At 37.1% G+C, this 57671-nt stretch carries 51 protein-coding genes; 22 read left to right on the top strand and 29 right to left on the bottom strand.

Translation table 11 applies throughout. The features are described 5' to 3' along the window. The 3 genes from ACFINY_RS01175 to thiD all read right to left on the bottom strand — a co-directional run. On the bottom strand, window positions 1-344 hold a 344-nt coding region (locus ACFINY_RS01175), incomplete at its 3' end, for a phage tail protein (RefSeq protein WP_375700764.1). Between the two features lie 13 nt (window positions 345-357). After that, window positions 358-552, bottom strand: a complete 195-nt coding sequence (locus ACFINY_RS01180) for a hypothetical protein (protein ID WP_375611306.1) — start codon at window positions 550-552, stop codon at window positions 358-360. A 351-nt stretch (window positions 553-903) separates the two neighbouring features. Next, complete coding sequence (gene thiD, locus ACFINY_RS01185; protein WP_375611307.1) at window positions 904-1758, bottom strand: bifunctional hydroxymethylpyrimidine kinase/phosphomethylpyrimidine kinase; 855 nt, start codon at window positions 1756-1758, stop codon at window positions 904-906. Window positions 1759-1886: 128 nt separating this feature from the next. On the opposite strand from thiD, the gene ACFINY_RS01190 reads away from it, so the two are divergent. From ACFINY_RS01190 to ACFINY_RS01200, 3 genes are all read left to right on the top strand, one after another. Next, complete coding sequence (locus ACFINY_RS01190) at window positions 1887-2693, top strand: lysophospholipid acyltransferase family protein (protein ID WP_375611308.1); 807 nt, start codon at window positions 1887-1889, stop codon at window positions 2691-2693. A 692-nt stretch (window positions 2694-3385) separates the two neighbouring features. After that, window positions 3386-4483, top strand: coding sequence for a D-alanyl-D-alanine carboxypeptidase family protein (locus ACFINY_RS01195; RefSeq protein ID WP_375611309.1), 1098 nt, complete (start codon window positions 3386-3388; stop codon window positions 4481-4483). A 392-nt stretch (window positions 4484-4875) separates the two neighbouring features. Further along, the gene (locus tag ACFINY_RS01200; protein WP_375611310.1) at window positions 4876-5937 is read left to right on the top strand and encodes a CobW family GTP-binding protein; all 1062 of its coding nucleotides are present in this window, start codon (window positions 4876-4878) and stop codon (window positions 5935-5937) included. An 890-nt stretch (window positions 5938-6827) separates the two neighbouring features. Here ACFINY_RS01200 and ACFINY_RS01205 read toward each other — a convergent pair. The 3 genes from ACFINY_RS01205 to ACFINY_RS01215 form a co-directional block, all read right to left on the bottom strand. After that, a complete protein-coding gene (locus tag ACFINY_RS01205) occupies window positions 6828-7577 on the bottom strand; it encodes a L,D-transpeptidase family protein (RefSeq protein WP_375628563.1) in 750 nt (249 codons plus the stop codon). Between the two features lie 40 nt (window positions 7578-7617). Further along, entirely contained in the window at window positions 7618-8574 is a 957-nt protein-coding gene (locus ACFINY_RS01210) for an acetyl-CoA carboxylase carboxyltransferase subunit alpha (RefSeq protein WP_375611312.1), read from the bottom strand. Window positions 8575-8652: 78 nt separating this feature from the next. Then, window positions 8653-9591 carry a site-specific tyrosine recombinase XerD gene (locus ACFINY_RS01215; protein WP_375611313.1) on the bottom strand — a complete coding sequence of 313 codons (939 nt, stop codon included), beginning with the start codon at window positions 9589-9591 and terminating at the stop codon, window positions 8653-8655. 260 nt (window positions 9592-9851) lie between these two features. Between ACFINY_RS01215 and ACFINY_RS01220 the strand changes: the two genes are divergently transcribed. The 4 genes from ACFINY_RS01220 to ACFINY_RS01235 all read left to right on the top strand — a co-directional run bounded on the left by ACFINY_RS01220 (window position 9852) and on the right by ACFINY_RS01235 (window position 12814). After that, complete coding sequence (locus ACFINY_RS01220) at window positions 9852-10484, top strand: shikimate kinase (protein WP_375606223.1); 633 nt, start codon at window positions 9852-9854, stop codon at window positions 10482-10484. Then, complete coding sequence (gene aroB / locus ACFINY_RS01225) at window positions 10459-11592, top strand: 3-dehydroquinate synthase (protein WP_375638134.1); 1134 nt, start codon at window positions 10459-10461, stop codon at window positions 11590-11592. Before ACFINY_RS01220 ends, aroB begins: the two co-directional genes overlap by 26 nt. Before the next feature lie 416 nt (window positions 11593-12008). Further along, the gene (locus ACFINY_RS01230) at window positions 12009-12404 is read left to right on the top strand and encodes an MliC family protein (RefSeq protein ID WP_375611315.1); all 396 of its coding nucleotides are present in this window, start codon (window positions 12009-12011) and stop codon (window positions 12402-12404) included. A 17-nt stretch (window positions 12405-12421) separates the two neighbouring features. After that, the gene (locus ACFINY_RS01235; RefSeq protein ID WP_375611316.1) at window positions 12422-12814 is read left to right on the top strand and encodes an MliC family protein; all 393 of its coding nucleotides are present in this window, start codon (window positions 12422-12424) and stop codon (window positions 12812-12814) included. A 16-nt stretch (window positions 12815-12830) separates the two neighbouring features. Here ACFINY_RS01235 and mnhG read toward each other — a convergent pair whose 3' ends face one another. The 7 genes from mnhG to ACFINY_RS01270 form a co-directional block, all read right to left on the bottom strand. After that, on the bottom strand, window positions 12831-13241 hold the full coding sequence (mnhG, locus tag ACFINY_RS01240) for a monovalent cation/H(+) antiporter subunit G (RefSeq protein WP_375612747.1): 411 nt from the start codon (window positions 13239-13241) through the stop codon (window positions 12831-12833). Then, entirely contained in the window at window positions 13238-13519 is a 282-nt protein-coding gene (locus ACFINY_RS01245; RefSeq protein WP_375606068.1) for a K+/H+ antiporter subunit F, read from the bottom strand. Before ACFINY_RS01245 ends, mnhG begins: the two co-directional genes overlap by 4 nt. Beyond that, window positions 13516-14001 carry a Na+/H+ antiporter subunit E gene (locus ACFINY_RS01250; RefSeq protein WP_375612748.1) on the bottom strand — a complete coding sequence of 162 codons (486 nt, stop codon included), beginning with the start codon at window positions 13999-14001 and terminating at the stop codon, window positions 13516-13518. The genes ACFINY_RS01245 and ACFINY_RS01250 overlap by 4 nt, the downstream gene beginning before the upstream one ends. After that, window positions 13998-15620 (bottom strand): monovalent cation/H+ antiporter subunit D, encoded by a 1623-nt coding sequence (locus ACFINY_RS01255; protein WP_375611319.1) that lies wholly within the window; start codon window positions 15618-15620, stop codon window positions 13998-14000. The genes ACFINY_RS01250 and ACFINY_RS01255 overlap by 4 nt, the downstream gene beginning before the upstream one ends. Next, window positions 15620-15961, bottom strand: a complete 342-nt coding sequence (locus ACFINY_RS01260; protein ID WP_273790150.1) for a Na+/H+ antiporter subunit C — start codon at window positions 15959-15961, stop codon at window positions 15620-15622. The genes ACFINY_RS01255 and ACFINY_RS01260 overlap by 1 nt, the downstream gene beginning before the upstream one ends. Beyond that, window positions 15961-18882 carry a monovalent cation/H+ antiporter subunit A gene (locus ACFINY_RS01265; protein ID WP_375611320.1) on the bottom strand — a complete coding sequence of 974 codons (2922 nt, stop codon included), beginning with the start codon at window positions 18880-18882 and terminating at the stop codon, window positions 15961-15963. Before ACFINY_RS01265 ends, ACFINY_RS01260 begins: the two co-directional genes overlap by 1 nt. Window positions 18883-19110: 228 nt before the next feature. Continuing rightward, the gene (locus ACFINY_RS01270) at window positions 19111-19608 is read right to left on the bottom strand and encodes a BA14K family protein (RefSeq protein WP_375611321.1); all 498 of its coding nucleotides are present in this window, start codon (window positions 19606-19608) and stop codon (window positions 19111-19113) included. Window positions 19609-19775: 167 nt separating this feature from the next. On the opposite strand from ACFINY_RS01270, the gene ACFINY_RS01275 reads away from it, so the two are divergent. Both ACFINY_RS01275 and ACFINY_RS01280 read left to right on the top strand, forming a co-directional pair. Beyond that, window positions 19776-20873, top strand: coding sequence for a carboxynorspermidine decarboxylase (locus tag ACFINY_RS01275; protein ID WP_375611464.1), 1098 nt, complete (start codon window positions 19776-19778; stop codon window positions 20871-20873). A 55-nt stretch (window positions 20874-20928) separates the two neighbouring features. Then, a complete protein-coding gene (locus ACFINY_RS01280) occupies window positions 20929-22167 on the top strand; it encodes a saccharopine dehydrogenase NADP-binding domain-containing protein (RefSeq protein ID WP_375611322.1) in 1239 nt (412 codons plus the stop codon). Between the two features lie 1140 nt (window positions 22168-23307). Here ACFINY_RS01280 and lpdA read toward each other — a convergent pair. From lpdA to ACFINY_RS01320, 8 genes are all read right to left on the bottom strand, one after another. Then, complete coding sequence (gene lpdA, locus ACFINY_RS01285) at window positions 23308-24714, bottom strand: dihydrolipoyl dehydrogenase (protein ID WP_375611323.1); 1407 nt, start codon at window positions 24712-24714, stop codon at window positions 23308-23310. A gap of 31 nt (window positions 24715-24745) precedes the next feature. Beyond that, window positions 24746-25957 (bottom strand): 2-oxoglutarate dehydrogenase complex dihydrolipoyllysine-residue succinyltransferase, encoded by a 1212-nt coding sequence (gene odhB / locus ACFINY_RS01290; RefSeq protein ID WP_375611324.1) that lies wholly within the window; start codon window positions 25955-25957, stop codon window positions 24746-24748. Between the two features lie 32 nt (window positions 25958-25989). Continuing rightward, window positions 25990-28989 carry a 2-oxoglutarate dehydrogenase E1 component gene (locus tag ACFINY_RS01295; protein WP_375611325.1) on the bottom strand — a complete coding sequence of 1000 codons (3000 nt, stop codon included), beginning with the start codon at window positions 28987-28989 and terminating at the stop codon, window positions 25990-25992. 163 nt (window positions 28990-29152) lie between these two features. Continuing rightward, window positions 29153-30055: a succinate--CoA ligase subunit alpha gene (sucD, locus tag ACFINY_RS01300; protein WP_375611326.1), complete on the bottom strand. Its 903-nt coding sequence runs from the start codon at window positions 30053-30055 to the stop codon at window positions 29153-29155. Between the two features lie 3 nt (window positions 30056-30058). Further along, window positions 30059-31255: an ADP-forming succinate--CoA ligase subunit beta gene (gene sucC / locus ACFINY_RS01305; RefSeq protein WP_375611327.1), complete on the bottom strand. Its 1197-nt coding sequence runs from the start codon at window positions 31253-31255 to the stop codon at window positions 30059-30061. Window positions 31256-31341: 86 nt separating this feature from the next. Next, on the bottom strand, window positions 31342-32304 hold the full coding sequence (gene mdh / locus ACFINY_RS01310; RefSeq protein ID WP_375611328.1) for a malate dehydrogenase: 963 nt from the start codon (window positions 32302-32304) through the stop codon (window positions 31342-31344). A gap of 288 nt (window positions 32305-32592) precedes the next feature. Continuing rightward, complete coding sequence (zapE, locus tag ACFINY_RS01315; RefSeq protein ID WP_375611329.1) at window positions 32593-33792, bottom strand: cell division protein ZapE; 1200 nt, start codon at window positions 33790-33792, stop codon at window positions 32593-32595. A gap of 98 nt (window positions 33793-33890) precedes the next feature. After that, on the bottom strand, window positions 33891-34436 hold the full coding sequence (locus ACFINY_RS01320) for an AprI/Inh family metalloprotease inhibitor (RefSeq protein WP_375620904.1): 546 nt from the start codon (window positions 34434-34436) through the stop codon (window positions 33891-33893). A gap of 225 nt (window positions 34437-34661) precedes the next feature. Between ACFINY_RS01320 and dapF the strand changes: the two genes are divergently transcribed. From dapF to ACFINY_RS01355, 7 genes are all read left to right on the top strand, one after another. After that, window positions 34662-35513 carry a diaminopimelate epimerase gene (gene dapF / locus ACFINY_RS01325; protein ID WP_375611331.1) on the top strand — a complete coding sequence of 284 codons (852 nt, stop codon included), beginning with the start codon at window positions 34662-34664 and terminating at the stop codon, window positions 35511-35513. Then, window positions 35513-36796 (top strand): tRNA (N(6)-L-threonylcarbamoyladenosine(37)-C(2))-methylthiotransferase MtaB, encoded by a 1284-nt coding sequence (mtaB, locus tag ACFINY_RS01330; RefSeq protein ID WP_375611332.1) that lies wholly within the window; start codon window positions 35513-35515, stop codon window positions 36794-36796. The genes dapF and mtaB overlap by 1 nt, the downstream gene beginning before the upstream one ends. A 14-nt stretch (window positions 36797-36810) precedes the next feature. Continuing rightward, entirely contained in the window at window positions 36811-38064 is a 1254-nt protein-coding gene (gene ftsY, locus ACFINY_RS01335; protein ID WP_375611333.1) for a signal recognition particle-docking protein FtsY, read from the top strand. After that, window positions 38061-38747 carry a septation protein A gene (locus ACFINY_RS01340; RefSeq protein ID WP_375639861.1) on the top strand — a complete coding sequence of 229 codons (687 nt, stop codon included), beginning with the start codon at window positions 38061-38063 and terminating at the stop codon, window positions 38745-38747. Before ftsY ends, ACFINY_RS01340 begins: the two co-directional genes overlap by 4 nt. A 62-nt stretch (window positions 38748-38809) precedes the next feature. After that, window positions 38810-39571: a hydroxyacylglutathione hydrolase gene (gloB, locus tag ACFINY_RS01345; RefSeq protein ID WP_375629105.1), complete on the top strand. Its 762-nt coding sequence runs from the start codon at window positions 38810-38812 to the stop codon at window positions 39569-39571. Window positions 39572-39573: 2 nt separating this feature from the next. Continuing rightward, entirely contained in the window at window positions 39574-40071 is a 498-nt protein-coding gene (locus ACFINY_RS01350) for a hypothetical protein (RefSeq protein WP_375620898.1), read from the top strand. Between the two features lie 195 nt (window positions 40072-40266). Then, on the top strand, window positions 40267-40734 hold the full coding sequence (locus ACFINY_RS01355) for a hypothetical protein (protein ID WP_375639857.1): 468 nt from the start codon (window positions 40267-40269) through the stop codon (window positions 40732-40734). Window positions 40735-40757: 23 nt separating this feature from the next. On the opposite strand, the gene ACFINY_RS01360 is transcribed toward ACFINY_RS01355, so the two are convergent. From ACFINY_RS01360 to rho, 6 genes are all read right to left on the bottom strand, one after another. Then, complete coding sequence (locus tag ACFINY_RS01360; RefSeq protein WP_375639853.1) at window positions 40758-41654, bottom strand: ParB/RepB/Spo0J family partition protein; 897 nt, start codon at window positions 41652-41654, stop codon at window positions 40758-40760. Between the two features lie 41 nt (window positions 41655-41695). Then, window positions 41696-42493, bottom strand: coding sequence for a ParA family protein (locus ACFINY_RS01365; RefSeq protein WP_273790170.1), 798 nt, complete (start codon window positions 42491-42493; stop codon window positions 41696-41698). A 6-nt stretch (window positions 42494-42499) separates the two neighbouring features. Beyond that, the gene (rsmG, locus tag ACFINY_RS01370) at window positions 42500-43147 is read right to left on the bottom strand and encodes a 16S rRNA (guanine(527)-N(7))-methyltransferase RsmG (RefSeq protein WP_375639849.1); all 648 of its coding nucleotides are present in this window, start codon (window positions 43145-43147) and stop codon (window positions 42500-42502) included. Then, window positions 43147-45015: a tRNA uridine-5-carboxymethylaminomethyl(34) synthesis enzyme MnmG gene (mnmG, locus tag ACFINY_RS01375; RefSeq protein WP_375639846.1), complete on the bottom strand. Its 1869-nt coding sequence runs from the start codon at window positions 45013-45015 to the stop codon at window positions 43147-43149. The genes rsmG and mnmG overlap by 1 nt, the downstream gene beginning before the upstream one ends. Before the next feature lie 106 nt (window positions 45016-45121). Continuing rightward, window positions 45122-46429, bottom strand: coding sequence for a tRNA uridine-5-carboxymethylaminomethyl(34) synthesis GTPase MnmE (gene mnmE, locus ACFINY_RS01380; RefSeq protein WP_375611341.1), 1308 nt, complete (start codon window positions 46427-46429; stop codon window positions 45122-45124). Between the two features lie 31 nt (window positions 46430-46460). Beyond that, window positions 46461-47726, bottom strand: a complete 1266-nt coding sequence (gene rho, locus ACFINY_RS01385; protein WP_015857121.1) for a transcription termination factor Rho — start codon at window positions 47724-47726, stop codon at window positions 46461-46463. A gap of 552 nt (window positions 47727-48278) precedes the next feature. Here rho and ACFINY_RS01390 point away from each other — a divergent pair. From ACFINY_RS01390 to polA, 6 genes are all read left to right on the top strand, one after another. Then, window positions 48279-49118 carry a pyruvate, water dikinase regulatory protein gene (locus ACFINY_RS01390; RefSeq protein WP_375612767.1) on the top strand — a complete coding sequence of 280 codons (840 nt, stop codon included), beginning with the start codon at window positions 48279-48281 and terminating at the stop codon, window positions 49116-49118. Continuing rightward, the gene (locus ACFINY_RS01395) at window positions 49115-49711 is read left to right on the top strand and encodes a Maf family nucleotide pyrophosphatase (RefSeq protein WP_375611343.1); all 597 of its coding nucleotides are present in this window, start codon (window positions 49115-49117) and stop codon (window positions 49709-49711) included. The genes ACFINY_RS01390 and ACFINY_RS01395 overlap by 4 nt, the downstream gene beginning before the upstream one ends. After that, entirely contained in the window at window positions 49704-50576 is an 873-nt protein-coding gene (locus ACFINY_RS01400; protein ID WP_375648947.1) for a shikimate dehydrogenase, read from the top strand. Before ACFINY_RS01395 ends, ACFINY_RS01400 begins: the two co-directional genes overlap by 8 nt. Then, window positions 50573-51160, top strand: coding sequence for a dephospho-CoA kinase (gene coaE / locus ACFINY_RS01405; RefSeq protein ID WP_375612770.1), 588 nt, complete (start codon window positions 50573-50575; stop codon window positions 51158-51160). Before ACFINY_RS01400 ends, coaE begins: the two co-directional genes overlap by 4 nt. A 4-nt stretch (window positions 51161-51164) precedes the next feature. Further along, a complete protein-coding gene (gene dnaQ, locus ACFINY_RS01410) occupies window positions 51165-51872 on the top strand; it encodes a DNA polymerase III subunit epsilon (protein ID WP_375629128.1) in 708 nt (235 codons plus the stop codon). A 299-nt stretch (window positions 51873-52171) separates the two neighbouring features. Further along, a complete protein-coding gene (gene polA / locus ACFINY_RS01415; protein ID WP_375700765.1) occupies window positions 52172-55099 on the top strand; it encodes a DNA polymerase I in 2928 nt (975 codons plus the stop codon). Between the two features lie 5 nt (window positions 55100-55104). Here polA and ACFINY_RS01420 read toward each other — a convergent pair whose 3' ends face one another. After that, window positions 55105-55968: an endonuclease/exonuclease/phosphatase family protein gene (locus ACFINY_RS01420; RefSeq protein WP_375612773.1), complete on the bottom strand. Its 864-nt coding sequence runs from the start codon at window positions 55966-55968 to the stop codon at window positions 55105-55107. 111 nt (window positions 55969-56079) lie between these two features. Continuing rightward, a complete protein-coding gene (locus ACFINY_RS01425) occupies window positions 56080-56853 on the bottom strand; it encodes a Bax inhibitor-1/YccA family protein (RefSeq protein ID WP_375700766.1) in 774 nt (257 codons plus the stop codon). Between the last annotated feature and the right edge of the window lie 818 nt (window positions 56854-57671).

The following is a 57671-nucleotide window of genomic DNA, read 5'->3' on the forward strand; positions in this document are numbered from 1 at the left end:
CTGATATAGTCGTGGTCTTTATTGATCGTGGTGATTACTACGGATCCATGGAGAAGGACACTATAGGTCGTATCATTGATCCAACGAAGCATCTGGACAGGCTTTGCTCTTCGAATAGTTGTAGTGATGGCATCTATCGCTACCCGATCACCAAATTCTTCTGGAAACCAAACTCCATGAATGGTCTTTGCATCATTGCCATAGCCGGTAAATTGCAAACTGGGTGCCTTTCCAAAACGCTCCATACAAACCCATGAGGCAGAAAACTCTTCTTCAAAGGATTGGAAATTTAGCCAATCCACATAAAATTGATGCGGTCCTAACATCATCAAAGGATCTCTCATAGGCTCCCTCCCCTCATTCTGTTCCCCCATGCAGCGCATTGGCACGTGCCCGTTGAATGGCATGGGCAACCGCACGACCAGTGGCCATGGGTTCACGCGCCCCATTAACATGCACTGTGACGTTTTGATTGTGTGTGATGGGGGAACGGTCTTTGTCTCTTTGCTCTCTCGCAGATGAATTTACAGGAGAAGCTCCCGCAAATTGCACGATGGGTTGAATGGCTGTTTTGCCACCAATATAAGAAACAGCGAATATAGTGGATCCGCTAGCTTTAATATCGCCTTGTAAAAGGTCTTTCCCTCTACTCTTTTTGCTATCAAATCCTGATTTTACAATTCCTTGCTCTCTTTTTTATACTCAAAATTGCCTCTAAAACAGGATAGATTAATCGTAAAAAATATATAAAAGAAGCAAATTATAACATTTTTTCTTATCCTTCTTAATACAAAATAACTGTTAAGCTACAATACGCTAACATTTATCAGTCATAAGTCCAAAACATCATATAATGACGAAACAAATTCATAGAGTGAAGATTTTTCACTATCAACCGTTGTATTAATCTTTCCATAATGCATAAAAATGATGAAGCGGCCCTCGCCCTTTCCCTACTTTTAAAGCATCTGAGGCAGTTAAAGCGCCATGCAAATAATCTTTTGCTTGTTTAACAGCGCAATCCAAAGGTTGGGTAGGTAACAGAGCTGCAATGGCAGCAGAAATGGTACACCCTGTCCCATGATCATGAGTGGTTGAAAGACGAGAGGCTTCAAGTATAACAAGGTTTTCACAATCACAATAAAGATCTGGACTAGAACAATCGTAATTTTCTGTACTATTTTTGGTCAGCGTATTCAAATGTCCCCCTTTTAACAAAACTGCATGACACCCTAGCGCCAAGAGTCGTGGAGCATATTGATACATAGTCTCTAAAGACCATTGCACTTCACATCCCAATAACAATGCAGCTTCAGGCAAATTTGGCGTGATCAAAGTTGACATCGGCACAAGAACATCACGCATAATTTCAATTGCATCAGACTTTAAAAGAACATCACCACTTTTTGCAACCATAACCGGATCAAAAACAATGAAACGCGCTTTATGATAAGCAAGACGTTCTGCAATAACCTGTGCAATCTGAGCATTTGCAACCATACCAATTTTAACGGCATCAACATGAATATCCTCAAAAACAGAATCAATTTGATCTGCAACAAAAGAAGCATCTAATGCCTGAAAAGAACGCACACCCTGAGTATTTTGTGCAACAACAGCTGTAACCACACTCATACCATAAGTTTTCATAGCTGAAAAAACCTTCAAATCCGCCTGCATTCCAGCGCCACCAGAAGGATCTGTTCCCGCAATAGATAAAATCCGTGGAATAAAAAGTTTATCTTTTTGTAATTCCATCAACCTCTTTCCTTCTGTTTTTAAATATCGGAAAATGAGTTACCGAAAAATAGATGCTTGAAAAAATATAAAGAAGATGTTTTCTCACGTGAATTATATTATATACGAAGTCTTCTTATAGATATAAAATGGAAAATGTAGTGCTTATCCTTCGTTCTATTCTTTTTACGTTCGCTTTTTATACATCAACTTTCATACAAATGATTCTTTACGCTCCCGTTTATTTTTTAATGCCCCGCAAAAAGGCATGGATTGTTCCTAAAACATGGGCGCGCGTTACACTCTTTTTGCAAAAATACATCGCAGGCACAAGTTATGAGATTGAAGGTTTAGAAAATCTTCCCAAAGGACCCTATATCATTGCTCCAAAGCATCAATCGGCTTGGGAAACTTTCAGTCTTGTTCCTTATTTTGATGATCCCACTCTCATTTTAAAACGTGAATTGATGTGGATTCCATTGTTTGGCTGGTATATGGCAAAAACGCAAATTATCCCCATTAACCGCACAACACCCATCAAAGCCTTAAAAATGATTATACAAAAAGCAAAAGAGAAAGTAAAACAAGGGCGCCAAATCTTGATTTTTCCCGAAGGAACACGCCGACAACCCGGTCAAGAACCAGATTATAAGTCAGGAATTGTCGCGCTCTATAATGAATTAGGACTTCAAGTTGTTCCTATTGCACATAATGCGGGTTTATATTGGCCACGCAATAATTTTCGCCGCTATCCCGGAACAATTCGTGTCCGTATTCTTCCCCCGATAGAGGCTGGTTTAAGCAAACGTGATTTTCTAGATCAACTTGTCCAAAAAACTGAAAAAGCGTGTGATGAACTGCTTCTCTTAGCAGCTCAAGACCCTACCCCTCCTCCTATGCCACCATACGCTGTTCAGAAACTTCAAAAACTAAATCAACATGAAACAATGCACTGATTGATAAGAATAATGCATAACTTTGTATATTGAGCGGAGTATAGGGAACAAAAATATAAGAAAGATACTTCAAACTTTCTAATTTAAAATTGTAAAACACTTGTACATGATAAGAAATGATCAATGTGTAAATTTTTTTGAAAAAGAATTCTTCCTCTCTTTAAAATCATTTAAATAACATACATCTCATTGATTTATAACGATGTTTTAGCGTTATTCAACTTGAATGAGAACCCTGAACACCGTAAGATTTTCTCATTTCAAATCTATTCTAGGTTGAATCAATTAGAATCATTTTCTTACACATTACAAGCGGGGATATCTGTGTGAATAAAACGATACAAGAAAAGATTAAAATGCTTTTTACGAACCGTCTCAAGTGCCAAGGGCTATCCTAACAGGAGAGCAAGAAAAATGCATGATTATGCAGATTCATTCCTTTCTGAGAAATTCAATCCCTCCAAGAACCTGAAATCTTGTACAATCTTCATTATTTAAAAAGTATTTCTTGAGATACTTAAGTCATCAAACCAAATTCAAGGGGAAAATAAAAATGAGAATTGGTTTTTATCCCACAGACACAACGGATACAGCAATTAACCATCTTTCCTTCCTATCCTAGACTTAAATGCTTTGTGTGCTACATTAAAACAATTCTAAATAACGAATAAGAGGGAACTAGATTTAAATTAATGCGACGTCTCTTCTATAATTTATTTTTTTCTGTGATTTTGAGTTTATCCAGCGCTGTTGCTCTAGCGCAGCCTTTTATTTCTGTTGATGTTACAACGAGGCGTATCTTAAAACATAATCAAGCTTTTGAGCGTTGGTATCCTGCTTCCTTGACAAAATTAATGACCGCTTATGTTATTTTTCGTGCCATGAGCCGAGGGGAAGTTTCACCAAACAAACATATCACCATCAGCGAATACGCCGCAAAAGCTCCCTCATATCGTTCAGGCTATAAAGCTGGTTCTGTACTCACACTTGATACAGCCTTAAGTATCACCATGGTTAAATCTACCAATGATTTAGCCATTGCCATGAGTGAAGCTGTTGCGGGTTCACAGAAAGATTTTGTACGTAAAATGAATAGCGAAGCTAAACGTTTAGGCATGTTTGGCACCCATTTTGCGAACGCAAGTGGTTTACCAGATCCTCAAAACTACTCCACGGCACGCGATATTGCTCTTTTAGCCGTTCAAATACGTCGAGAATTTCCACAATATGCTCATTATTTTTCTATTCCAGCCATTGATTTTGGTAATAATCGAAAAATCCAACATAACTCAAACAACCTCATTGGCCGTTTTTATGGGATAGACGGTATGAAAACAGGCTTTATTTGTGCCTCTGGTTTTAATCTTGTTGCCTCAGCCACCCGCAATAAACGTACAATTATTGCTGTCATTCTAGGTGCTAACAACATAAGTGAAAGAGAAGAAAAAGCTGCACAACTTCTTGAAATAGGATTTTTGCACCAAGGAAGCCCCCAATTAACACTAGCAACATTAAAACCTTATGGGAGCAACATAACACAAGCCAACAATATGAGACAACAAACATGCACACCTGAAGCCATAAAAATGCATGCAAATTCATATGATGATCAAGGAAATATTATTCTCACCTCACCTTTTATCACTGCTCCACCTTCTTTTTCTCATCCTTTATCAGTACACCTCATTCGTACGCCACAAACACCTAAAATGACAGTAAAACCACTAAGAAAACCCTATATTCCGTATAAAAGGCACGCAAACCATTCTATAAAAAGCCATAAATCATAATCTACAATTAATTATAATACTTTGATTTATAATGATAATTAATTATTTTGTACCTTATGTCAAAACCACAAGTATTGTAAGATTCTCTCATTTCAAATCTGTATTTGTTGAATCAATAAAACCAGTCTCTTGCGCGCCACAAGGTGGATGAACATGTAGATAAAATAATTAAAACAAGGAATAAAAGTCCTTTCAAGAACCAAGAATTATCATAACATTGACGCTAAAAGTGTATAATATACCCACGTGCACCTACCTTTATAAGCGTAAAGATAGTGGTACAATGGATTTCATGGGGGATTAACCATTATATCCCTCACGGACATCATTATAAATTGCTTAGACATACTGAGATATATTTTTTAAAAACAAAACTATGATTGATGATTAACATGAAAATAAAGCGCATCCCTCTCACGCTTATTACGGGTTTTTTAGGCTCTGGCAAAACAACTTTGCTCAACCGTATGCTACAAGACCCTCTTCTAACAGAATGTGCTGTTATCATCAATGAATTCGGCGAAATCAGTATTGACCACCTTCTGGTTGAAAAAACGACAGAAGGAATTATTGAGCTTGCCAATGGTTGCTTATGCTGTAATTTACGCAGTGATCTCATCGACACATTAATTGATTTAATAAATCGCGTTCAGACAGGACAGATCAAACAACTCCATCATATTATCATTGAAACCACAGGGATGGCTGATCCCGCCCCTATTTTACAAATACTTTTAAGCCACCCATTGTTTATTCAAACATTGTCCATAAATGCTGTTCTTGCAACATTTGATACATTAAGTCCACTTTCCATATGTAAGCGCTATCCTGAAATATATAAACAATTAATATTTGCTGATAAAATCATTCTCACCAAAACAGATCTTAGAGACCCACAAACGCTTTCAGATGCACTCCTTAGCACACTTAAAACAATGAATCCTACAGCACAAATCATTGACGCCCATTCTAAAGATTTCTGTTCAAATCTATTAATAAATAACACATTATGGGATGAAAAAGTAGAAAATACAAAACTTAAACAAAATCTTACGACTACCCCACATGATCATACCCCCCATAAAACCATTCGTACCTTTTCACTAAACTGTGAGGGTCCTGTTGATTACGCCACAATTGAAGCTTTTTTAGATCTCCTACAAGAGCGTTATGGTACAAAATTATTACGTATTAAAGCAATTATCGCATTGCGTGATGACCCTTATCGCCCACTTGTATTACATGGCGTACAAACATTTTTTCATCCTCCCATAAGATTGCCGGCATGGCCAAAAGGAATAAAACAAACACGTTTTGTCATCATTGCCGATGGTGTTGAAAAAGACGCAATACAAAAGCTCCTCAATGCTTTTTTTAATAAACCAGCAATAGATACTGCAGACAAAACAGCTCTCTTAGAAAATCCTCTGGTCATTCCAGGAATAAAATTTTAATTTTTTCTCCCCTTCAATGATATAATATTAAATTCATTGGCACCACCATCTTTATGCTTTTAAAGAAGCAAACCGGCACCATTACACACTTTGCTAATTCCCAATGTTGAAACAAGCCCTTGGTACTTGAGACGGTTTGTAAAAAGCATTTTAGTCTTTCTTGCACAGTTTCACCCACGCGGTTATCCCCGCTTGTAACGTGCAAGAAAATGGTTTTAATTTATTCAACATGGAACGGCTTTGAAATGAGAGAATCTTATGGTATTCAGGGTTCTAATTTAACTTGAATAACACTAAATTATCATTATAAATAAAATTGTTATGATAAAAAATTTAATATCCATCAATCTGCAAACAGATTGTTTTCTCTCTAAATGCGCTTCATCTGCAAACCACTTCATGTGATTCATTTCACAGACAGATTGACCAAATTCTTGGTTCTAAAATATTCTGCTCAACTCTATATTTATTCAAGCTAATTGAAATCAAAATCCCTGTTAAGAAAAAAACCAAAATCAGACAGAGGCAATATCGCATTTTAAAATATGTGAATGTGTCTTATATAACAGCACGACAAGACAATATTTTACAGCATAAAAGAATAAAACTCTTTGAAAGAAATAAAAAGAGAGGTACATTTCATGTTAACTTACTCTTCACTAAAAACGAAGATTGATACCAGTAACGATGTGCAAACAATCCAACTTCTTTGAGAAAATTCCTCTTGGCTTCCCACTTCATATGATTTACTTACATAAAGCTCTATGAAAAAACTCTGCGCTTTAAAATATTGACTACTCACTTAAACACCTTATGTGCAAAGTTTTTGCATATCCTGTATCACCATTATTAAGTGATAGTGTTTACGGTGCTGTAGGATACAATAACACTCACTGCATTAGAGAAACTGAATTTTTATCAATATCGCGATTAAAAACGTAACGTTTTCCATAAACCTCAACAGTTGGAGGTTGACGATTTTTTTCAAAAAAATCATAACCTTTCTTAAGCATAACCCAGAATTGATAATGAGGATTCTTGCTATGACGTGACATATTATCCTTGGTCATGCGGAAAGGAAAAGCCTGCAACTGAAACTCTCTTTGTCCTCCTTTAAAAGCATCCCGTGCAAACGCATAAATCTGAGCCATGTTCTTATCACTCATAGAATAACAACCTGCGGAAAAGCAAGAACCATGCACCATAAGATTGCTTCCTGTGCGACCATTTTCCTGATCATAAAGGTTAGGAAATCCTATATTAAAAGAGAGATAATATTTTGAATAAGGATTCATTTGGTTTGCGCTAATAGTATAAAAACCCTCTGGTGTCTGAAGATCCCCTTCTTTATATTTAGGTCCAAGCTTACCAGACCATTTGCAAATGCCATAGCGAGCAACCAAGATAAAAGGTCCTGAACGAGATTGCTTCCAAACTTCAGCAAGATTTTCTTCCTTAAAAAACCGCATCATAATCGGTGCATAGGGATCTATATCATACAGAACCATTCTATTTTTGATTTCTTGCGGCAACGGCTGCTCAACTTTAGCGCGAATAGAGGCTGGTAATCTTCCTTCACATGCTGTCAATAGTCCCATTACAAACAACACACACACAGCAAGGAATCTGCTAAATGTCATCGAATAAAACTCCAATCCAACACCCCTCACAAAAAATAACCTATGTTAGAGATCGACCAATTTGAAGGTATTTTTCCCTTCGCTCTTGTTTAAGCACTTGACCATCTTTTCCAGCCATAGCTTTTAAAGCTTCTGAAATAACATCACCCGTTGCATCAATGACAATCTCTTTGCCACGATGCGCTCCCCCTAAAGGTTCCGAAATAATGCCATCAATAATCTTTAAGCGATACAAATCTTGAGCGGTAATACGCATATTCATTGCAGCATCTTTTGCACGAGCTGGATCACGCCATAAGATAGAAGCTGCTCCTTCTGGTGAAATAACAGAGTAAATTGCGTGCTCCAACATATAAACTTTGTTGGCAGCCGCGATTGCTATCGCCCCTCCAGAACCGCCTTCTCCAATAACAACGGAAACCACAGGAACTTTCAAACGCAAAGTTGTAGCTGTTGATTGAGCAATTGCTTCCGCTTGCCCACGTTCTTCAGCGCTTACCCCAGGATAAGCACCTGCTGTATCAATAAAAGTGAGGAGTGGCAAACCAAAGCGGTCAGCCATTTCCATAATACGTACAGCTTTACGATAGCCTTCTGGACGCGCAGAACCAAAATTATAGCGCAAACGTGTTTGCGTATCGTGACCTTTCTCTTGACCGATATAAGCAACGGCCTCACCTTTAAAGCGTGCAAACCCCGCTTGAATAGCCTCATCTTCAGCAAACTTGCGATCTCCGGCCAAAGGCGTAACGTCACTCAATAGGCGTTTAGAATAGTCCATAAAATGGGGACGATCCGGATGACGAGCGACTTGTGTTTTTTGCCACGGCGATAATTTTTTATAAATATCGCGCAACGCTGTTTGGGAACGCGTTTCAAGACGAGCAATCTCGTCACTCATATCAAGACTGCCTTTTTCCTGAGAAATTTTTTTTAATTCAAGAATTTTCCCATCAAGATCAGCAACTGGTTTTTCAAAATCAAGATAATTATACATTTGTGTCAACTCATTCAGTGTCACTTATACACTTATAATTTGCTTTATAAAGTCTTTTTCAAAAACATCACCTTTTCTTTAACGAGCCTTTTGCTCATCGGCAAGTGGATGATGCTCATTGACTAAACGATAAAGTCCCTCTTCCAACACATGGGTATAAATCTGAGTGGTAGCAATATCAGAATGACCTAACAAATGTTGAACGGCACGCAAATCAGCACCATTTTGCAAAAGATGACTAGCAAAAGCATGACGCAACACATGGGGAGAAAAGCTATCACTTCCTATCCCTGCTCTTCTAGCGAGATTTTTCAACTCTCGTGCAACGACTTGACGAGCAATATATCCTGTCTCGGAATGCGCAGGAAAAAGATAAGAACTCGTAGCGTCCTTTCCCTGATCACGCAAATTTAACCACTGTGAAAGAACTTGGCATGCTTTTTTTGATAACAGCACCATTCGTTCTTTTTTGCCCTTACCACGAACCAAAACGCTGTATTCATTCCTTCGAACAGACTGAACCGGCAGACTCACCAACTCACTAATACGTAACCCTGTTGCATAAAGCATTTCAATCAATAGCTGAAGACGCAGTGCACGGAAATAACCTTTGGACCCATAGTCTGCTTGGTTGACTTCTAACTCCGCAAAATCAAGCAATTTTATCACTGCATCTTCACTCATGATTTTGGGCAAAGGACGCCTCTGACGAGGTGCATCAATATCATGAGAGGGATCATCTGCTCTCAACCCTTCAGCATAAAGGAATTGATAAAACTGACGCAAAGTTGATAAACGGCGCGCTTGCGACGATGCCGCAAAACCAAAAGTATGCATAAGTGACAAAAGAGTAATTAAATCTTCTTTTTGTGCTGAAAAAAGCGAAACAGAGTGTGAAGACAATTCGTCTTGTGCCCACTGCAAATCATGCTGATAAGCCGCAAGCGTATGAGACGAAGCCCCTCTCTCCGCACTCATCATCTCAAGAAAATGATCTATCACAGCACCACTTTTCATTTCATTGATTCGCTTCCGTAGAAAGATTCCATGAATTCAAGGGAACATCAATGTACATATCCACAGTTACTGGTTCAACCCAAACCACAAGAGCACCCATTATAATGAAAAGAACAGAAAGCAAAATGAAAAGAATCATCAAAAATCTAGTCAATGTTGGCATAAGACAATAACCTACCCAAAAATATTCTATCTCGTATTATGCCTCACAAAGATTAACAGGAATTGACTTTAAGATGGATAAATGCCGAAATAAAGTTATGAAAAGCAATCGACAAAAACGCGTCCCCATAACACAAATAAAGAATCAGCTCTTATCGTCCCTTGATAAAAGAGCACTTGTCCTTGTTGGTCTTATGGGGGCAGGCAAATCAGTGATCGGAAAACGCGTCGCCACCATGCTTCGTTTACCTTTTTATGATTCTGACCAAGAAATTGAAAAAGCTGCACAAATGACAATCACGGAACTCTTTGAAATTTATGGTGAATCCGAATTTCGTGCTCTTGAACAGCGTGTTATTCTAAACCTCATGAAAAAAAGTCCCCTTGTTTTAGCAACAGGTGGTGGTGCCTACATAAATGAAAATATCCGAAAAGCCATTCACCAAAATGGTATATCCATATGGCTAAAAGTCGATCTTGATATCCTCATGCAACGTGTCTCAAAGCACCCAACACGTCCCCTGCTTCAAACAGCCAATCCTAAAGAAACCATGCAAAAACTCATGGAACAGCGTTATCCTATCTATGCAAAGGCAAACTTAACAATTAACAGTCATAAAGAAAGCCGTCATACCGTAGCACAAAATGTTATACGATCCGTACAGCACTACCTATACACAGAAATTAACAATAGGGATAACCAGCATGCAAACCAAAACCGTCACTGTTAAACTGGACAAACACTGTTACGATATCATCATTGGTCCGGGTCTGATTACACAAGCTGCTTCACAAATTAAACATGCTCTTAATAAAAAAGATCCTCATCAAACGCGCTTGGCACTTGTTACAGATACAAATGTTGCTTCCCTTCATTTGGAGATATTGCAAGCAGAATTAACAAAAAATAAAATTCATACTGTCCCTATTATTGTAGAAGCGGGAGAACAATCAAAATCATTTTCAACCCTGCAAGTTGTTATCGATCAAATTCTTGCTGCACGCTTAGAAAGAGGCGACTGTGTTATTGCTTTTGGCGGTGGTGTCATTGGTGATCTAGCAGGATTTGCGGCAAGTATAATCCGCCGTGGCATGAACTTCATTCAAATGCCCACAACGCTTCTTGCACAAATTGATTCTTCTGTTGGTGGAAAAACGGGAATCAATAGCCAATATGGCAAAAATCTTATTGGTGCCTTTTATCAACCACAATGCGTTATTGCTGACACGTGTCTTCTTGATACCCTGCCACCGCGTGAATTTCGCGCTGGCTACGCAGAAATAGTAAAATACGGTCTCATTAACCAACCTGACTTTTTTGAGTGGCTTGAAAAAAATGGGCAGAAAATTTTCTCTAACGGCCCTATGCGAACAGAGGCCATTGTTCGCTCATGCCAATTTAAAGCTGCCATTGTAGCACGTGATGAGTACGAAACGGGAGAGCGCGCACTCTTAAATCTCGGCCATACATTTGGACACATGCTTGAAACAGCAACCGCTTATGACTCCAACCGTTTAATCCATGGCGAAAGTGTAGCAATTGGGATAATTCTAGCTCATCAATTCTCTGCTCAATTAAATTTAATAAGCCCCACGCTTACACAACGCATTGAAGCGCACTTCAAATCTATAGGATTGCCTACACAATTAAAGGATATCCCAGGGTCTCTACCAGATGCTGAAACTTTAATGACTCTCATTGCCCAAGATAAAAAAGTTTCGCAAAACAATTTGACTTTCATATTAACACGCGGACTTGGCCAATCATTTATTGCAAAAAATGTTTCACCAGATGCAGTTTTATCCTTTTTGGAACAAAAATTAACAGAAATTCGTTAATTCATATTGAATATAATTGATTCGTTTTTATACTTCTATTAAAGATTAAATATGATGATGTCTGCGTAGCTCAGTAGGATAGAGCACAGGATTCCTAAAGAAATTGGGCACTTTGAGGAGAAATCCTCAAAGTGAATCTGCTCAAATTCGGGGAAAGCTTCATGGGCGACTATATGCCAATCCCGAGCCAAGTCTCTTTTCAAATGAGAGAAAGGTGTAGAGACTGAACGGGCAGCACCTAAAGAGCAAAAGCTTCAAGGTGAAGAGACAGTCCAGACCACAAACAGCCGATAAGGCTGGCGGTGAAAATCGAAGTGGTATGAATCCTGGGGTCGCAGGTTCGAATCCTGCCGTAGACACCATCGTATCAGTCAAATTATTCTTTGTGCACAATATTAGGAATATAGGGAAGCATCATGAAAAAAACTTTGCACATTTTAGGATTTTTCACCGCTTTAAGTTTATCACTCTTCAGCTCAAACAATAGCTTAGCTGGTTCTTTAATCATTGAAGTACCAGACAATCCAGAGCCCAAAACAGAGACCATTACCTATCAGTGTGAAACTGGAGCAGGTAAAGAGCGCATTGAGGCAGTCTATCTTAATGCTGATAATATTTCGTTGGTTGATTTCAAATGGAACGGTGATCGTGTCATTGCTGCTAATGTCATCGCGGCAACAGGAGCAAAATTTGCAGGAGCTCAGTATATCTGGTGGGAGAAGAACAAAGAAGTCACTCTTTATGACCTTGCTCAGGATCCAGAAGAAAAAAAACCTATCCTCTGTAAAGATGAGTCAACATTATTATTTTAAATAACACGGGAAATATTATGAAAAAAATTTCTTTTACTAAACAATTTTTCATTACTTTAAGTGTGCTCCTCCTCGGTTCAATTAATGCATTAGCAAGTTCTTTAGTCATTGAAGTACCAGATGATCCAGAACCAACAACAGAGACCGTCTCCTATCAATGCGATATGGGAACAAGCAAAGAGTATGTTGAAGCAACTTATTATAATGCTGGCAATATTGCGCTTGTTGATTTAAAATGGAACGGTAAGCGCATCGTTGGTTCTAATGTAATTGCCGCTTCTGGAGGAAAATATGTGGGTGGACAATACATTTGGTGGATAACTAAAAATGAAGCCATATTTTACGATCTTATTAATGATCCAAAAGAAGAAAAGCCCATCCACTGTGTAGAAGAAAAAAGCACAGAATAAGGAAGATTCTTACATTTCAAGAACCGCGCTGGCTCTCATCTCTTGATGTTCCTTCTGACGTGGGTAACTTTTCCTCCGTCTTGTGTAATAAAAGAGCCAGCGGTTTTTCTGACTGTTCTTCTGAATGATGTCGATAAGCTGCTGTATGTGAGAGCAACATAGAAGCTACCGGTGCTGTTAAAAACAAAAAAAACATCAGCAACACTTCATGAAAAACAAAATAATGGTCCACAAATATTGAATAAAGAAATGAAGAAATAAGAATACTACCAACGCCCCAACTCGTACATACTGAAAGCATATGCAAACGCTTATAAAAATTGGAAAAACGCACCAAACCTATCGTTGCGATCAATGTCAATCCAGACCCTAATATTAAGAAAACTGTGATAGCAATAGCAACCACAAGCGATATATCATCTTTCATTCAATAATCTCCCCCCGCATAAGAAATTTCGCCAAAGCGATGCTTGAGACAGATCCCAACAATCCAATAATGAGAGCTGCGACAAAATAAGTGGTTGTTCCTGAACGAATATCGAATGTAAGAAACAAAAGAATAGTGGTTATATAAAGGGCATCCAAACCAACAATTCTATCCTGCGCCCGTGGACCACGAATCAACCGAAACAGCGCGAAAATCACCGCTAAACTTAAAAAAAACTGTGAAAAGAAAAGCCCCCAATAAAGAATCACCATACTCATAAAAAAATCTCCAAAAGCAATTGCTCATACCGTTGTTTGATCAACTGTTTGTAATCATATCCATTTTTTAAATTTAAGACATGAAGCAAAAGTTCACCCTTTTTACTATTATAGGCAACCCAAGCAGTTCCAGGGGTTGCCGAAAGGATGCATGCTAAAATAGCCAAAGCAGTGCGATTATGAAGCAGAAGAGGTACTACAATAAAACCAGATTTCTGCTCTCGAGACCTTTTTGTTAAAACAAACCAAGCCACCGAAACATTTGAGAATATAGAATCTATAAATACTCGAAAAACGAGACGAAAAACCGCACTCCAGCTTTTAATAACAACCTTCTCCGGCTCCAGAAGCCGTATCATCCAACCACAAAACAAAGCGGTTAAAATCCCTAAAAGCAATTGCCCTAAACTAAAACCATTTAAAATAAGCCACATAAGGACAATGACACCACTGAAAAAAGGGGAAGGACAAAAACGATTCATTTACTTATCTCCCTATTTTCGAGAGAAAAATCCGTTAAAACGCTCCCAATATAGTTTTGAGGTTCATACAAAGTCTTAGCAGTTTCAGACATATAATGACTAACAGGACTGGCTACAATTGTTATAAGAAAACACAAAGCAAGGAGAACGGCAATAGGCGCAAATTCTATCACTTGCACACGAGGAATACGCCCTTCAAGAGAAACCCAAAAAGTTCGGATACCCGTTCGTGTCAATGCAATCAAAGCCGCAAAACCAGAGAGAGTGACAAAAACTACAAAAAGCCAATCTTGGTAAACCGGAAGAGAAGCAGAAAAATCCTCTCTACTGTGGTTTAAAATTGCCATGAACATCATAAATTTAGCAACAAAACCAGAAAAAGGCGGCAATCCAATAATCAAAATGGCACAGATACCAAAACAAGCTCCAAGAATTGCCAAGGTTACTGGAAAATAGATGCCAACTTCATCTTCTTCCTCCTCTTCATCGTCACCATACACCTCCATTGTGACAGCAAGAACATTAGCAGCCACATCTTGACAGCGTTCTACCAACTCTACCAAAAGAAAAAAAGCTCCCAGTGCTAAAGTTGAAGAAACAATATAAAAAAGTGCGCCTGCTGTCAGTGCTGCATTGCCTATCCCGATCGCAGCCAACAATGTGCCAGAAGAGACAAGAACGCTATAAGCTGCCAAACGCACCAAAACTTGGCTCGCCAATACTCCAATAAAACCAATAATCATAGTGGCAAGCCCACCATAAAACAAAACTGTATGACCAAAATGGTTAAAATATTCACTTTCAGGACCAAACCATAGCAACGTTAAACGTAAAATAATATAAATACCAACCTTGCTCAAAAGTGCAAAAGAAGCTCCAACAGGCGCTGCTGCTGCACTGTAAGTTGGCACCAACCAAAAATTAAGCGGCCACATACCCGCTTTAAGCAAAAAAGCAATACCTAAAAGTGCAACACCTATTTCGAACAAAACAATATCTGTAGAAGATATATATTTTATTTTAACAGCCAAATCGGCCATATTAAGAGTACCAACGACTCCATAAATGAGCGCTATACCAACTAAAAAAAATAATGAAGCAACAAGATTAACCACAACATAATGCAACCCTGCACGCACGCGTGTCTGACCAGAACCATGCAAAGCAAGCCCATAGGAAGCCGTTAACATAACTTCAAAAAACACAAATAAATTAAATAAATCGCCAGTCAAAAAAGCACCATTTATCCCCACCATAAAAAATTGCATTAGTGACTGAAAATGAGAACCAGCTTTATACCAATGAGCCCGCGCAAAAACCAACACGCTAGTCACCAACAAGCTGGAAAGTAAAAGCATCATAGCGCTTAAGCGATCAAGGACTAAAACAATTCCAAAAGAAGACGGCCAATTACCAAGTCGATAAACATCGCAAGCCGGTGCTATTTCAAGAGTACGTATAATCAATAAAATGGCAGTAACGACCAACAGTCCCGCAGAAGAAAGACTGATGAATGATTTAAGTCTTGCACGACGTTCATCATAAAAAAGAAGAAGTGCTCCAGTGATTAACGGCAAAAGAATAGGCAAAATAAGGAGATGATGCACTCCTATTTCCATTATTGCACCTCACGTCCATCAACGTGATCAGAACCCGTTAAACCACGTGAAACCAACAAGATAACTAAAAATAAAGCTGTTGTTGCAAAACCAATCACAATCGCAGTTAAAACCAAGGCTTGTGGAAGAGGATCGACATAATTAGCTGGATTAATAACAGTGGTAGGATCAACAATTGGAGCAGCATTACTACGCGGTCTACTCATTGAAAATATAAAAAGATTAACACCATAGGAGATCAAGGACAAACCAAGAATGACTTGAAAAGTACGTGGACGCAAAACAAGCCAAATACCTGATCCGACAAAAACACCGATACCCAAAGAAAGAACAATTTCCATTAATTTTCCTTCTCTTTTAAAATAGGTTTCTTACCGATTCGGTAACTCCTAATTGACTGGTGTGCAAGTGCAATTAAAATGAGAACAGTTGCTCCTAACACAAGAGAAAGCACACCAAAATCAAACAAAAAAGCAGATGCCATGGGAACTTTCCCAATTAACGGAAGATGAATATATCGAAAAAAGGATGTTAAAAAAGGATATCCAAAAAACCAAGAGCCCATCCCCGTTACGACTGACAATAATAAACCAAAGCCTATCCAACGCAAAGGTAAAACTCTCAAATGCGTTTCCACCCACCGAATATCGCGTGCAAGATATTGTAAAATAAATCCTATAGCCAAAGTAATACCACCGACAAATCCACCTCCTGGCAGATCATGCCCTCGCATGAATAAATAAATAGCAAAAGCGATAATAATTGGAAAGAGCCAACCCATAATAACAGCAGGAACAGCTAAATAATTCAATACTGTATCTCCCACATTTCGATTAGGCTGTGCTATATCAAAGGCTTTCTGGATACGTTGTTGAAAAGGCGCATCAATACTCTCAGGCGCAGGACGAAAACGTCGTAAGAGTGCAAAAACAGTAAGGGAAACAACACCCAAAACCACAATTTCTCCCATGGTATCAAAACCACGGAAATCAACCAATAACACATTCACAACATTGCGACCACCAGCATCTGAGTAAGCATGCGTTAGAAAAAAATCAGAAATCGTTGTACCTTGGGGACGTGTCATCACTGCAAAAGAAAGCCATGCTACACCAGCACCTCCTACAAGGGATATGATGAAATCACGGAAACGACGCAAGCGAACCCAAAAATGAACAGCAGCTGGCCTAGAGTCATGCAAACGTTTAGGCAACCACCGTAAACCAAGCAATAATAAAACGACTGTAACAACCTCAACAACCAATTGTGTTATTGCTAAATCAGGAGCAGAAAGCCATAAAAAGGTTGCACAAGTCATCAAACCAGCTCCCCCTAAAAGCATAAGTGAAGCAAGACGATGAAACTTTGCTCGCCAAGCAACTAAAAGCGCACATAATCCGCCAACCAGCCAAAGAGCGAGAAAAGGAATATCAAGTGGAAAAAGCGGTAATGTCCCCACTGGAATGAAACCATCGCACCAAAGTAAAAGACCAACAAAGGCAAAACAGACCCAAAAAATCCAATGCAATTGGATCTGCAAACGGCGTGTTGACAAAGCAGACTCCACCGCACGGGCCCATTTCCAAGAAATAATTACGAGAATGCGTTCAAAAATACGCGGTCCTTTTAAGTGACGGAAAAAAGGAGCCCCATCATCACAGGATAAAAAATAACGATGCCCAACAGCATAGAGCAATCCGCCCCCTAATAATGCAACAAAGCTCATCACTAATGGAGTGTTAAACCCATGCCAAACAGCCAAACTATAAGGAATTGTCATTGGTCCTAAAACAGACACGACCGCATTATCTAAAATAGGTCCTATTGTTAAATTAGGAAAAATACCAACCGCTAAACAAATAAACACCAAAAGCTCCATTGGTAAACGCATGAAATGCGGTGGTTCATGGGGAGTCTTGGGTAAATTGTCAGGCTTTGGTCCTAAAAAAACGCCATGAATAAAGCGTATAGAATAGGTCACACTAAACAGACTAGCTAGCGTTGCCACATAAGGCGCAATCCAATCGAGCCATGATTCCATATGCGTTTCAACAGCTTCAGCAAAAAACATCTCTTTCGATAAAAAACCATTCAACAAAGGAACCCCAGCCATCGCTGCACTCGCAACTAAAGCAAGAGTTGCTGTGATAGGCATAGAACGATAAAGCCCTGACAGTTTACGCATATCACGTGTTCCCGTCTCGTGATCAATAATGCCAGCAGCCATAAATAAAGAAGCTTTAAAAGTAGCATGATTGGCCATATGAAAGATCGCCGCAACACATGCAAGTGGACTACCAAGACTTAAAAGTGTTGTAATTAATCCAAGATGACTAATAGTCGAGTAAGCAAGCAGTCCTTTCAAGTCTTGCTGAAACATGGAAAAATAGGCACCTAGAAGAAGAGTTGAGAGTCCTGAAAAGCCAACCAGCCAAAACCAAGATTCTGTTCCAGAGAGCACAGGCCATAAACGAACAAGCAAAAACAATCCCGCTTTTACCATTGTTGCCGAATGCAAATAAGCCGATACGGGAGTTGGAGCAGCCATCGCGTTAGGTAGCCAAAAATGAAAGGGAAATTGCGCGCTTTTTGTTAACCCTCCCAATAAAATACAAATAAGGATAGGACTATAAAGAGAACTTGACCGGATCATATCTCCAGACTGTAGCACCTTATCCAAATCAAAACTGCCAACAGTATACCCAATCAATAAAACTCCAATAAAAAGAGCAAAGCCGCCAAAACCTGTGATCGTTAGAGCCATACGCGCACCCTCACGCGCACTTGCATTATGGTACCAATAGCCGATCAGCAAAAAAGAAAAAATACTGGTAAGTTCCCAGAAAACAACCAAAAAGACGAGATTACCTGATAAAACTATTCCTATCATTGATCCCATAAAGGCCAAAAAAAAGGAAAAAAAACGCGGTACAGAATCCGCTGGATCTATGTAATAACGTGAATAAATGACAACAAGCAGCCCAATCCCTGTAATAAGCAAGCAAAAAAGCCACGACAAACCATCTATGCGGAGAATCAAATCGCTTCCCCATTCTGGAAGCCAAGAAATATCTAAACGCACTATGTGGTTTCCGCGAACTTCCGGATAAAGCATTATTGTAAAAATAAGACAGAAAAGTGCGACAACCCCAGCAAACCACGCTTCATTATTTTTTGCTGTCGAACGAAAAAAGCCAATGACAGCACTTCCACCAAAGGGAAGCAAAACGAGCAATACCAACATTGCTTCCCGTGTTGTCATTCTTTAAACTCCATTTTACCTTAATATTTTGTCATCGACAAAACAAAAACTTATATTCTCACCCCCATTCCACACTTAATGATAATAAGATTTAATAAAACTTAAAAGCATTTAAAATTTTTAAAAAAACAATGCTTGCATGAAAATACTGCGCACCACACAATTCTTCTCTTTATTGTAAGAACAATAACGCTCACGACAAGAAGCAATTAAAATTTTATTTAATTTCTACCCTTTAAAAAAGCGTGATAAACACTGCCTACGCCCCCCATGAAAAGGCTGAAAACTATTATCATTTTTATTATAAGAGCGATAACGCGCAAGGCAAGATTCAATATGTTGTTTAAGCATCCATGGCTCTTTTTTTTCTAATTTTTCCGAAGAAGACGTTAAAAACACTTTTTTAGCATCTGGTACAACTTTTAATGATGCGCCTTTTGTGCTTAAGTGCGGTGATGTAATAAATGCCACTTCAGGATACCACCAATTATCACTGTATTTACGATAACCACGCCGATAATGACGATAACCTTTAAAACCATTAAGTTCTCTACGCCCCGTAAAAATCAAAGGCACCGAACTATCTTGGAGAGAGGTCTGAGTAACCAGTTTGGCTTTAGCATCACTCCTATTTTGCCCCCAATTAACAAGAGTGGTTGTTATAATGAAAAAACTGCTAACAAATACAAAAACTAAAGCATAATATAATTTTTTTTTCATACTCATAACAAAAAACTCAACATAATAAACAACAGTAATCACAGAAAGCCTTTCTCTTGCTGGACAGAAACAGATTCTTTTCTTAAGATTCTTTTTTCTTGAGACATTCTGTTACTCTTTGTACTAAACGTTGATCTTGGTAATAAGATCCTACAAAAAAGAATGAATAAATGATGATAAAAACCCCCTACTATCTTATAGACAAATCGAAACTCATCAAAAACATGCAAACAATTTCTCGTTTACGGGAAATGTCCGGAGCTAAAATTTTACTTGCTTTGAAATGTTTTGCCACATGGAGTGTTTTTGATTTAATGTCTGAGTTCATGGATGGAACCACATCATCATCCCTTTATGAACTGCGTTTAGGAAGAGAAAAATTTGGCAAAGAAACCCATGCTTATTCAGTGGCTTGGGCAGATGATGAAATTGATGAAGCCTGTGGTTATGCAGATAAAATCATCTTTAATTCCATCCAACAGCTTCAACGCTTTTCTGATGCAACAAAAACCATTCAAAGAGGTTTAAGGTTAAACCCAGGAATGAGCGCATCAAATTTTGATCTTGCCAACCCCTCTCGCCCTTTTAGCCGCTTAGGAGAAACAAACCAAAGCGCTATCAAAGAAGTTCTGCCTCTTATCAACGGATTGATGATCCATAACAATTGTGAAAATGCTGATTTTAATCTTTTTAACCAAATGCTTGGGTATATGGAAGAAAAATTTGCAGAACTTTTTTCTGCTGTTGACTGGATAAGCCTTGGCGGCGGAATCCATTTTACGGCTGAAAATTATCCTCTAGAAGCTTTCGCAAAACGCTTAAAACAATTTTCTAAAACTCATGGTGTCACTCTTTTTCTAGAACCAGGAGAAGCTGCTATTACCAAAAGCACCACATTAGAAGTCAGTGTTCTTGACACATTGTATAATGAAAAGAATCTAGCCATCGTTGATAGCTCAATTGAAGCACATATGCTTGATCTTTTAATTTATCGTGAGAATGCCAAATTAGAACCCAATCAAGGTCCACACGAAATTATGATTTGTGGAAAATCTTGTCTTGCCGGCGATATTTTTGGAACATTTCAATTTCAAAAACCTCTTAAAATAGGCGATAGACTGTCTTTTCAGGATGCAGCAGGTTATACAATGGTCAAGAAAAACTGGTTTAATGGCGTTACAATGCCTGCTATTGTTCTCAAAGAGTGCGATGGTACATTAACACTTCAACGCCAATTCAGCTATAGCGACTATCAGGAAAGCCTTTCATAAAGATAAACCATAAAAAACGTCATACAACAGTATTAAAAAGGGAGATGGACCTACAATGAAAAAAAATGTTCTCATTATTGGTGCTGGAGGTGTTGCACAAGTTGTTGCACACAAATGTGCTCAAAACAATGATATTCTTGGTGAAATTCATATTGCGTCACGAACACTCAAAAAATGTGAGGCCATCATTGCTTCTATTAAAGAAAAAAACACAATGAAAGAGCAAGGTGTTCTCAAAAGCCATTCGCTCAATGCCATGAATGTAGAAGAAACTATAAAGCTCATCCAAAAGACCAAATGCGAAATTGTCATTAATGTTGGTTCTGCCTTTCTTAATATGTCTGTTCTTTCAGCTTGTATTGAAACCAAATGCGCTTATATCGATACCGCAATTCATGAAGACCCATTGAAAATTTGTGAAACACCTCCTTGGTATAGCAATTATGAATGGCCTCGACGTCAAGAATGTGAAAAAGCTGGTATAACCGCTATTTTAGGAGCAGGTTTTGACCCAGGTGTAGTGAATGCTTATGCAGCATTAGCGCGCGATGATTATTTTGATAAAATCACAGATATTGATATTATTGATATTAATGCCGGAAATCATGGACGTTGGTTTGCTACAAATTTTGATCCAGAAATTAACTTCCGTGAATTTACAGGACAAGTATGGTCATGGCAAAATAAAAAATGGACTTCCAATAAAATGTTTGAAATCAGCCATGAATGGGATCTTCCCGTTGTGGGAAAACAAAAAGCCTATATGACAGGACATGATGAAATTCATTCACTTTCCAAAAATCTTGATGTAGAGAATGTCCGTTTCTGGATGGGATTTAGTGATCGTTATATCACTGTTTTTACGGTTCTAAAAAACCTCGGACTCTTATCGGAACAACCAATTAAAACGGCAGAAGGTCAAGAAGTTGTGCCCTTGAAAGTCGTGAAGGCCGTCTTACCCGACCCTTCCTCTCTCGCCCCAGACTACACAGGAAAAACCTGTATCGGAGATCTTATTAAAGGCGAAAAAGATGGAAACTCGAGAGAAATTTTTATCTATAATATAGCCGATCACAAACAAGCTTTTCATGAAACTGGGGCACAAGGCATTTCCTATACAGCTGGCGTACCAGCAGCCGCAACAGCTCTTCTTATTGCCACAGGCGAATGGGATGTTAAAACTATGGTCAATGTAGAAGAATTACCACCCCACCCTTTCCTTAAATATCTTGATCATATGGGCCTTCCCACTTTTATAAGAGAACAACAAGAGGATAAAAAATTACAATTTTAATACCTGTAGAAAGCATATACTTGATTTTTAAGTTATCACAAAACTGCCCAATGAAAACAAACTTAATATTCTCGTGTAATTATGGTTTTCAAAAAAATTTTAGCTATTCGTTATATTTTGGCAACATTGCGATTTCTTAGCAATCCTAAAGAAGAGACATAGCATCTTTTTAAGACATAGCGAGCAATGATCAAGAAAAACAGAGAAGAAAAAACTAATTTAATCACACTGTATAACTTGTCATTATCATCAAAAAGATAGTGTCATAAACAAAAGATATAAAAATACCGCTCTTTTAAAGAAGAGCGGTATTTTGTAGAATATTCAATTCCTCCCCTCTTCATCTTAAATGACAAAGATCCTTAACCTACACCAATCATTAAACAATTCAATTTCTTTGGGTGAATTCCTTTTGACTTCCCTCTTCATATATAACGTTTTGATTTATAACAATAAATCATCATTTTCAACTTGATTCATAACGCTGAATACTGTAAAATTCTCTTAATCACAAACTCTCTTACATTGAAGCAATTAAAATCTTTTGTCTGCACATCACAAACAAAGCGAGCGTGTGAGGTAAAATGATAAAAGAACAGAATAAAAATTCTCTTATGAAAACTCTCAAATAATAAAGAGCTTTAGCAATATTGAGAACTGAAAAAGTGTATTATCAATGTCAGCGTGTATTTTTACTAAACATAAAGATGATGGTGCACAATAGATCTTATAACAGTTTGAATGAATTTCATATATTTCAAGAGAAACTTTTACAGCTATACCATTCACGAACACCCTCGCGAAGTAGATTTGAGCATTTTGAAAGATGTTTTCTTAACACAAAGCACGCAGATAGGTTCAGAATCCTATCTTAAATATTTTATAACTGTATAAAAACTACCCCATATATAAAACTTTACATAGACGAAACACCACCGCTCTAAACGATAGTGCACAACAGAATAATCAATCAAAACTGCACAACAGATATCTAAAACAGTAATTATCGAAAAGCATACAACAAATGGAACATTTCAATACAATTGGTTATATTTTTTTTAAAGTTTTAAAATGTTGTTGTATGCTTCACTAATATTTTCTGCCTCATGTGCCTTTTAAAATGTACTTTTTAAAAGCTTTTTAAATATGAAGTGGTTTAGCAAATGTTGCCAAAGCTGCCTCACGCACGGCTTCTGATAAGGTAGGATGTGCATGGCAACAACGTCCCAGATCTTCTGATGAACCACCAAATTCCATTAAAACTGCAATTTCATGGATCATTTCACCAGCACCAAATCCAAGAATATGCCCCCCTAATACCCGATCTGTTTTTTTATCAGAAAGGATTTTAACGAACCCATCACTCTTTTGCATTGCACGTGCACGACCATTAGCCATAAAAGGAAATTTGCCAACATTATATTCAATGCCAGCAGTTTTTAGCTCTTCTTCTGTCCTTCCTACACTCGCAATTTCCGGCTGTGTATAAACAACACTAGGAATAACATCAAAATTAACATGTCCTTTTTGACCTGCCAAAATTTCTGCCACAGCAACGCCTTCTTCCTCTGCTTTATGTGCTAACATTGGTCCTTTTACGACATCACCAATTGCATAAATTCCTGGAACATTCGTCTGCCAATGAGCATCAATTGCAATAAATCCGCGTTCATCTAACTGAACACCAGCCTCTTGTAAGCCAAGCCCCTCTGTATAGGGAGAACGTCCAGTAGCAATAAGCACAACATCAGCCTCTAAAGTTTCAGATTCACCACCTTTGACAGATTCAAAGCTCACCTGAGCAGTTGAGCCAGATTGTGTAACAGCTGTCACCTTAGCACCCGTTTTATATTCAATCCCCTGTTTTTCCATTAATTTCTGAAATTGCCGTGAAACTTCACCATCCATTGAGCCCAAAACTTTATTAAGATACTCAATAATGGTCACCTTAGCACCTAAACGGCTCCAAACTGATCCAAGTTCTGAACCAATGACACCAGCACCTACTACAATCATATGCGTTGGTACTTTTTCAAGTGAGAGAGCTCCCGTAGAAGAAACAATAGTCTTTTCATCAATTTCAACATTCACCCCTGGAATGCCTGAACTCTCTGAACCGGTAGCAATAATAATATTTTTTGTTTCAATTGTTTGTTTATTACCATCTCTGGCAACAACTTCCACATGACCCGCACTCAAAATTTTGGCTGTCCCAAAAAAAGTATCAACTTTATTTTTTTTCATCAAAAAAGAAACACCACTCGTATTGGCTGTTACCACAGCTTTCTTATGAACCATCATTTGTTCAAGGTTAAGCTTAGATTTACCAATAGAAATACCAAGCGTTTCAAAACCATGCTGGGTTTCAGAAAACACTTCTGAAGCATGCAACAACGCTTTAGAAGGAATACAACCAACGTTGAGACATGTTCCTCCTAATGTTGTACGCTTTTCAATAATCGCTACTTTAAGTCCCAGTTGTGCCGCCTTTATTGCTGCTACATAACCACCTGGACCCGCTCCGATCACAGCCACATCATAAGACATCCGTTTCTCCTTTCATCCTGAAAACTGTATTTTACAAATCAAGAACAAGGCGTTCCGGATCTTCTAAGCTTTCCTTAACACGCACAAGGAAAGTCACAGCTTCTTGCCCATCCACAATACGGTGATCATAAGAAAGCGCTAAATACATCATGGGACGAATCACAACTTGTCCCTCAACAACCATTGCTCGCTCTTTAATCGCATGCATTCCCAAAATACCAGATTGTGGTGCATTCAAAATCGGTGTTGACATCAACGATCCATACACACCACCATTTGTAATGGTAAAAGTTCCGCCCTGCATATCAGAAACGGCTAATTTTCCATCACGCGCAAGACGTCCCAAACGACCAATCTCTTTTTCAATCTCTGCCAATGACATTTGATCTGCATCTCGCACTACTGGAACAACAAGCCCTTTATCCGTTCCAACAGCAATTCCAACATTGACATAGTTTTTATAAACAATATCTGTCCCATCAATCTCTGCATTAACAGCAGGAAGTTCTTTTAATGCATGACAAACAGCCTTGGTAAAAAAACCCATAAAACCAAGCTTAACGCCATGTTTCTTTTCAAAAAGATCCTTATAACGCTTGCGCAAATCCATCACCGCTGACATATCAACCTCATTAAATGTGGTTAACATTGCTGCTACATTTTGTGCATCTTTAAGACGGCGAGCAATTGTTTGACGCAATTTCGTCATACGAACCCGCTCTTCACGTGTTTCTTGGACAGGAGGTGCCGAAGAACTCGCCGCAGAAGAAGAGGGTGTAGGGGCATTTGTACTTTGTTTTAATCCACCAAGAACATCTTCTTTAAGAATTTGTCCACGTTTTCCAGAACCTGAAATATCGCTTTTTGCAACATTATTTTCAGCCATCAATTTTGCTGCTGAAGGAGAAGGAGGCATTGCACTGCTCAAAGCAGGCTTCTCCGATTCAGATGAAGCCGCTGGAACAAGTGTAGCAGAAGGTGAAAGTGATTGGGAGATACCAGCTTCTCCAGCTTTCACCACTCCTAAAAGAGCATTTACTTCAACCGTATCGCCTTCTTTTGCAATGATTTCAGATAATTTCCCAGCAACAGGAGAAGGAACTTCAACAGTTACCTTATCAGTTTCTAATTCAACCAAAGGCTCATCCATAGCGACAGCTTCGCCAAGTTTTTTAAACCATTTGCCAACCGTTGCTTCGGTAACCGATTCGCCCAAAGTAGGAACACGAATTTCAGTAGTCATAATATTTTTCCATACATCAGAGTAGTAATAAATTAAGAACCTAACGCGTCTTTAAGAAACGCAGCCAGTTGTTCAAGGTGTTTCACCATCAACCCAGAGGCCGGTGACGCACTCGCGGGACGTCCTGCATAACGAGCACGTGAATATTGCGCATTAATATGCGTCAAAACCCATTCCAAATAAGGCTCAATAAATGACCAAGCCCCCATGTTTTTTGGTTCCTCTTGGCACCAAAAAACTTCCGCCTGCAAAAAGCGCGATAACACATTCACCAAAACTTTTGCAGGGAAAGGATAAAGCTGTTCAACACGAAGGAGGTAAACATCATCAATACCCCTTTTTTCACGTTCTTCATAAAGATCGTAATAAACCTTACCAGTACAAAGAACGACACGGCGAATCTTATTATCTTTTTGCAACTTAATGACAGAATCTTTGAGACATTCTGCATCATCAAGCAACACACGACAGAAACTTGTTTCTGGCCCCATTTCATTGAGAAGAGAAACAGCTCGCTTATGACGTAAAAGTGATTTCGGTGTCATCAAAATCAATGGCTTCCGGAAATCACGCTTAATTTGTCGACGCAAAATATGAAAATAATTTGCAGGGGTTGTACAATTAGCAACCTGCATATTATCTTCCGCACAAAGTTGAAGAAACCGTTCTAAACGTGCAGAAGAATGCTCCGGCCCTTGCCCTTCAAAACCATGAGGCAATAAACACACAAGACCAGACATACGAAGCCACTTACGCTCTGCAGATGAAATAAATTGATCAAAAATGACCTGTGCACCATTAGAGAAATCACCAAATTGTGCTTCCCAAAGTGTTAATCCTCGTGGTTCAGCAAGAGAATATCCATATTCAAAACCAAGAACAGCTTCTTCAGAAAGCATAGAATTAACAACGTCATAAAGCGCTTGCCCCTTTTGTAAATGATTCAAAGGAATATAACGCGCCTCATTTTCTTGGTCATAAAGAACTGAATGACGTTGTGAAAAAGTTCCCCGTTCAACATCTTCACCGGAAAGACGAACCGGTGCTCCTTCCAAACAAAGTGAACCAAAAGCTAAAGCTTCAGCAGTTGCCCAGTCAACACCCTCACCGGTTTCAAAAATTTTAGCACGATTATTTAAAAAACGTTGAATGGTTTTGTGAACGTGAAAATCTGCCGGAATTTCAACAATTTTCTGACCAATTTCCTTTAAAGTTTTTAATTCAACACCAGTTGTTCTAGAATGCTGCTCATCAGAACTACTAAAAGCTTTGAGTCCCGTCCAGCTTCCATCAAGCCAATCAGCCTTATTAGGTTTATAAGAAGCACTTGCTTCAAGTTCACCTTCAAGCTTATCGCGCCATAATTTTTTTTGTTGCTCAATTTCTTCTGAAGTAACCATTCCTTCTGCTACTAATTGGTCACTATAAAGTTGAAGTGTTGTTTTATGATTACGTATTGCTTTATACATAAGCGGCTGCGTAAAGGAAGGTTCATCACCTTCATTATGCCCATAACGGCGATAACAAAACATATCAATAACCACTGGTTTATGGAAAATTTGGCGAAACTCTGTTGCTATTTTGGCAACAAAAACAACCGCCTCAGGATCATCACCATTCACATGGAAAATTGGTGCGTCAATCATTTTTGCGACATCTGATGGATAAGGCGAAGAACGTGAAAAACGTGGAGATGTTGTAAAACCAATCTGGTTATTGATAATAACATGAAGTGAGCCTGCAACACGATAACCTTTAAGACCTGAAAGACCAAAAGTTTCTTGGATAACGCCTTGTCCTGCAAAAGCGGCATCACCATGAATAAGCAATGGCATCACTTTTGAACGCTCACTTAATGGGAGTAAATCAGTATGCGCAGGTCCCATAAGTTGATCTTGTTTAGCACGTGCTTTTCCCATAACAACCGGATCAACAATCTCAAGATGAGATGGATTGGCCAACAGTGATAAATGAACTTTTTTACCATCAAAGTCCAGATCAGCGGTAGTTCCCAAATGATATTTAACATCACCGGATCCCTCCACATCATCAGGCTTGTAAGATCCCCCTTTGAATTCATGAAAAATAGCCCTATGCGGTTTGGCAAGAACTTGTGAAAGAACATTTAAACGACCACGATGTGCCATTCCTAAAATAACTTCCCTAACCCCCAAAGCACTACCACATTTGATAATCTGTTCAAGAGCGGGAATCAGCGCCTCACCACCATCGAGTCCAAAACGCTTTGTACCTTTATATTTAGTGTCTAAAAACTGTTCGAATCCCTCTGCCTGAATAAGCTTATTCAGAATAGCTTTCTTGTCTTGTTGTGTGAAAGAATTTTTTTTATCTCGCCCTTCAATGCGTTCTTGAAGCCATACTTTCTGAACCGGATCAGAAACATGCATATATTCCACACCGATTGTTGAACAATAGGTACGATTGAGAATCTCAAGCATTTGCGGAATAGTTGCATATTCCAACCCTAAAACATTATCAATAAAAATGGGACGCTCGTAATCAGCTGGAGTAAAACCATAAGCTTCTGGAGAAAGTTCCTTATAATCTTCTTGTTTTTCGGCCAATTGAAGAGGGTCAAGCTGCGCATGAAGATGTCCCCGTTCTCGAAACGCACGAATCATCATAATTGCATGAACGGAATCACGTGTTGCACGAATAATATCTTGTTTACTGGAAGTTTTTCCCTTTTGTGCAGCACCTGTTATTGCTTTTTCCTTTAATTTATCGCCAAGATATTTTTCAAGAGAAGACCAATCACCATCAAGAGCAGAAACCAATTCACCCTCTGCTTTTAATGGCCAATGATCACGCTGCCATGTTGCTCCTTCAGCATTTTTAAGAACATCTTCTTTATTATCATGAAGTCCTTCAAAAAAAGCACGCCACTGTGAATCAACACTGGTAGGATCTTTTTCATATTGAGCATAAAGTTGATCTATATAATCCGCATTCCCACCATAAAGAAATGATGTCTGTGCAAAAAGGCTATTTATTTCGTCCTGCCTTGCCATATACTTCTCCGGAACATTTATTCCGTCTCCTTATATCTCTTTTTGACCTTTAAATGCTTACAAACAAGCAGTGATTCGAACATTCAAAAAAGTTTTACCTTTTTATACTCAAGCTTTTTCACCTGAATCTAAGAACCTTTTCTTATTCAGGTGAAACTTTCTTTTAGCCTTTCAAAACTGACATCAAAGTCTTACCTATCTGTGATGGCGAAGAAGACACACGAATCCCTGCTGATTCCATTGCCGCAATTTTATCTTCTGCTCCACCTTTACCACCAGAAATAACAGCACCAGCATGTCCCATTGTACGTCCTGGAGGAGCCGTACGGCCAGCAATAAAGCCAACAACTGGCTTTTTACGACCTTTTCTTGCTTCATCTTGCAAAAACTGTGCTGCTTCTTCTTCAGCAGAACCACCAATCTCACCAATCATAACAATAGACTCGGTTTCATCATCCGCTAAAAACATTTCCAACACATCAATAAATTCAGTGCCCTTAACAGGATCGCCACCAATCCCTATAGCAGTCGTTTGTCCGAGACCTTCCTGACTCGTTTGAAAAACGGCTTCATAAGTTAAAGTTCCCGACCTCGAGACAACCCCAACAGAACCTTTTCTAAAAATAGAACCAGGCATAATACCAATTTTACATTCATTTGGTGTAAGAATACCGGGACAATTAGGACCAATAAGACGAGACTTTGAGTTTTCTAATCGCGCCTTCACTTTAACCATATCCATAACGGGAATACCTTCCGTAATACAGATAATTAAACGAATTTCAGCTTCAATAGCCTCTATAATAGCTGCCGCAGCCCCTACAGGAGGAACATAAATAACGGAAGCATCCGCGCCTGTTTTTTCTTTTGCTTCTGCAACATTAGCAAAGATAGGAAGAGTTTCACCTTTTGAACCTTCCCATGTTTCTCCACCCTTTTTAGGATTAACGCCACCAACCATTTGCGTACCATGATAAGCAAGCGCCTGTTCTGTATGAAATGTTCCTGTTTTTCCTGTAAGCCCTTGAACTAGAACTTTTGTCTCTTTATTCACAAGAATCGACATAGCTTAAGCTCCCTTCACGGCTGCAACAATTTTTTGGGCAGCATCATCTAAATCATCAGCAGGAATAACATTCAAACCACTCTCATTAATAATTGCTTTACCCTGCTCAACATTAGTGCCTTCAAGACGAACAACCAAGGGAACTTTTAAACCAACCTCACGAACAGCAGCAACCACACCTTCAGCAATGACATCACAACGCATAATACCACCAAAAATGTTAACCAAAATGCCCTTAACATTTGGATCGGCCGTAATAATCTTAAAAGCAGCTGTCACCTTTTCTTTTGATGCTCCACCACCAACATCCAAAAAATTCGCTGGCTCTGCTCCATAAAGCTTAATGATATCCATTGTTGCCATAGCAAGCCCAGCACCATTAACCATGCAACCAATCGTACCCTCAAGAGCAACATAAGCAAGATCATGCTTTGATGCTTCTATTTCCTTTGGATCTTCCTCTGAAAGATCGCGCAATTCTAAAATATCTGGATGACGAAACAGAGCATTATTATCAAAAGAAACTTTCGCATCAAGAACACGCAAATGACCATCTTTCATCACAATAAGCGGATTGATTTCTAAAAGGCTCATATCTTTTTCACAAAATGCCTTATAGAGAATCGGAAAAAGTTTTTCACCATCTTCTCGCGCACTACTTTGTAGTTTCAACGCATCACAAAGTCTTGCACAATCAGCAGAAGTAACACCCTCTCCAGCATCAATGGGAAGCGTGAATATTTTTTCTGGTGTCTCTTCAGCAACCGTTTCAATATCCATTCCCCCTTCTGTTGAAACAACAAAAGCAATTCGACCAACGCTACGATCAACCAAAAGTGAAAGATAAAGCTCTCGTTCAATATCGGCACCATCCTCAATGTAAAGGCGGTTGACCTGCTTACCTTCTGGACCAGTTTGTTTAGTTACCAAAGTTTTTCCAAGCATTTCTTGAACATTTGCGACAACTTCTTCAACAGATTGTGCAAGCCGAACACCACCCTTTGCATCAGGACCAAGTTCTTTAAACTTACCCTTACCACGACCACCAGCGTGTATCTGACTTTTAACCACATAGAGAGGTCCGGGCAATTTTTCCGCCCATTTTTCAGCTTGCTCTACAGAATAAACAGCGACACCATTTGCAATTGGTGCTCCATATTCATGAAGCAGACGTTTGGCCTGATACTCATGGATATTCATGCATTTGTCCTTTTCTTTTATGGATCTTATTAATCCTAAAGTTTTAATATTCTATACTTATTTTAATGAATTAAACCTTGTTCAATTTACTTGAGACTAGGTACAAGAGCAATACAAGCTTCACAAAGCTTTTTAACCGCATTTACTGAATGATCAAAAGCACCTCTTTCTTCCTTATCAAGATCAATTTCAATGACTCGTTCAACACCACCTGCACCAAGTACAACAGGAACACCAACGTAGGTATCATTAACCCCATATTCTCCTGAAAGATAAGCTGCAACAGGCACAACACGCTTAGTGTCCTTTAGATAAGCCTCAGCCATAGAAACAGCAGAAGCTGCTGGTGCATAATAAGCAGAACCTGTTTTTAACAAACCAACAATTTCTGCACCGCCATCACGGGTACGCTGGATAATTTGATCAATTCTTTCCTGTGTTGTCCAGCCCATCTTTACAAGATCAGGCAAAGAAATACCACCAACCGTTGAATAACGCACGAGAGGAACCATTGTATCACCGTGGCCCCCTAAAACAAACGCTGTCACATCTTTAATAGAGACCTTAAATTCTTCAGATAAGAAATGACGAAAACGCGCTGAATCAAGAACACCAGCCATCCCAACCACTTTATGTGTAGGGAGACCTGAAAATTTCTGCAATGCCCACACCATCGCATCAAGGGGATTGGTAATACAAATAACAAACGCTGAAGAAGCGTATTTTTTAATTCCAGCTCCAACTTGTTCCATAACCTTTAAATTAATGCCCAAAAGTTCATCACGGCTCATACCAGGTTTTCGCGCAACGCCTGCTGTTACAATAACAACATCAGCACCTTCAATTGCTTCATAAGCATTAGCACCTTTTAGACTGATATCAAAACCATCAACGGGAGAAGATTCGGCTATATCTAGAGCCTTACCTTGTGGCACACCTTCTGTAATATCAAATAAGACCACATCAGCAAGCTCTTTAAGCCCAATAATATGTGCTAAAGTACCACCAATCATACCTGAACCAATGAGAGCTATTTTTTTCCGTGCCATTTTATTTTTTCCTAACTTTTAGATAATTCAGCGCACACCCATCAGCGTCCGTATACTGAATATTTTTGACTTCAACCATATTCAAACAATATCATAAAAAGGAGTAAAGAAATGAAATTTACAAATTTATCTCCTTACAGAAACAACAACCCTCCGCTGAAACAACTATTAGAAAATTATCACGATGTATCGATAAAGTGAATTTAAAAAAAATACAACAGAATTATTATATTTCTTTAATTTCAAAAAGTTATTGTTTTTACAGTTTACGTAAAGGTAAAAGTATAATCAATGCTTCTTCTTCAAAAGAAAATGTTCTTCCCAAAGTTTTAAATAATCGTAGCTTTGCATTTCGAAAAGACGTGATTGTGTTCTTTGAAATTCAAATGTTTCCGTAATCTGCGCATGCCCTTTATACAAATCCCCTACCCCTGCGGCTGCCGACATAAACAACCGTATATGCCGCTCATAAAGAATATCAATAAGCAAAATAAACCGTTTTGTTTCATTGCGACATGTATCATCCATGACCGGTACATTATCAATAAAAATCGTATGATAATGCTCTCCTAATAACAAATATTCAGCCGCGGCCAAAGGCTTTGCACATAAATCCCCATAATCAAAACGAGCACATCCTGCACCAAAGCGCGGAATAGGAATAAAGCGCCCTTTTATAGAAAGCTCATCAGACATCTCCTTATGTCCTTGCAATACAAGTGCCCATGCTTGATCCATATATTCATTTGCTTGGACCCCCAACGGCGATACATACATCTGTTGTAGATTTGATTTTTCAAGGCGATAATCTGTTTTTGCATCAAGATTAACAACACGAACATATGCTTTCAAAACTTGAATAAAAGGCAAAAAGAGCTCACGATTCAAACCGTTACAATAAAGGTTATCCGGCGCCACATTTGAAGTCGCAATAAAGAAAATTCCTTTATCAAACAGAGCAGAAATAAGCCGCCCCAATACCATAGCATCAGCAATATCCGTTACACTAAACTCATCAAAACAAAGTACTTTTGCTTCTCGTACAAGATCTTCAGCAACAGCTAAAATAGGATTATCTTGTTTAAATTTTGTACACCCAGATGCTTGACGATAAGAATTAATACGCTCATGCACATCAGCCATAAAATCATTAAAATGGGCACGCTTTTTATGACCTTTAGGCAAACAAGAAAAGAACAAATCCATCAGCATGGTTTTGCCCCGTCCTACTTCACCATAAATATACAGTCCCTGAAAAAAACCTGTTTCATCTCCTTGTTTTACAACGCAAGAAATATTTTGTTTTTTCCTTTTAAATATTCTGTTAAAGAAAGAGCAAAATATCCAAGGCAAAGAATGAGAGATATTTTGTTCCGCAATTTTTTTTAATAAATGATCAAAATATTCTGTTATAGCTAATTGAGCGGGATCAAAACAAACCTCTCCTTTAGCGACAAGCTCCTTATAACGTGTTGAAACGAGAATCATCCAAAAAGCCTTTTTCAAACTGATCTCAATGAAAAATACAAATACTTTTCAAGAATCTGTCCGTCTAGTTTAGTTTATCATAAACGATCAAAAATGATTTAACGACTTAAAATAACGGGATGATCATCAAGTGTACGTCCCTCAAAACGATCAACATTTGAAGAATAAAGAACGAGGATAACACGTCCAGAGTTATTATAAAAATATAATCTTTTTCCTTTAACAGCCCACGATCTCACTTGGGAAGCAATTCCTGGACAGTGTAAAGGACCAGCACGGTACCCTTGTCCAAACTTTGTTTGTGGAGTTGCAATCCGGCAAACTTTTCCTCCCATAGAAAGATTCCATACCCCAGCAACACTTGCAGGAAATAAATCAGTGGCATTACTTGGCAATTCGAGACTAGCCATTCGTCCATCGCTCTGAGAATCTCCTTTTTCATACATCGGAGCATTTGCATCTTCAGATATCGACGAAGAAGTAGACGACAGATCAGACGCTTCTAATATTGTCATTTGTTGAGATGGATAAAAAACTTCTAATGCGTTACCATCGTCATTACCATCAAACCGTGTTGTTGAACATCCCCCTAAAAACATTACAGTTGATAGTGCAACGAAAAACGAAACTTTTGAAAACGCCATGTCTGTACTCTCTCCCACGACAATAAATAAGTTCACAAAAAAATTAAGCGAATATTTGTTATAGTTACAAAGATAAATTAACAAATTAAAAAAAACAGGTTAAAATCACTTATTTTAAAAGAAATAATTTATGTACCCAATTTTATATTTATTAAACACTAGAAATTTATAATATTTTCAGTCATATATCTTTTTATAAGTAATCATTAGAAATAGAGAAGTTTCATGAAAACGCCATTTAGCAAAATGGACGGTCTTGGAAATCAAATTATTGTTGTTGATATGCGTGAAAGCACATACGCTCTTACACCACAAGCAATCCTTGCTTTGTCGGCAGATCCTGAAATGCATTTTGATCAAATCATGGCTATCCACACACCAACCCAGAAAAAAACCGACTTCCGCATAGAAATATGGAATGCCGACGGATCAATGGCTAAAGCTTGTGGCAATGGTACCCGCTGTGTCATCGCATGGCTTAAAGATCACAATTTTGGTGAAAAATTTCATTTAGAAACTCCCGCTGGAATTATTGAAGGAAAATACCAAACCGATAATCTCATTTCTGTTGATATGGGATGCCCAAATTTCAGTGCAAAAGAGATGCCTGTTTCACGTGAAATAGTTGATACCAATCACGTAGAAATTATGGCTGGTCCCCTAAAAGACGCTTGTCTCATATCCATTGGCAATCTCCATGCTATCTTTTTTGTTGAAAATGATATTCAACATATTCCATTAGAAAAATATGGGCCAAAACTTGAACATGATCCCCTGTTTCCCGAACGGTGCAATATTTCCATTGCTTGCATAACGTCAAAGAAAAGTCTAAATTTACGTACATGGGAGCGAGGGGCAGGATTAACACAAGCATGTGGGAGTGCTGCTTGTGCAAGTGCAGTGGCCGCTTATCGTCGTGGACTTACAGAGCGCCATGTTGATGTAAATTTACCAAAGGGAACACTTAATATTTTTTACCGAGAAGACGATCATATTATCATGACAGGACCAATTAAATATCACTTTAGTGGTTTTTTAAGCCCTTTAACAGGGTGCTACAAAAAGGATCACTCCTGATGGCAATAGAAATTGTAACTTTTGGTTGTCGACTTAATAGCTACGAATCGGAAATCATTCGCAAAGAAAGTACTTCTTCAGGGCTAGATCAACTTAAAGATGGTGCTATTATCTTTAATACCTGTGCTGTCACTGCCGAAGCCGTACGACAAGCAAAACAAGCTATCCGCAAAGCAAGACGTGAAAATCCTCATGCGCGTATCATTGTAACAGGGTGTGCAGCCCAAACAGAAGCACAAAATTTTGCCTCAATGACAGAAGTAGATCTTGTTTTAGGAAACGAAGATAAACTTCACGCTCATTCTTATCGTCAACTTCCTGATTTTGGTATTAATCATTCTGAAAAGATGCATATCAATGACATTATGGAAGTACAAAAAATTGCTCCACATATGGTCAGTGCAATGCAAGAGCGCACCCGCGCTTTTGTACAGGTACAAAACGGATGCGATCACCGCTGTACATTTTGCATTATTCCTTATGGACGAGGACCATCTCGTTCAGTTCCCATGGGTGCTGTCATAGAACAAATTAAAAAGCTGATAGGTGGGGGTATCCAAGAAGTGGTCCTTACAGGTGTTGACCTTACAAGTTATGGCCACGATCTTCCTGGAAAAGCTACTCTAGGAAAATTAACTTCAGCTATTTTGCATCATGTCCCTGACTTAGCCCGATTACGCCTCTCATCTATTGACTCTATTGAAGCAGACGAAGAACTCATAAATCTTTTAGCTTATGAAACAAGAATCATGCCCTATTTGCATTTATCTTTGCAAGCAGGTGATAATATGATTTTAAAACGGATGAAACGGCGTCATCTGCGCGAACATGCCATTCAATTTTGCCAAGAGTTGCGTGCCAAACGTTCTACAATGGTTTATGGTGCCGACTTAATTGCTGGTTTTCCTACAGAAACAGAAGAGATGTTTCAAAATAGTCTTTCCTTAATCAAAGATTGTAATTTAACCCATCTCCATGTCTTTCCCTTTAGTCCAAGAGAAGGAACACCTGCCGCACGTATGCCACAAATCAACCGTAAAATAATTAAGCTGCGTGCTGAAAAATTGCGTAAAGTAGGTGATATGGCTTACAAAAAGCATCTTGCTCATTTACAAAACAGTCTACAAACAATTCTCGTTGAAAAAGATGAAATCGGACGAACAGAAGATTATACTCTTGTACAAGTTAAAGGTGCAAAAGCAGGAACAATTGTTCAAGCCCTTATCGTTGATCATGATGGCGATAAATTGATTGCTGTCCCTCCAAAATTAAACGCTGCTTGAGCAGGAGAATTCTTATGACTAAATCTTTTATAAAAAAAATATTCTCTTTTAACAAATCTCAAGAGCAAGAAATTGAACAACAGATTTCTATTCCTGATAAAAGCGATATAATAGAAGAAAATAAAGACAAAAATGAAAAGACAAAAAATAATCAAATCTCTATAAACACAGAAAAAGAAGAACAAACAAAAAATCCAGAGTCAATACTTACAAAATATGATGAAAAATCTCCATTTCTAGAATCCCATTCTGATAAAATTCCCTTTTCTGGTAAAATTATTGTCACAGACAACATCCGTGAAAAAAAGAATGAAGAAATTTTATCTGAACCTTCTGTTGAACAAAAAAAAACAGCGTGGTTTGGGCGCCTTAAAAAAGGCCTATCCCTTTCTTCACAACGCCTAAGCGGATCAATTGGCGATCTCTTTGTTAAAAGAAAACTTGATGAAGATACATTGCAAGAGCTCGAAGATATTCTTATCCAAGCTGACATAGGTGTAGAGACGGCAACACGCATCACAAATACTTTAGCTTCCAGTCGTTACGGAAAAAACCTCTCCCCAGATGATATTCATACTATTGTAGCTGATGAGGTCAAAAAAGTTCTGGAACCTGTTGCAATACCATTAGAACTTGATCTCAGCCATAAACCTCATGTTATTTTGCTGGTAGGTGTAAATGGCACTGGAAAAACGACAACTATTGGAAAACTTTCAGCCAAATTAACAGAAGGGGGATTAAAAGTTATGCTGGCAGCAGGTGATACTTTCCGAGCCGCTGCTATTGAGCAACTACACATTTGGGGTGAACGTACCAATTCTCCTGTTATTTCGACAAAATTGGGTGCAGATGCCGCCAGCTTAGCATTTGATGCTTATGAAAAAGCAAAAAAAACAAACAGTGATGTATTAATTATTGATACAGCAGGGCGTTTACAAAATAAATCTGAATTAATGGATGAGTTGGCAAAAATTATTCGTGTTTTAAAAAAACACACCCCCCAAGCACCCCACACAATCCTTCAAACTCTTGATGCAACAACCGGACAAAATGCACTCAACCAAGTGGACATTTTCCGTGATATTGCTGGTGTTAATGGTTTAGTTATGACAAAGCTAGATGGGACTGCACGAGGAGGAATTCTTGTCGCTATCGCAGCAAAATATAAATTACCCGTTTATTTTATCGGTATAGGAGAAGATATTGAAGACCTTCAACCCTTTTCTGCTTCTGACTTTGCCGAAACTATTGCAGGAAAACACGCATGAAACAGCCTTTATCTAATCTTAATTTACACAATAATTCTGAAAAAAAGATGAATAACAATAAAAAAAATTCTCTCTCACCAACACTTAAGTTTCTTTTGGAAATGGGTCCATTGGTTGCCTTCTTTTTTGCCAATTATAAGGGAGAATGGCTGATAAAAAACATTGGATTTTTTCAAAATTTTAGTAAGCCTATTTTCCCTGCAACAGCTATTTTTATGGTGGCTATTATTATTTCCCTAAGCTTATCATGGATCCTTGCAAGACAAATTCCTATTATGCCTCTTATTTCAGGAATATTTGTTTTAGTTTTTGGCTTTCTAACTCTCTGGCTTCATAATGAAACTTTCATAAAAATGAAACCAACAATCATTAATAGCTTATTTGCTTTTATACTTTTTGGTGGGATGTTTTTTAAAAAACCACTTTTACGTTATGCTCTTGATTCTACCTTAAAACTTGATGATTTAGGTTGGCAAAAACTTACCTATCGTTGGGCGTTTTTTTTCATTTTTCTTGCCATTTTGAATGAAATAATTTGGCGTAATTTTAGCGATAATTTCTGGACAAGTTTCAAAGTATTTGGCGTCATGCCTATAACAGTCCTTTTCATGCTTACCCAAATGCCTATAATTATAAAACATTCAAAAGGACTTTTTACAGAAGAGGACAAATCTGATTCTTAAAAAAATCATCACTACCGATTATTTTATAGATTCATCGCCAAACACTGTTCGGGAGAAAAAATATGTTGATTGAACAGTTTATTTGTCGAGAAAACAATTTCGGTGTACTCCTTCATGATGAAAAAAGTGGTATGACAGCTGCAATAGATGCTCCTGAAGGCAAAGCGATTCACAACGCCTTAAAGCGCCACAATTGGACACTTAACACTATTTTTGTAACTCATCATCATCACGACCATGTAGAAGCCCTATCAGAATTAAAACAAGTTTACAACACTACGGTTATCGGACCAGAAGCAGAAAAAGAAAAGATTGATCATCTTGATAAAACACTTCAACCTGATGAAAGTTTTTCTTTTGGCTCACACCTTCTTTTAGCTCTTTCAACACCTGGTCATACTCTAGGCGCATTATCTTACTATTTTCCTGAAAATAATTTACTCTTTGCTGGAGATACACTTTTTTCATTGGGCTGTGGACGTCTTTTCGAAGGAACACCAGCACAAATGCTGAATTCTTTAAAAAAACTTCGTAAACTTCCTGATGAAACACTTCTTTATTGTGGACATGAATATACAAAAAATAACGCTCTTTTCGCACTAACAATTGACCCACATAATAAAAAACTCCACCAAAGAATAGAGGAAGTTTTTTTGCTACGTGCAAAAAACGCTATGACTTTACCAGTAACCTTAGGGCAAGAAAAAGCCACCAATCCCTTTCTCCGCTGGGATGATAGTGTATTGCGAAGAAACCTTGTAATGGAAGAAGAAACAGATGAAGAAGTTTTTGCTGAAATTCGAAGAAGAAAGGATAATTTTTAACCATGCTTAAGTTCGTATTACGTTTGTTCCTCCTTTTTCTTTTCGTGATACATATTCAACTAACAAGGGCAGAGGAAAAGGAAACAGATAATTCTTCTCTTATATCATCTCTCATTGCAAATTATCCCTTAACAGAAGATTTTCTTTTAAAGCTGGAAAAAATTGAAAAAGAATGTAAAAACTTACTTCCAGAAACAAAAAATAATCTTATAACTTATGATTCTAGTATCCACTCTAGTATTGAAAATTACACTACCTATATTTCTAGTAAACCAAAACTTGTAAATATTTTAAAAGAAAATAATATAACACCGAAAGATTTTGCTTCAGGAACCTTAGCTCTTAAAGAAATATCAACGCTTCTCATATTTGTACCTGAAAAGGAATATTCTACTGAGAAAAATACTATATTTCTAAACAATCTTGAATTTGTTAAAAAACATTTTTTTAAAGCGACAATTCTTTTAGATAGCTGCGAAAAACTCATTTTGAGCAACTAATCAGCTATGACACATTAAAAATATCATCCCATTAATCTAATAAAAAAGTCCGTGCATTAAAAATCACCGTGTTTTTATCATTCCTAATAATTGTGTTTATTTCGACTATATTTAACAAATGTTTTTATAAAAATAAAGAATAACAGACGAAAAAATATTTATTGAAATTCAAAAAAGAAAGGATAATTTTTAGTCATGTTTAAACTTCTTTTGTGCTTTTTCTTCATTTTTCCTTTTGCATCATACGCTCAAGAAAAAAAACAAGAAATAGATGATCTTTCTTTTATACCGCCTTTCATTGCAAATTATCCCTTAACAGAAGATCTTCTTTTAAAGCTGGAAAAAATCAAAATAGAATGTAAAAATTTATCTTCAGAACCAGAACAAATAAATAAAAAAAGTGACTTCAATACTTATAATGATAATATTGAAAAATACGCTGCCTATATTTCTAATAATCCAAAACTTGTGAATATTTTAAAAGAAAATAATATAACACCGAAAGAGTTTGTTATTGCTCACCTAGCACTTCAAGCGACATTGTATGTACTTACTGATGAAGAAAATTCTACTTATGAAAAAAACTTTTTACCTTCAAGCAATATAGAATTTGCTAAAGAGCATATGTATAGAATAATAAAAATTTTAAAAGATAACTGTTAAAAAAATCTTTTTAGAACAATTGATTAACTTTGTAAACGCCGACAAATTTCATCTAATTGTTCTAATGAAGAGTAATGTATTTTTAAATCTCCACCTTTTTTACCATGTCGAATAATAACTTTCATTCCTATCACATCTGCAAGTAATTTTTCTAAAGATTTTGTTTCAGCATCTTTCTCCGTATTGGTACGCTTTTTAGTTTTAGGATTAGCTTGCTCATATGCAAGTATTTCTGTTTGACGTACTGAAAGCCCTTCACGAATAATTTTCTCAGCTAAATTTTGTGGATCATCAACGGTTATAAGACAACGTGCATGACCTGCAGAAAGTTGTCCATCAGTTAAGAATTGTTGTACCTTTTCTGGAAGTTTTAACAAACGAAGCGTATTTGCAACATGACTACGACTTTTTCCTATAACTTGCGCTAAATCTACTTGCGTATAATCATGTTCATTTAGAAGCATCTCATATCCCTTTGCTTCTTCGATAGGATTAAGATCTGCACGTTGAACATTTTCAATAATTGCCAATTCCAAAGCCGTTTTATCGTCCACATCACGAATAATAACGGGTAATTGACTTAAATTTGCACGTTGTGCTGCACGCCAGCGCCGTTCACCCGCAATCAATTCAAACCGATGAGGATGATCTCTTAAAGGCCTCACAATAACCGGTTGAACCACACCGTGTTGACGAATTGATTGTGTCAAATTATCAAGCTCTGTTTCAGTAAAATGACGCCGAGGATTGTGAGGATTACATGAAATAGATTCAATAGAAATAAATTGCTCAGAAAGACTACCGGATTCATTTAATTTATCAAAGCTTGATGAACGTGCAATATTGTTGTTTAAATTGATATCTCCAATCAATGCCGCTAATCCACGTCCTAGTCTTTTTTTTGATAGATCATCGTTCATAATTTTGCTCTTTGAGTTTTCTTACAAAAAATTTTACATTTTTAAGCAGCAGCACGTGCTTGTTTTTCACGTTGAATCATTTCTGATGCTAGACGCAAATAAGCTTGGCTCCCAGCACATTTAAGATCATAAAGCAATACAGGTTTGCCAAAAGAAGGCGCTTCTGATACTCTTACATTTCGTGGAATAACAGTACGATAAACTTTATCTCCCATAAAAGAGCGTACATCTTCAACAACTTGATTTGAAAGGTTATTACGTCCATCATACATTGTTAAAACAATACCTTGGATCTCTAAAGATGGATTAAGTACGGATCGCACTTGTTTTACTGTTTCAAGTAATTGACTTAAACCTTCAAGTGCTAAAAATTCACACTGCATAGGCACTAAAACAGAATCCGCAGCCCCCATAGCATTAAGTGTTAAAAGATTAAGGGAGGGAGGACAATCAATTAAAATATAATTGAATTTTTTTTCCATTTCCGGATCATCATAGAGAGCTTTACGTAAGCGTTGTATGCGATCTTTTGATGAAGAAATTTCCATTTCCACACCTAAGAGATCAAGTGTAGAAGGAACTATATAAAGATTGGGTACGGCTGTTTTTAAAGCCGCCTGTGTAATTGAAACGCCCGAAACCAAAACATCATAAGAAGATAAAGGACGGCTATTACGATCAATCCCTAAACCTGTACTAGCATTACCTTGTGGATCAACATCCATAATAAGGACATTTTCACCAATAGCCGCTAAAGCTGTAGCAAGATTAATTGCTGTGGTTGTTTTTCCGACTCCACCCTTTTGGTTTGCAATAGCGATAATTCGTGTTTCGCTCATTTTGCTCTACCCTCTATATGATCGAATATGAGAAATTTCCAAAATAACAGAATTTTCATCAACTTTACTTTTATGTTTTAACAGATCAAAGTGCCAATTGGCAGAGGCATTTTTTATTTCTGTAGCGTAATCCCGACCTTTTTGCAAAAGAGCTATTGTTTTTTCTGTTAATAAAGGAAAAATGAGTTGTAAAAGAGTATCAAGCGGCGCTAATCCCCGTGCTGTTATAATATCAGATATGGGAATTTTTTGATATATATCTTCAATTCTAGCGTGATAAACCGTTGCTGGAAGATTAAGTTGAGCAATAACTGTTCGCAAAAAAGCAACTTTTTTCCCATTACTTTCAACAAGATTAATATGTCCTGATTTTTTTTCTTTCAAAAAGATAGCAATCACAATTGCAGGAAAACCTCCTCCTGATCCTAAATCACACCAATGTAAAGAATGAGCATACAAAGGAAAAATTTGTGCTGAATCTAGAATATGTCGTGTCCATAGATCTGGTATAGTTGTAGCAGATATCAAATTAATATGTGCATTCCACTGAAGTATTAAAGACTCAAACTGAATTAAATTTTCCATCGTTTCACGTGAAACAGAAGGAACAATATTTAATAATTGTTGATATTTTTTTTCTGTAGAAAAATTCATTAAGCTGTTTTAGCCTTTTCACGTCGTTGACGTTGAATATGTGTAATAATAAGCGATAACGCGGCGGGTGTCATGCCATCAATTTTTTGTGCATCAGCAATTGAACGCGGCGACACTTCTTGAATTTTTGATTTAAGTTCATTTGAAAGACCTGAAATTGCCTGAACATCGAGAGAAGAAGGAATTTCTAAACGCTCATCTCTCTGAAGAGAGGCAATATCTTGTGCTTGTTTATCTAAATAAACCGCATATTGTGCTTCAATTTCTAAAGATTCTGCTGTTTTAGAATCAATTGTTTTTAATTGTGGCCAAAAATCTGAAAGACGCTCTAAGGTCATATGAGGATAAGCAAGAAAATCATAAGCCGAACGCCGAATTCCATCATGATTAACATGTAATCCATGAGCAGAAGCTTCATTGGGTGTTAAAAAAAGATTTTGACATATTGATCGTGCTTGATCAAGCCGTTGTTGTTTTTTCTGATAACATTCCCAACGTATTTTACTCACAATACCCCATTTTTGTGCCAAAGGTGTTAAACGCGTATCAGCATTATCAGATCGTAAAGATAAACGAAATTCAGCACGTGATGTAAACATCCTATAAGGTTCACAAACACCACGTGAAACCAAATCATCAATCATAACACCAATATAAGCAGTAGAACGACTTATAAGTATTTCATCTAATTTACCTACTTTACGTGCAGCATTTAATCCAGCTAAAAGTCCTTGTGCTGCTGCTTCTTCATATCCTGTTGTACCATTAATTTGGCCTGCTAAGAACAAACCCGGTAAAGAACGTAATTCTAAGTTTCTCGTTAATTGTTGTGGATTAACAAAATCATATTCAATAGCATAACCAGGTTGCAAAACTATAGCATTTTCCAATCCTTCAATGGTTTTCAATAGAGAAATTTGTACATCTTCAGGAAGAGAAGTAGAAAGACCATTTGGATAAACAGTATCATCATTTAATCCTTCTGGTTCCAGAAAGATCTGATGTCCATCACGTTCTCCAAATTTAACAATTTTATCTTCAACAGAAGGACAATAACGTGGTCCTAACCCTTCAATATTTCCAGAATATAAAGCAGAGCGATAAATATTCTCGCGAATAATTTGATGTGTTTTCTCATTTGTACGTGTTATTGCACATTCAATTTGTGGTTGTTCAATTTTCTCTGTTAAAAGAGAAAAGGGTATGGGATTTTCATCTGCTTGTTGTTTTTGGAGAGCTTCCCAAGCAATTGTTTTTTTACTCAAACGAGCAGGGGTTCCTGTTTTTAATCGTCCAAGTTTTATATGATATTTTTTCAAATGTTCAGCAAGTTTTACACTTGACTGATCTCCCATACGACCAGCAGCCCATGTTTTATTACCAATATGAATAAAGCCATTTAAAAACGTACCTGTTGTTAAAACAACAGCACCAGAAAAAATTGTTCCTTGTTTTTTTAAAATAACACCTGATACACAATTATCTTTAACAACCAGATCAATAACTTCATCCTCAATAAGAGTAAGATTTTCTTGTTCTTTTAATAATTTTTGAATTGCTTTTTTATAAAGTTGTCTATCTGCCTGTGTCCGTGGTCCTCTTACTGCCGGTCCTTTACGTCTATTAAGTAGTCTAAACTGAATTCCAGCAGCATCCGCTGCTCTTCCCATAAGACCATCTAACGCATCTATTTCACGAACTAGATGCCCTTTTCCAAGTCCACCAATAGCAGGATTACACGACATTGTTCCCAGTGCTGATATTTTATGTGTAACAAGCGCTGTTTTGGCTCCTACACGTGCTGAAGCTGAAGCCGCTTCACAGCCAGCATGACCACCACCAACAATAACAACATCATATGATTGCATTTAATTCATTCCGTAGAAAATATTCTAAGGTTTCACGTGAAACAGGATATAAATTACATAATCTTTATAATCTGTCTATGAAATAATCAATGTTTCACGTGAATCATTATTTACCAACACAAAATTCTGAAAAAATAATATCAAGCAAATCTTCAACATCAATATCTCCTGTAATTTTCCCAAGAAAATCACTTGCACAACGGAGATGTTCTGCACGTAAACTGAGATCAAGGGAATGATAATTAAGAGAAAATTCAATCTCTTTAACAGCCTCCTTTAATAATTGAAGTTGCCTTTTACGTGCTGGAACAATATTTCCAATTTCAGAAGCACGATGATGACAAAATAATTCAAGTTCTTTTATAAAATAATCAAAATTTAAACCAGTTAATGCGGAAAATTGTATAGACCAACGCTGATCATTTTTTTCATAAAGATCAAGCTTATTGCCAACACACCATATTTCAGCCGATGTTTCTGGTAAATCAACTTGCTTAGGATTTCCTATATCATAAACCAAAATAACCAAATCAGCTTCCCTAACATGCTGTTTAGCAATTTCTATTCCCATCTGTTCTATTTTATTTTCTGTTTTTCTAAAACCAGCAGTATCGGTTAAAAAAACAGGTAAACCACCAAGAATAATTCTCATTTCTAAAGCATCACGGGTTGTTCCTGCTTCTTCCGTTACAATAGCAACAGATCTTCCTGAAAGACGATTCATAATGCTTGATTTTCCAGAATTTGGAGCACCAGCAATAACAATTTTTAATCCATCACGTAAAATACTCGCACGTTCTCCTTTAGTAATATATTCCCGAATAGAAGTACAAAGATCCTGAACATCTTTCCAAACTTTATCAGATATTGCGTTGGGAATATCTGCTTCATCAACAAAATCAAGTTCTGCCTCAATAAAAGCACGCGCCTTCATAAGCTTATGACGCCAATCACGATAAAGCGTCGTTAAATGTCCACTTGTACCCATAACAGCTAAACGCCGTTGGCTTTCCGTTTCTGCTTCTATTAAATCAGCAAGACCTTCTGCTTGAACAAGATCTAATTTTCCTTCCATAAAAGCACGACGTGAAAATTCACCTGCTTCTGCAATACGGCATCCAGAAAATGTCGACAATTCATCGAGAAAACGATTAACGACTGCTTTTCCTCCATGTAAATGGAATTCTGCACAATCTTCCCCCGTAAAACTATGAGGAGCAGGAAAAAAAACAGTTAAACCAGAATCTAAAAAACTACCATCACGAGCAGTAAGATTTCCATAATGCATAAAACGTGCTTTAGGTAAACGACCACAAAGCGTTTTAACTATATCCACAACATGAGGACCAGAAAGCCGAATGACTGCAACCCCTGAAGGTAACAATCCACTCGAAACAGCAAAGATTGTATCCACAGGTTTTATCCTAATAAAAACTTTAATGACTCTACGTATTCATTGAATCAAAAAATTCACTATTATTTTTTGTTTGCTTTAATTTATCAATCAAAAATTCAATTGCATCTGTTACATTCATAGATGCTAAAATACGACGAAGAACAAAAATTTTGTGTAAATCTTGTCGTTCTACCAGAAGTTCTTCCTTACGCGTTCCTGACTTTAAAATATCCATAGCAGGGAAAATACGTTTATCAGCAACTTTTCGATCAAGAACAATTTCCGAATTACCTGTTCCTTTAAATTCTTCAAAAATAACCTCATCCATACGACTTCCTGTATCAATCAAAGCCGTTGCAATAATGGTTAAAGATCCGCCTTCTTCAATATTACGTGCTGCACCAAAAAAACGCTTTGGACGCTGGAGGGCATTTGCATCCACACCACCTGTTAAAACTTTACCTGAAGAAGGAACAACTGTATTATATGCACGCCCAAGACGTGTAATAGAATCGAGAAGAATAACAACATCACGCCCATATTCAACAAGACGTTTGGCTTTTTCAATAACCATTTCTGCCACTTGTACGTGACGTATTGCAGGTTCATCAAAAGTAGAAGAAACCACTTCTCCTTTTACTGAACGCTGCATATCAGTAACTTCTTCTGGTCGTTCATCAATTAAAAGAACAATGAGATAACATTCAGGATGATTAGTGGTAATAGAATGAGCAATATTTTGAAGTAAAACTGTTTTTCCCGTCCGAGGAGGAGCTACAATTAACCCTCTTTGTCCTTTTCCCAATGGAGATATCAAATCAATCACGCGTGATGACATATCTTTCTCTGTAGGATCTTGTATTTCCATTTGGAAACGTTCATTTGAATAAAGAGGAGTAAGATTATCAAAGTGGATTTTATAACGAATCTTTTCAGGTTTTTCGAAATTAATTGTATTAATTTTAAGGAGAGCAAAATAACGTTCTCCCTCTTTTGGACTGCGTATGGGACCTTCAATTGTATCGCCTGTTTTTAAAGAAAACGACTGTATTTGTGCAGGTGAAAGATAAATATCATCAGGACCAGGAAGATAATTAGCATCAGCAGATCTCAAAAATCCAAATCCGTCTTGTAAAACTTCAACAACACCTTCTCCTATAATTTCAACGTCTTGTAGAGCAAGTTTTTTCAAGATAGCAAACATTAATTCTTGTTTGCGCATAAGGGAGGCATTTTCAACTTCTAATGTTTCAGCAAAAGAAACAAGCTCAACGGGATTTTTGCTTTTAAGTTCTTGTAGTTTCATTTTTTGCATGAAATATGCTCTTTGTAATTAAGGAGAAGATTGTTCTAAATAATTTATGGAAATTTATGAGTGAAATATTATTAAGAAAAAATATCCTACACTCAATTTTTTTAATCTGCAAGTACCATTTATATGAAATTTGTTCCTGTAATATTAAGTAATTATATGAAAAACTTGAAAAAATATAAAATCCAAATAGTATTTAATTATTTTAATAACAAAAATGTGAGTTAGGATTATAGCATTAATAAAATGCTATTCAAAAGTATTTTTTACAGAAATTTATATTAATAAATTTATATTAAAGAAAGGATTATTCTTATTTATAACTGTGTTTAGTGTGGATTATTATTTATCCTCAATTTTATCCACAAAAGGAACTGAAAAAAGAATAAAAATATCACTATCTTAAAGATATTATCCCCTCTTTTTTTATAAGAGGGATTAAATTATCACAAGCATTTAATTTGTGCATAAAAAAGGAGAATTTTTCATAAATTTTAGTTTTATAAAAAACGGTGAGGATATATACACATGTCTTAACAAGGAGTTAAAATTTTTGTGACAAAAGAAAAAAAATTCTTTCATTTACACATGCTTTCTGATGCAACAGGAGAAACATTAATTTCTGTTGGAAGAGCTGTAGCATCGCAATATGCAATGATTCAGGCAACAGAGCATATCTATCCTATGATTCGTAATAGAATACAGTTACAGAAAGCTCTTGATGAAATACAACAAGAGCCAGGTATTGTTCTTTACACAATGATTGATGAAGAACTTAAACTACTCCTTCAAAAAAAATGCAAAAAAATAGAAGTTCCCTGTATTGATATATTGCATCCTGTTTTAAATGCTTTTCAGTCTTACCTTGGAATGCCAACACATTTACGTGCGAGCGCACAACATGATCTTAATGCAGATTATTTTCGCCGTATTGAGGCACTGGATTTTACAATAGAGCATGATGATGGACAGTCTTCCAGTAGCTTATCCGAAGCAGATGTGATCCTTGTGGGAATTTCAAGAACCTCTAAAACACCAACAAGCATCTATTTAGCAAATCGCGGAATCAAAACGGCTAATGTTCCTCTTATTCCAGGAATTGATTTGCCAGAATCTCTTTTAGAGGTAAAAAATTCTTTAATTATTGGTTTAATTGCTTCAGCTGAAAGAATCTCACATATTCGTCAAAATAGAGATTTAGGAGAAGGTTTTGCTCTTGATAATTATACTAATCGTATCAACATAGCTGAAGAATTAATCCATGCAAAACGCATTTGCGAACGTTTTGGTTGGCCTATTATTGATGTCACAAGACGTTCTATTGAAGAAACTGCTGCTGCAATATTTGAACTGTTATCACGATTTCGTGAAGGAAATGAGAGAAAATTCTCATGAACGCAGATACTTTAATATTAGCATCTCTTAGTTTTTATCGTGCAAAATTATTAAAAAAAGCAGGCTTAAATTTTTCCATTGAAGGAGCTTCTTTTGATGAAAGAGAAGTAGAAAAAAAAGCAAAAGAAAAAACACCTAAAGAACTCAGCTGTTTTCTTGCGAGCGCAAAAGCAAAAAATGTTTCAGATCGTTTTCCTGATGCTTTCGTTATTGGTTGTGATCAAGTTCTTGATTTTGAAGGTCAAGTTTTTCACAAAGCAACAAATATTAAAGAAGCACATCAACGTTTATGTGAATTATCAGGAAAAACCCATTCTCTTCATAGTGCGGTAGCTTTATTTAAAAATGGTCAAAAAATTTGGGTTGAAGCTTTTAGTGCACATATGTCTGTTCGTTTACTCTCATCAGAATTTATTGAACGTTATTTAGCACGCGTAGGAAAAGATGTTTTAAACAGCGTGGGAGTATATCAAATTGAAGGAGAAGGAATTCATCTCTTTGAAAAAATTGAAGGAGATTTTTTTACCATTGTTGGTTTACCTTTGCTGCCTCTACTCATAAAACTGCGCCACTTAGGAATTATTGATGGTTGACTTAACAATAAAAAAAACAAATTATCCGCGTGCTTTTGTTGTTGGTTCTCCAATTCATCATTCAAAATCGCCAAGAATTCACAATTTTTGGCTTAAACAATATGGTTTACAAGGAGAATATCTTGCACAAGAAGTAACATCTGAAGAGTTCAGTCATTTTATTGCGTCTTTACAAAAAATAGGCTTTTGTGGAGGAAATGTTACTTTGCCTTATAAACAGGAAGCTTTTCGTTTAGCAGATTATAAAGATGAGAGAGCAACAATGATTGGTGCTGTTAATACACTTTGGTATGAAGGAGATAAGCTTTGTGCCACGAATAGTGATGCCTATGGTTTTAGCGCTAATCTTGATGATTTTGCATCTGATTGGGGAGGGGAAACAGCTCTTGTTTTTGGAGCAGGTGGTGCCGCACGCGCTATCATATATGCCTTAAAAAGACGCGGATTTGAACAGATTTATTTAATTAACCGTACAAAACAACGTGCTGATAATTTAGCTCAGCATTTTGGAAAAATCATTAAAGTTTACGATTGGCATAAAATCCATGAAATACTTCATCAAGCTGATTTGATTGTTAATACAACCTCTATTGGCATAAAAAGTCCAGAAGAAAAAAGTGATTCTTTTTTTTGCGATTTTCATAAAGCAAAAAAAACGGCATTAGTAACAGATATTATTTATACACCATTGATAACTCCTTTTTTACAACAGGCAAAGGCTTGTGATCTCAAGACGGTTGATGGACTTGGGATGCTTCTACATCAGGCTGTTATAGGGTTTGAACAGTGGTTCGGAATAAGACCACAGGTAACAAAAGCGTTACGGACAGCTATTTTAGAGGATATGAGTGAAAAAAGAGAATGAAGATCATAGGATTAACGGGATCAATTGCTATGGGAAAATCAACAGTTGCTGATTTTTTCAAGCAAGCGGGTATTTCTGTTTTTAGTGCTGATGAAGCAGTACAACAGCTTTATAAAAGTGAGCCAGCTTTGTCATTCATAGAGCGTATTTTTCCTGGTGTGGTTGAAAACGGAGAAGTTAACCGTTTGAAACTTTCTGAAATTTTGATTGATGATAAAGAAAAATTACAAACATTAGAAAAAATAATTCATCCTTTGGTGCAAGAAAAAGAAAGGGAATTTATTGATATAGCGCGTGAACAAGGGAAAAAATTAGTTATTCTTGATATTCCACTTCTGTTTGAAAAAAATGGTGAAAGTCGTGTGGATAGCGTTATTGTTGTTTCTGCTCCACCAGAAATACAAAAAGAACGTGTAATGATTCGCCAAGGTATGAATGAGAAAAAATTTGCCTTTATCAACGCTCAACAAATGCCAGATGAAAAAAAACGAGAACGCGCTGATTTTATTATTGATACAGGGAAAGATTTAGAGAATACACGTCAACAGGTTTTTGATGTGATAAAAAAATTGCTAAAGAATTAAAATTATGCGTGAAATTATTTTTGATACAGAAACAACAGGTTTAGATAAAGAGAAAGATCGCATAATCGAAATTGGTTGTGTAGAAATGGTTGATCGTTATCTCACAGGACGCCAATTTCATGTTTATTTAAACCCTGAAGGCGTTATTATTCCTGATGAAGTTGTAGCAATTCACGGATTAACCAATGAACGCTTGAAAAACGAGAAAAGTTTTAGTGATATTGTTGATGAATTTTTGGAATTTATCAAAGACGCGACAATGATTGCGCATAATGCGAGTTTTGATATTGGTTTTATTAATGCAGAATTAAAACGCGTCAACAAACCGCTTATCAGTGTTGATAATATTCTTGATACATTGGCTATGGCGCGGCGTAAATTTCCTATGGGTCCTAATTCTCTTGATATTTTATGCAAACGTTTTGGAATTGATAACAGCCATCGTGTTCTTCATGGTGCTTTGCTTGATGCAGAGATTCTAGCCGATGTTTATATTGAGCTCATCGGTGGAAAGCAAGGTGTATTGGGTTTTGATAACAGAAGGGGTATTGATGAACATATCCAGAACGATAAAGATACATCTTATGCCGTTAAAATTCGCCCGCAGGCTTTACCTTCAAGATTGAGTATGCAAGAAAAAAAGTTACACGCTGATTTTATCTACAAAATGGGTGAAAAAGCTCTGTGGAATAACTTCAAAATTCATGAATAACATCATCTTTTATCTAAAAGAGTCACGATTGAAATTAAAGAATATCGATGTCAAAAAAAACGGTCGTTGTGGGGAGGGGAACACCACAACGACCCTGTCGCTACATCGTACCTCAGCTATCATAGGAGGAGCAAAATGAAAGCTATTAATCCTGTAACAGCAAAGAAAAGCTCTAGGTACTTAATATAAAGTGCAACGACTTCACGTCTTATGAAGAGAAAAAATGGCTTTTTAGAGGCAAAGTGAAAAAATATATAAGGGTAATTTGTTTTTTTAGCTGAAATGGAGAAAAAATTGTCATGAAAGCAACAGATCATCTTTTTTTGGTTGACGGATCAGGCTATATTTTTCGTGCTTATTATGCTTTGCCGCCTTTAAAACGTAAAAAGGATGGACTTCCTGTAGGAGCAGTAGCTGGTTTTTGCAATATGTTATGGAAATTACTTTGTGATGCTCGTAATACAGCTACGGGTGTTGTTCCAACACATTTTGCTGTTATTTTTGATTATTCATCTGATACTTTTCGGAAACAAATTTATCCTGAATATAAAGCGAATCGCGTTGAACCTCCTGAAGATCTAATTCCTCAATTCGCGCTAATACGCCAAGCAACGAAGGCTTTTAATTTGCCTTGTATTGAAAAGGAAGGCTTTGAAGCGGATGATTTAATTGCTACCTATGCAAAGTTGGCAACAAAGGTTGGGGCAAAAACAACCATTATTTCTTCTGATAAGGATCTTATGCAACTCGTAAATACGCATGTATCTTTGTATGATGGAATGAAAGATAAGCATATAGGTATCTCAGAAGTTATAGAAAAATGGGGTGTTGCGCCTGAAAAAATGATTGATTTACAAGCATTAATTGGAGATTCAACGGATAATGTACCGGGTATTCCAAGCATTGGTCCAAAAACTGCAGCTCAGTTGTTAAATGAATTTGGTTCTCTTGATCTTTTATTGCAAAACGTAACAGAAATTAAACAAACAAAACGACGTGAAAACATTCAAGCTTATAGAGAACAAGTTAAAATATCTCGTGAACTTGTCAGGCTTAAAACAGATGTTCCTATAGATAATGATTTAGATGATTTTATTTTGGAGCCACAAGATGGTCCACGTTTAATTGCTTTTTTGAAAGCGATGGAGTTTTCAACATTAACGCGTCGCGTGGCAGAGGCAACAACATGCGATGCAGCTGTTATTGACGCACTTGATATAGATGTTGAATGGGAAAAACTAAGCCCTAGGAATGATTCTGATATCAGGCATGATTCTGATATCAAGAATACTGAGCGCGCATCCCTTCATAATTTTTCTGAAAATTCTCCACAAGTTTTTGCACAAGAACGTAAAGATCAAGCGCTGACTCAAAAAATTACAAGAGATGCTTATACAACAATTCTTGATGAGGAAATTTTAAAAGACTGGTTATCACAAGCACAAGAGCAGGGTTTTTTCGCTTTTGATACTAAAACAACATCTCTTGATCCGATGCAAGCAAAGCTTGTTGGTTTTTCACTCGCATTACAGCCGGAAAAAGCAGCTTATATACCTCTTGAACATTTTGATGAAGGAGAAGAGGACCTTTTGAGGGGCGGGCGCATTGCTTCACAGATTGGGGCTCGAAAAGCTTTAGCACTTTTAAAACCGATATTAGAAGATTCAGCGGTGTTAAAAATTGGTCATAATATAAAATATGATTGGTTGGTGATGAAGCAATACGACATTATGATAAGCTCTTTTGACGACACCATGCTTTTATCATATGCTTTTGATGCTGGAATGTTAACCCATAATATGGATGATTTGTCTGAACGTTGGCTTGAGCATAAACCAATTGCCTATAAAGATTTAACGCATAACGGGAAAAAAATTACTTCTTTTGCACAAGTAGATTTAAAACAAGCAACCCTTTATGCGGCGGAAGATGCTGATATAAAGCTACGTCTTTGGCAAGTATTGAAACCGCAACTTGTTGCTCGTGGAATGACAAAAATTTATGAGCGTCTTGATAGACCTCTTGTAGAAGTTCTTGCAAGAATGGAAGAACGGGGGATTCTTATTGATCGGCAGATTTTATTGCGTCTTTCAGGAGAGTTAGCACAAGCTTCTTTGATTCTAGAAGAGGAAATTTACAAACAAGCTGATGAAAAGTTTAATCTTGCTTCGCCAAAGCAATTAGGGGATATCCTTTTTGGCAAAATGGGATTGCCTGGAGGCGCTAAAACAAAGGGTGGACAATGGTCAACTTCTGCACAGACCTTAGAAGAGTTGGCTGCTGAAGGTCATATTTTACCGCGTAAAATTATTGAGTGGCGTCAACTTTCAAAGCTAAAATCTACCTATACAGATGCCTTGCCTTCTTATATTTTTTCAAAAACAGGGCGAGTTCACACGAATTATTCTTTGGCAATAACATCAACTGGTCGGTTATCATCATCAGAGCCAAATTTGCAAAATATTCCAGTGCGAACTGCTGAAGGACGTAAAATTCGAACAGCTTTTATTGCTCCCAAAGGACATGTGTTACTTTCTGCTGATTATAGTCAGATTGAGTTGCGCATTCTTGCACATATTGCGGATATAAAAGCATTAAAAGAAGCTTTTGCTAAAGGGCATGATATTCACGCTATAACGGCATCACAAATGTTTGGTGTTGCGATAGAAGGAATGCATTCAGATATACGACGGCGTGCAAAAGCGATTAATTTTGGTATTATTTATGGTATTTCAGCTTTTGGATTAGCCAATCAATTGGGAATTTCACGCCAAGAAGCGGGTCGTTATATTCAACTGTATTTTGAAAGATTTCCAGGAATTAAAGATTATATGGAGAAGACCAAAATCTTTGCACGTGAAAATGGTTATGTAGAAACAATTTTTGGACGTCGTATCCATTATCCAGAAATAAAAGCAAAGAATGTAAAAATTCGTTCTCTTAATGAGCGGGCAGCTATCAATGCTCCAATTCAAGGTTCTGCGGCCGATATTATTCGCCGCGCTATGATACATATGGAAGATGCTTTAAAAGCAGAAAAACTATCAGCAAAAATGTTGCTGCAAGTTCATGATGAACTGATTTTTGAAGTACCAGAAGAAGAAAGTAAAAAAACCATGACTGTTGTTAAAAATGTTATGGAAAATGCTACAATACCGGTTCTATCTTTATCTGTACCGCTTGAAGTAAAAGTTATGACGGCTCAAAATTGGGATGAGGCACATTAATTTTTTTATTTATTTTTAAGAATATTGATTGCGTTGGAAAGATTAAGATAGGCTTTGATAGGCAAATGATCTGAAGCAATGCGTGCAAGTGGTGAATAATGATTTTCAATACTTGTTACCAATTGGTGGGGAAAAGAAAAAACTCTATCAAGGGCTAACAAAGGAAAACGAGAGGGAAAGCTTGGTACAACTTCAAAAGTGCTATCAAAATAGGGAGAAAAATGATTTAAAGATGAGCCTTTTCCCATTCGCCATTCATTAAAATCTCCTATGAGGAGTGTAGGCATAAGGGGGCGTTTTTGGAAAATTTCAAGGAGCATTTTTGTTTGTTGTTTACGAGAGTAACGTAATAATCCAAAATGAGCCGCAATAATACGAATAGGTCCTGCTGCCATTTCCAACTCTACAATTACAGCCCCACGTGGTTCAATACTAGGAAGAGTGACTTGTAAAGTATCACGTACATATCCCTTTCGCAAAAAAAGAGCATTCCCATGCCAACCATGGCCATGAGGTGACATAGTATTAAGAGGTACAGGAATCAAACCGGTTTCAGCTTTTAATAGCTGAAGATTAATCAAACCGATGCGTTCCCCAAAACGTTTATCTGCTTCTTGAAGAGCAAGGATATCAACTTGTAATTCAGTAATAACACGGACAATTCTTGTAGGATTAAAAACTTTATCAACACCTACACATTTATGCACATTATAGGAAGCAACGGTCAGATCATAATTACTATTTTGATTGACAATGTTTGATTGATGATGAGAGCGGCTATGAATTGTATTTAAAAAGGAGCTATGGAGTTTTTGTTGGATAAAACCGGTAAACCAAGGGAATTTTTGCTTATAAGGTATTTTTGTCATTTTACGAAAAGAATAGTCCCTAAGAGGCCAAGGGTAAAGACTTACACTAAAAACAAAAGAACCTTGTCTCTTTTAGAAACAAGGTTCTTAATTAAGTTATGATTTTTGCAATCAATCACGGTTTGAGCCAAGAAACTGTAGCAAGAAGACAAACATATTGATGAAATCAAGATAAAGATTCAACGCGCCCATAATAACTTTACGTCCTCTGGTATCGCTTTCATCTCCTTCATAATACATCAACTTAATGCTCTGGGTATCGTAGGCTGTTAAACCAGCAAAGATAAAAACACCAATCACAGAGATAGCAAACTGCAAAGCGCTTGATCCAAGAAAAATGTTCACAATCATGGAAAGAAACAAGCCGATCAATCCGATGAATAAGAAGGAACCGATTGCTGTGAGATCACGCTTTGTTGTGTATCCATAAAGTGAAAGAGCTCCAAAAGTTGCGGCGGAAATGACAAAGGTTTGCACAACACTTTCTGTCGTATAGCGCAAAACGATTGAAGACAGTGAAAGACCAACCAGAGCAGCATAACCAAAAAAGAGACTACGAGCAGCATTTGTGCTCAATGTATTAATTTTAAAACTGAGAAATAAGACTGCTATGAGTGGTGCAAACATAACAATATAAGAAAATGGCGATGTATAAAATGTTACTCCAAATGGTGTTAGATAAACACTGCTATTGATTTGAGCTGCTGCTTGGCTCATATCTGTTGTCGTTGCTAATGATACAATTGCATAAGCGGCAGCAGCTGTAATAAGCAAACCAATGGCCATTGCATTGTAGACACCCAACATATAGTCGCGTAATCCCTGATCAATTGATGCATCGGCATGAGAAGCAGGTGCCGAACGTAAATCTTTAAAATTAGCCATAATATAAAATCCTTTAGCATATGTTCTGTCAGGTATAGGGCTTTAAAGGTGTCTCTGTCATTACACAGATAAGCTTGGTATAAGCCTTAATTGGGCAAATACAAAAACCCTTAAGAATCACTGACAGAATTCCAGCATATATGCTCTTATTATGGAGATTTATTTAAAAATTACAAGAGATTTATATGAAGAAGGAACCTTACAAATTGGTAAGGAAATAGTTCATTTTAATAAAAAATATTTCCATTTTTTGCCATATTTTTGCAAGATAAAAAGACTATACTTAAAAACTTTTCTATTTTCACAGAAACTATGTAATACAATCCCTTATAAAATATTTACTATTTTTGCGTTTATGAGAAGAGCGGCAAGTATCATCACACTATTTCAACCTCCAATATTGCATCTGTTTTGCACGGTTATAAGAGCTATTGAATTGGATTTTTTATAATATATTGATGTATAATGATAAATTGTCTTTTTGAATGCTAAATGATACTCCGAATATCGCAAGATTCTCTGGTTGAAAATCTGTTCATATTAAATCAATCAAGATTATTGACTTGCTTGTGTCTTGCAAGAGATATGGTTTTAATGGATTCAACATGAACAGATTCCAAATAAAAGAGATTTAGAATAGTAAGGGCTTTTATTCAATATGAAAAACGGTAATTTATATTTATAATCAATATGTTGCTTTAACAAGACACCATTGAAAATAGTTGAAAAAATGTTTTTTATTAAACAATATATAAAATAAAAAAGGAGAGTTTTTAAACGAAGCACTTAAGAAAGGCTCTGTAAAATCGATATCTGTA

The organism is Bartonella sp. AA23NXGY (genome assembly GCF_042197165.1).
Lineage (GTDB): Bacteria > Pseudomonadota > Alphaproteobacteria > Rhizobiales > Rhizobiaceae > Bartonella.

Excerpts from the sequence above, each read along its gene's own strand:
- thiD (WP_375611307.1), bottom strand. The coding sequence starts at position 1,758 with ATGGAATTACAAAAAGATAAACTTTTTATTCCACGGATTTTATCTATT.
- ACFINY_RS01190 (WP_375611308.1), top strand. The coding sequence starts at position 1,887 with ATGGAAAATGTAGTGCTTATCCTTCGTTCTATTCTTTTTACGTTCGCT.
- ACFINY_RS01195 (WP_375611309.1), top strand. The coding sequence starts at position 3,386 with ATGCGACGTCTCTTCTATAATTTATTTTTTTCTGTGATTTTGAGTTTA.
- ACFINY_RS01200 (WP_375611310.1), top strand. The coding sequence starts at position 4,876 with ATGAAAATAAAGCGCATCCCTCTCACGCTTATTACGGGTTTTTTAGGC.
- ACFINY_RS01205 (WP_375628563.1), bottom strand. The coding sequence starts at position 7,577 with ATGACATTTAGCAGATTCCTTGCTGTGTGTGTGTTGTTTGTAATGGGA.
- ACFINY_RS01210 (WP_375611312.1), bottom strand. The coding sequence starts at position 8,574 with ATGTATAATTATCTTGATTTTGAAAAACCAGTTGCTGATCTTGATGGG.
- ACFINY_RS01215 (WP_375611313.1), bottom strand. The coding sequence starts at position 9,591 with ATGAAAAGTGGTGCTGTGATAGATCATTTTCTTGAGATGATGAGTGCG.
- ACFINY_RS01220 (WP_375606223.1), top strand. The coding sequence starts at position 9,852 with ATGAAAAGCAATCGACAAAAACGCGTCCCCATAACACAAATAAAGAAT.
- aroB (WP_375638134.1), top strand. The coding sequence starts at position 10,459 with ATGCAAACCAAAACCGTCACTGTTAAACTGGACAAACACTGTTACGAT.
- ACFINY_RS01230 (WP_375611315.1), top strand. The coding sequence starts at position 12,009 with ATGAAAAAAACTTTGCACATTTTAGGATTTTTCACCGCTTTAAGTTTA.
- ACFINY_RS01235 (WP_375611316.1), top strand. The coding sequence starts at position 12,422 with ATGAAAAAAATTTCTTTTACTAAACAATTTTTCATTACTTTAAGTGTG.
- mnhG (WP_375612747.1), bottom strand. The coding sequence starts at position 13,241 with ATGAAAGATGATATATCGCTTGTGGTTGCTATTGCTATCACAGTTTTC.
- ACFINY_RS01245 (WP_375606068.1), bottom strand. The coding sequence starts at position 13,519 with ATGAGTATGGTGATTCTTTATTGGGGGCTTTTCTTTTCACAGTTTTTT.
- ACFINY_RS01250 (WP_375612748.1), bottom strand. The coding sequence starts at position 14,001 with ATGAATCGTTTTTGTCCTTCCCCTTTTTTCAGTGGTGTCATTGTCCTT.
- ACFINY_RS01255 (WP_375611319.1), bottom strand. The coding sequence starts at position 15,620 with ATGGAAATAGGAGTGCATCATCTCCTTATTTTGCCTATTCTTTTGCCG.
- ACFINY_RS01260 (WP_273790150.1), bottom strand. The coding sequence starts at position 15,961 with ATGGAAATTGTTCTTTCTTTGGGTATCGGTGTTTTTGTCGGATCAGGT.
- ACFINY_RS01265 (WP_375611320.1), bottom strand. The coding sequence starts at position 18,882 with ATGACAACACGGGAAGCAATGTTGGTATTGCTCGTTTTGCTTCCCTTT.
- ACFINY_RS01270 (WP_375611321.1), bottom strand. The coding sequence starts at position 19,608 with ATGAGTATGAAAAAAAAATTATATTATGCTTTAGTTTTTGTATTTGTT.
- ACFINY_RS01275 (WP_375611464.1), top strand. The coding sequence starts at position 19,776 with ATGATAAAAACCCCCTACTATCTTATAGACAAATCGAAACTCATCAAA.
- ACFINY_RS01280 (WP_375611322.1), top strand. The coding sequence starts at position 20,929 with ATGAAAAAAAATGTTCTCATTATTGGTGCTGGAGGTGTTGCACAAGTT.
- lpdA (WP_375611323.1), bottom strand. The coding sequence starts at position 24,714 with ATGTCTTATGATGTGGCTGTGATCGGAGCGGGTCCAGGTGGTTATGTA.
- odhB (WP_375611324.1), bottom strand. The coding sequence starts at position 25,957 with ATGACTACTGAAATTCGTGTTCCTACTTTGGGCGAATCGGTTACCGAA.
- ACFINY_RS01295 (WP_375611325.1), bottom strand. The coding sequence starts at position 28,989 with ATGGCAAGGCAGGACGAAATAAATAGCCTTTTTGCACAGACATCATTT.
- sucD (WP_375611326.1), bottom strand. The coding sequence starts at position 30,055 with ATGTCGATTCTTGTGAATAAAGAGACAAAAGTTCTAGTTCAAGGGCTT.
- sucC (WP_375611327.1), bottom strand. The coding sequence starts at position 31,255 with ATGAATATCCATGAGTATCAGGCCAAACGTCTGCTTCATGAATATGGA.
- mdh (WP_375611328.1), bottom strand. The coding sequence starts at position 32,304 with ATGGCACGGAAAAAAATAGCTCTCATTGGTTCAGGTATGATTGGTGGT.
- zapE (WP_375611329.1), bottom strand. The coding sequence starts at position 33,792 with ATGATTCTCGTTTCAACACGTTATAAGGAGCTTGTCGCTAAAGGAGAG.
- ACFINY_RS01320 (WP_375620904.1), bottom strand. The coding sequence starts at position 34,436 with ATGGCGTTTTCAAAAGTTTCGTTTTTCGTTGCACTATCAACTGTAATG.
- dapF (WP_375611331.1), top strand. The coding sequence starts at position 34,662 with ATGAAAACGCCATTTAGCAAAATGGACGGTCTTGGAAATCAAATTATT.
- mtaB (WP_375611332.1), top strand. The coding sequence starts at position 35,513 with ATGGCAATAGAAATTGTAACTTTTGGTTGTCGACTTAATAGCTACGAA.
- ftsY (WP_375611333.1), top strand. The coding sequence starts at position 36,811 with ATGACTAAATCTTTTATAAAAAAAATATTCTCTTTTAACAAATCTCAA.
- ACFINY_RS01340 (WP_375639861.1), top strand. The coding sequence starts at position 38,061 with ATGAAACAGCCTTTATCTAATCTTAATTTACACAATAATTCTGAAAAA.
- gloB (WP_375629105.1), top strand. The coding sequence starts at position 38,810 with ATGTTGATTGAACAGTTTATTTGTCGAGAAAACAATTTCGGTGTACTC.
- ACFINY_RS01350 (WP_375620898.1), top strand. The coding sequence starts at position 39,574 with ATGCTTAAGTTCGTATTACGTTTGTTCCTCCTTTTTCTTTTCGTGATA.
- ACFINY_RS01355 (WP_375639857.1), top strand. The coding sequence starts at position 40,267 with ATGTTTAAACTTCTTTTGTGCTTTTTCTTCATTTTTCCTTTTGCATCA.
- ACFINY_RS01360 (WP_375639853.1), bottom strand. The coding sequence starts at position 41,654 with ATGAACGATGATCTATCAAAAAAAAGACTAGGACGTGGATTAGCGGCA.
- ACFINY_RS01365 (WP_273790170.1), bottom strand. The coding sequence starts at position 42,493 with ATGAGCGAAACACGAATTATCGCTATTGCAAACCAAAAGGGTGGAGTC.
- rsmG (WP_375639849.1), bottom strand. The coding sequence starts at position 43,147 with ATGAATTTTTCTACAGAAAAAAAATATCAACAATTATTAAATATTGTT.
- mnmG (WP_375639846.1), bottom strand. The coding sequence starts at position 45,015 with ATGCAATCATATGATGTTGTTATTGTTGGTGGTGGTCATGCTGGCTGT.
- rho (WP_015857121.1), bottom strand. The coding sequence starts at position 47,726 with ATGCAAAAAATGAAACTACAAGAACTTAAAAGCAAAAATCCCGTTGAG.
- ACFINY_RS01395 (WP_375611343.1), top strand. The coding sequence starts at position 49,115 with ATGAACGCAGATACTTTAATATTAGCATCTCTTAGTTTTTATCGTGCA.
- ACFINY_RS01400 (WP_375648947.1), top strand. The coding sequence starts at position 49,704 with ATGGTTGACTTAACAATAAAAAAAACAAATTATCCGCGTGCTTTTGTT.
- coaE (WP_375612770.1), top strand. The coding sequence starts at position 50,573 with ATGAAGATCATAGGATTAACGGGATCAATTGCTATGGGAAAATCAACA.
- dnaQ (WP_375629128.1), top strand. The coding sequence starts at position 51,165 with ATGCGTGAAATTATTTTTGATACAGAAACAACAGGTTTAGATAAAGAG.
- polA (WP_375700765.1), top strand. The coding sequence starts at position 52,172 with ATGAAAGCAACAGATCATCTTTTTTTGGTTGACGGATCAGGCTATATT.
- ACFINY_RS01420 (WP_375612773.1), bottom strand. The coding sequence starts at position 55,968 with ATGACAAAAATACCTTATAAGCAAAAATTCCCTTGGTTTACCGGTTTT.
- ACFINY_RS01425 (WP_375700766.1), bottom strand. The coding sequence starts at position 56,853 with ATGGCTAATTTTAAAGATTTACGTTCGGCACCTGCTTCTCATGCCGAT.